The organism is Yersinia massiliensis CCUG 53443, from assembly GCF_000312485.1.
In the GTDB taxonomy this organism is placed as follows: domain Bacteria; phylum Pseudomonadota; class Gammaproteobacteria; order Enterobacterales; family Enterobacteriaceae; genus Yersinia; species Yersinia massiliensis.
The window spans coordinates 49370-107040 of sequence record NZ_HE997643.1 but is presented as its reverse complement, the minus strand read 5'-3'; the positions used below and the strand labels follow the sequence as shown (position 1 = coordinate 107040).

Sequence of the window (57671 nt, the reverse complement as noted above, 5' to 3'; positions counted from 1 at the left end):
AAGATGCGGAAGCCGAGGTTCTTCGCCAAGAAATGCGTGAACAAGCTGCGCAGCAGTTAGTACGCCAGCTCCTGACCGTACATGCTGCTGAAGTTAAAAACGCGCAAGAGAATGGCGATACATCAGTGAATAGCAACAGCACAACAGGTACTGTCCAAACGGCACCCGTCAAAGAAATCAATATCGGCAAACCCGCAGTCAGTGTCTCTGCCCAATGATCCGAGTTTATCCTGAACAACTTGCCGCGCAGCTCCATGAGGGGCTGCGTGCTTGTTATTTATTATGTGGCAATGAACCACTGTTGCTACAGGAAAGTCAGGACCATATTCGTCGTGCCGCAACACAACATGATTTCACCGAACATTTCAGTTTTGCACTCGATGCCCATACAGAATGGGAGGCTATTTTTAGTCTCTGTCAGGCGCTGAGTTTATTTGCCAGCCGTCAAACATTACTACTGAACTTCCCTGAGAGTGGGTTAACTGCGGCGATGAACGAACAGTTGACTAAATTATCAGGGCTTTTACATCCCGATATTTTGCTGATACTGCGAGCCAACAAGCTCACAAAAGCACAAGAGAATAGTGCTTGGTTTAAGGCTCTGAGCAAGAACGGTGTCTTTGTCAGTTGTCAAACACCCGAACAGGCACAGCTTCCTCGCTGGGTTGCGGCGCGAGCAAAAAGCCAGAATCTGGTGATTGATGATCCCGCCATTCAACTCCTGTGCTACTGCTATGAAGGTAATTTGTTAGCACTTTCACAGGCTTTGGAAAGGCTTTCCTTGCTCTATCCCGATGGTAAATTAACGCTGCCAAAAGTAGAGCAAGCCGTTAGTGATGCCGCACATTTTACGCCATATCACTGGCTGGATGCCTTACTCGCGGGCAAAAGCAAACGGGCTTGGCATATCCTGCAACAATTACAGCAAGAAGATAGCGAACCTATTATTTTGCTGCGGACACTGCAACGTGAATTATTACAGTTGCTCACGCTAAAGCGCCGCATGGATCAAGTACCGCTCCGCACGTTATTCGACCAATTCAAAGTGTGGCAGAATCGCCGCCCCATGATGACTCAAGCGCTGCAACGTCTTTCCCAACAGCAGCTACGACAGGCCGTGCATTTGTTAACGCAAATGGAGATTCGTCTGAAACAAGATTACGGCCAATCAATCTGGCCTGAGCTAGAAACGTTATCGATGCTGATGTGTGGCAAAATATTACCAGAGAGCTTTTTTGATGCCCAATAAATCCCCGACTCGCACCCTACATGCCTTGTTCGGCGGTACGTTTGATCCGATTCATTATGGTCATTTGAAGCCAGTTGAAGCCTTGGCTCAACAAGTAGGCCTGCAACACATCATTTTATTACCTAATCATGTTCCGCCTCATCGCCCGCAACCCGAGGCCAATGCACAGCAGCGGCTGAAAATGGTTGAACTGGCGGTAGCCGGTAATCCGCTGTTCAGCGTTGATTCACGTGAGTTAATGCGTGATACGCCATCATTCACTATCGATACATTGGAATCCCTGCGTAAAGAACGTGGTGCTCAACTGCCCTTAGCGTTTATTATTGGGCAGGATTCATTATTGTCACTGCATAAATGGCATCGTTGGGAATCACTGCTAGATGTGTGCCATCTGTTGGTTTGTGCCCGTCCGGGTTATGCCCAAACACTGGATACACCAGAGTTGCAGCAATGGCTCGATGAACATCGAGTCTTTGATCCGCAAGCGTTAAGCCAACGGCCACAAGGCGCAATCTATCTGGCCGATACGCCATTACTGGACATTTCTGCCACAGACATTCGCCATCGACGCCATAACGGTGAAAGTTGTGATGACCTGTTACCCCGCTCGGTTCAACGATATATTGAACTACAAGGTTTGTATCGCGGGTGAAGGGCTGAGGGCTTATATCGCGAGGCATTGACCCGTGGTATACTCCGCCGCTAAATTTCAGGTATTCGCTGAAAACCCCTGTGAAACAGCTGGCTTTCAGCGGCATCCTGCCGATAAATACACCATAACCGTTCATTATCGGTCACCGTTGACGGGCTTCCCGTGTAACAGTCCCAAAAAAACGTTATGGACAGAAACCACCCGAGGGGGAACCTTTGCAAGGTAAAGCGCTCCAAGCATTTGTTATCGACAAGCTCGATGATTTGAAAGGCCAAGATATTATCGCTCTGGATGTTCAAGGCAAGTCCAGCATCACTGATTGCATGATCATTTGTACGGGTACTTCGACTCGCCATGTGATGGCGCTGGCCGACAATTTAGTTCAAGAATCACGCATGGCTGGCATGATCCCGCTAGGGGTCGAAGGTCAAGGTGTCTCGGACTGGGTAGTGGTCGATTTGGGTGAAGTCATTGTCCATGTGATGCAAGAAGAGAGCCGCCGTTTGTATGAACTGGAAAAACTCTGGAGCTAAGCGGTGAAACTGCAACTGGTAGCCGTCGGCACTAAAATGCCAGACTGGGTGCAGACAGGTTTTATCGATTACCTGCGCCGCTTTCCCAAAGACATGCCTTTTGAGCTGGTAGAAATCCCAGCAGGTAAACGAGGCAAGAATGCGGATATCAAACGCATTTTGGAAAAAGAAGGCGAACTAATGTTGGCTGCAGTGGGCAAGAATAATCGCATTGTCACACTGGATATCCCAGGCACACCCTGGGAGACGCCACAATTAGCCCAGCAATTAGAACGCTGGAAGCAGGATGGCCGTGATGTCAGTTTGCTGATTGGCGGGCCGGAAGGGTTAGCGCCGGCCTGTAAAGCTGCGGCAGAGCAGAGCTGGTCGCTCTCTCCGCTAACGCTGCCTCACCCTTTAGTGCGTGTTTTAGTGGCTGAGAGCCTCTATCGCGCCTGGAGTATTACGACCAATCACCCTTATCACCGGGAATAAGCGGGCGATGAACCTGAGTATAGTGATGACGTTATGTAACATGCCGGTGTTAGATAAAATACTGGTTTTGGGCAAAATGCTGGTTTTGGACAAAATGAAGTAGCAGCGGAATGAAAAAAGAACCTAACTCTTTTCGCGACTATTCGGCTGAGTCAGCCTTGTTTGTCCGCCGCGCCTTGGTGGCTTTTCTCGGTATCTTGCTGCTAAGCGGGATATTGGTCGCCAACATGTACAATTTGCAGATAGTGCGTTTCGAAGACTATCGTACTCGCTCCAATGAAAACCGCATCAAACTGGTTCCTATCGCCCCGAGCCGTGGCATGATTTTTGACCGTAATGGCACACCATTGGCAATGAACCGGACCATTTATCAGTTAGAACTGATGCCGGAAAAAATCGAAGACCTTCCCGCCACGCTCAATGCACTACGCCCAATAGTGGACCTGACGGATGAGGATATCGCCAATTTTGAAAAAGAGCGTAAGCGCTCACGTCGTTTTACCTCTATCGCAGTGAAAACCCCGCTGACTGAGGTTCAAGTCGCTCGCTTCGCCGTTAACCAATTCCGTTTTCCCGGCATTGAAGTCAAAGGCTATCAGCGCCGCTACTACCCGTATGGCTCTGCCCTCACCCACGTTATTGGCTATGTTTCCAAAATTAACGATAAAGATGTCGAACGGTTGGACAAAGAAGGCATTCTTGCTAACTATGCCGCCACCCACGATATCGGTAAGCTTGGCATTGAGCGTTACTATGAATCCGTACTGCACGGGAAGACGGGTTATGAAGAAGTTGAGGTTAATAACCGTGGTCGGGTGATTCGTCAGTTACATGAACAACCGCCGCAAGCGGGGAAAGACATCTATCTGACGCTCGACTTGCATCTGCAAACCTATATTGAAAAATTACTTACCGGTAGTCGCGCTGCTGTTGTGGTGACCGACCCGCGCACTGGCGGCATCTTGGCCTTGGTATCCAATCCAAGCTATGACCCGAATCTGTTCGTCGATGGTATCAGCAACAAAGATTATCAAGGGCTACTGAACGACCCTAACCGACCGCTGATTAACCGTGCCACGCAAGGTGTTTACCCTCCGGCTTCAACGGTCAAACCGTATATCGCTGTTTCCGCGTTAAGTGCGGGTGTTATCAACAAAAATACCAGCCTGTTTGACCCCGGTTGGTGGCAGTTGCCTGGCTCGGAAAAACGCTTCCGTGACTGGAAAAAGTGGGGCCACGGTCGGTTGAATGTCACTAAAGCACTAGAGGAATCAGCGGATACCTTCTTCTATCAAGTCGCCTATGATATGGGGATTGACCGTTTATCCGCGTGGATGACCAAGTTCGGCTACGGCGAATATACCGGTATTGATTTATCCGAAGAGCGTGCCGGTTTGATGCCGACACGTGAATGGAAACAAAAACGCCATAAAAAACCTTGGTACCAAGGGGATACCATTCCAGTAGGTATCGGCCAAGGATATTGGACAGCGACTCCAATCCAGATGGCAAAAGCCTTAATGACGCTCATTAATGATGGGGCAGTGAAAACACCGCATTTGCTGCAAAGTACCCGTATTGACGGCCAATTGGTCCCTTATATACAAGAAGACACCACGCAGATAGGTGATATCCATTCCGGCTATTGGGAGATCGCCAAAGACGGTATGTTTGGAGTTGCCAACCGCGCAAACGGTACTGGCCGCAAGTACTTTGAAGGTACACCTTACAAAGCGGCGGCAAAATCAGGCACGGCGCAGGTTTACAGTTATGAAACCTATAATGCGCACAAAGTCGCAGAGCACTTACGTGACCATAAATTGATGGTGGCCTTCGCCCCTTATGAAAACCCGACAGTATCTGTTGCGATGATCTTGGAAAATGGCGGTGCAGGGCCAGCAGTAGGGACCATTACTCGCCAAATCCTCGACCACATCTTGCTAGGGGATAACAATACTGAATTACCGGATGCAGCCCCGCTTCCTCCGGGTGTTGAAGCAGATTAGCTGAAGTGGATTAAGGTAACTCATGACTGATAATCAACAAAAAGGCTCTTTGTGGTACAAAATGCACATTGATCTGCCGTTTCTGATCATCGTTCTGGCGCTGCTATGTTACAGCGCTTTCGTGATGTGGAGCGCAAGCGGGCAAGATATGGGCATGATGGAACGCAAAATCGGCCAAATTGCCATGGGTCTGGTTGTCATGTTGGTGATGGCACAGATACCACCACGCGTCTATGAAAGCTGGGCACCCTACCTCTATTTCGTTTGCGTCATCTTACTAATCTTAGTCGACGCTTTTGGTCAAATCAGTAAAGGCGCACAACGCTGGTTAGATTTGGGCTTTATCCGTTTCCAACCATCTGAAATTGCTAAAATTGCGGTGCCATTGATGGTGGCGCGGTTTATGAACCGCGACGTCTGCCCCCCTTCGTTGAAAAATACCGGTATCGCGCTGATTTTAATCTTTATGCCGACTTTACTGGTGGCGGCTCAGCCGGACCTCGGCACATCCATTCTCGTCGCAGCTTCAGGGCTATTTGTTCTGTTCCTGTCGGGGATGAGTTGGCGCTTAATCGCCATTGCGGCTGTCTTACTCGCGGCGTTTATTCCTATTTTGTGGTTCTTCTTGATGCACGGTTACCAGCGTGATCGCGTAATGATGTTGCTAGACCCGGAAAGCGATCCACTCGGTGCGGGCTATCATATTATTCAGTCTAAAATTGCGATTGGTTCAGGCGGGTTATCGGGCAAAGGCTGGTTACATGGCACACAATCGCAGCTCGAATTCTTACCGGAGCGCCATACTGACTTCATCTTTGCGGTACTGGCAGAAGAGCTGGGCTTAATTGGCGTTTTGATACTTCTAGCCCTCTATCTGTGCTTAATTATGCGTGGATTGGTGATTGCCGCTCATGCACAAACCACCTTTGGCCGAGTTATGGTTGGGGCCCTGATGTTGATCCTCTTTGTCTATGTGTTTGTTAACATAGGTATGGTCAGTGGCATTTTACCTGTGGTTGGCGTACCTTTGCCTTTGGTCAGCTACGGAGGCTCGGCGCTGATAGTTCTGATGGCCGGGTTTGGTATCGTGATGTCGATACATACTCATCGAAAAATGTTATCCAAGAATTTATAGAGGTGAGCAATGCGTAAGGAATGGCTTTGGATCGGCATCGCAGGTGTGCTGTTATCAGCATGTACCAGTCAGCCTCCGGCACCCCAGCAACAAGTTCAGCAGACATACAATGGTCCGGTGGAAGAGATAGGCGGGGCTGAACCGCGCTACGAACCTTTTAATCCTAATTTTAATCAGGATTATAAAGTGAATGGCCAGTCCTACAGCATCGTTAAGGACCCGCAGAATTTTACCCAAACTGGCCTGGCAGCATGGTATGGCGAAGAAGCGAATGGCAACACAACGGCGACCGGTGAGATTTTCGATCCTAATGCTTTAACCGCCGCACATCCCACACTACCGATTCCGAGCTATGTTCGGGTGACTAACATCAGTAATGGTCGCCAGATAGTCGTGAGAGTGAATGACCGTGGCCCCTATACGCCAGGCCGAGTCATTGATTTATCTAAAGCAGCCGCTGACCGCCTGAATATCTCGAATAACACCAAGGTGAAGATTGATTTCATCAATGTGGCGCCTGATGGTTCACTGTCTGGCCCCGGTATGGTTGGCACTACTATCGCGAAGCAAAGTTATGCATTACCCAGCCGGCCGGATTTAGGCTCCAGCGGAATGGGGACACCGATACAGCAGGATGCACCGGCAGTCAGCGCTCCTGTACGCCCGATCGATAACAGCCATTTGTCTGGTGCTGACGCCACGCAGCCTGTCGCACCGCAAAGCAGCGGCTTCCTGCGCGCCTCCACGCCAGTCCCCGCAGGTGTATTAGAAGGTTCAGAGCCCGCCGCAGTTTCTTCACCCACAGCGATGGGGTCAGCTGCAGTCAGCCCGCCAGTAGTTGCTAATCCTGGCCCCGTGACATCTTCTGTACCATCAACGAGTGCAACAGCGTCGGGCGGTTATGTGGTTCAGGTCGGCGCGTTGAGCGATGCTCAGCGGGCACAAACTTGGCAGCAAAGTCTAAGCCAACGCTTCGGTGTACCGGGTAAAGTCGCCACCAGTGGCAGCGTTCACCGCGTTCAACTTGGGCCATTTAGTAGCCGTCAACAGGCCACCGAGTTACAACAACGCCTGTCGAGTGAAGCGCAGCAGCAGTCATTTGTCATCGCTGCACCTTAAACGGTACATACCTTGTAGCAATTTAAGGCGACTCCAATTCAGAAAACCGTAACTCGCTGTGCAAGCAGGATGTTACGGTGAGTACATGATGGTAACCGAGTGAATAATTTCACTGGTAAATATATAAACGCCACACAGGCATATACCTAAAGAGTGTGGCACGTTCTTAACTCACCCACGGATGTTGTTGTCCTGATCATGAAATATGTAACTAATTCTCGCACTATCAAGAGCCTAGCGCTCGGCAGCATTATCGTTATGAGTGCAGCTTCCGCTGCAAACGCTGATGACGTCAATCTGAAAACCATGATCCCTGGCGTGCCGCAGATCGACGCAGAAGCTTATATTCTGATCGATTACAACTCCGGCAAAGTGTTGGCTGAAATGAACGCTGATGCACGTCGCAATCCTGCTAGCTTGACCAAAATGATGACCAGCTATGTTATCGGTCAGGCAATTAAAGCGGGTAAAATCGGGCCGGAAGATATGGTGACCGTGGGTAAAGACGCTTGGGCGACCGGTAATCCTGAATTCCAAGGCTCCTCGTTGATGTTCCTGAAACCCGGTGATCGTGTTCCTGTCTCTAAATTGACTCGGGGTATCAATCTGCAATCAGGCAATGACGCTTGTGTTGCGATGGCCGATTACGTGGCGGGTAGCCAAGACTCATTCGTTAACCTGATGAATAACTACGTTAACGCGTTGGGCTTGCAAAACACGCATTTCAAAACCGTTCATGGCTTAGATGCAGAAGGTCAATTCAGCTCTGCTCGTGATATGGCGCTTATTGGTCAAGCACTGATTCGCGATGTGCCTGATGAGTACGCCATCTACAAAGAGAAAGAATTTACCTTCAACAATATCCGCCAGATGAACCGTAACGGCTTGCTGTGGGATACCAGTTTGAACGTTGATGGTATAAAAACCGGTCATACTTCTTCTGCTGGCTATAATCTGGTGGCTTCGGCTACTGATGGTCAAATGCGTTTGATTTCAGCGGTATTGGGTGGTCGCACCTATAAAGGCCGTGAAACTGAAAGTAAAAAACTGCTGACTTGGGGCTTCCGTTTCTTTGAAACTGTCGCGCCATTGAAAGTCGGAAAAGAGTTTGCTTCTGAGCCAGTGTGGTTCGGTGACAGCGATCGCGTGCAGTTAGGGGTTGATAAAGACGTTTTCCTGACCATCCCACGTGGCCGCATGAAAGATCTGAAAGCTAGCTATGTGTTGAACACGCCTGAAATTCACGCTCCGTTAGCGAAAAATCAGGTTGTTGGGATGATTAACTTCCAGTTAGATGGCAAAACCATCGACCAGCGCCCTCTGGTGGTGATGAACGAAGTTAAGGAAGGCGGTATCTTCAGCCGCATGGTTGATTACATCAAACTGATGTTCCATCGCTGGTTTGGTTAATCACTTGTACTGAAAAGTACCTGTGACTTGAAAACCAGAAAATTATCCCCACATTATAAATAATGTAAAACTCCCGCTCCGGCGGGAGTTATAATTTTGTAGTCGGAGATATTTTATCGTTCGACAACACAACCCAGGAGCGCACATGAAGACTAAACTGAACGAACTGCTTGAGTTCCCATGTTCTTTTACCTACAAGGTAATGGGCATTGCTGAACCTCAACTGGTTAGCCAAGTGGTTGAAGTGGTACAGCGCCATGCGCCGGGTGATTATTCTCCACAGGTAAAACCGAGCAGCAAAGGCAACTATCACTCCGTTTCCATTACTATCAATGCCACACACATTGATCAGGTAGAAACACTGTATGAAGAGTTAGGCAATCTTGAACTGGTCCGAATGGTCCTGTAATCGGCTCATTCTACGCCAGCAATATCGCTAATTGACTCCCATAATGGCCCGAACTGGTAATTGACACTTCGGGTCTTTTTTTGCGCGTAAGTCATGGTGATGACGTCGTTAAATCTGATACTCAATCATTGAATCTATTTTTTTATCAATCTCAAATCCGCTTTTTCAATATCAGAGTCGTATTTAAATATCAGAGTCGTGTTTTAAATATCAGAGTCATATTTTAAATATCAAAGTAGTGGCCCCACGCTATTGGGCTGGTATACTTGCGCCACCATTTCTGTAACCAGATGATGCCTCGCTTGCAACAACACAAGATCATTTTACGCCAGCTAGGGTTACAACCTTACGCACCTGTATCTCAAGCTATGCATAATTTTACTGAGTATCGTACCGATGCAACCGCAGATGAAATTTGGCTGGTTGAGCATCAACGCGTCTTTACTCAGGGCCAAGCTGGAAAAGCTGAACATGTCCTGATGCCTGGAGATATTCCAGTTATCCAAAGCGATAGAGGTGGCCAAGTCACCTACCATGGCCCTGGCCAGCAGGTCATGTATATCATGATTGACCTTAAACGCGCCAAAATGGGCGTGCGGCAATTAGTGACTGCCATTGAGAATACGGTGATCCAGACGCTGGCAAAAGTTGGCATTGAATCACAAGCGCGCCCAGATGCACCTGGGGTCTACGTCGGTCAGCAAAAAATATGCTCATTAGGGCTACGTATCCGTCGAGGATGTTCGTTTCATGGTCTAGCACTAAACATCGCCATGGATCTGGAACCTTTCCAGCGTATTAACCCGTGTGGCTATGCTGGCATGCAAATGACTCAAGTCAGTGAGTTGAAAATAGGCACATCCGTGACGGATATCCAACCGATACTCGTACAAGAATTCATCCAGCAACTCGGTTACCCAGAAGCTGAATTGCAACCTTGGCTAGTAACCGATTATTTGCCCCCCAGCGCACAGTAAAACTCAACGCCACGATAGTGCCGAGAAAGTAGGAAAGATTGGGGCTGATTGTGGTAGGGCAAAGATGATATAATTTTTAAACAATTTTCAAATATTTTTTAACGTACATCGCATCACGTTGAACTTAATGAAAAATCTCAAATTGAGAGATTCAGAACTGGAACCTGCACGATTATGAGTAAACCGATTCAGATGGAACGCGGCGTAAAATACCGTGACGCAGATAAAATGGCGTTAATCCCGATTAAAACCGTGGTTACCGAACGTGAGGAGCTACTGCGTAAACCCGCATGGATGAAAATCAAGCTTCCTGCTGATTCCAGCCGCATTCAAGGCATCAAAGCCGCAATGCGTAAAAACGGTCTGCATTCGGTTTGTGAAGAAGCTTCCTGCCCTAACTTGTCTGAGTGTTTCAACCACGGTACAGCGACATTTATGATCCTCGGCGCAATTTGTACTCGTCGTTGCCCATTCTGCGACGTGGCACATGGCCGCCCAGTGACACCGGATGCCAACGAGCCAGAAAAACTGGCGCAGACTATCCAAGATATGGGTCTACGCTATGTTGTTATCACCTCAGTTGACCGTGATGATCTGCGTGATGGTGGTGCCCAGCATTTTGCCGATTGTATTTCTGCTATTCGTGCCAAAAATCCAACCATTAAAATTGAAACGCTGGTGCCTGATTTCCGTGGCCGTATGGATCGCGCATTAGATATTTTGACTGCCACACCGCCCGATGTGTTTAACCACAATTTAGAAAACGTTCCACGGGTCTATCGCCAAGTTCGCCCCGGCGCTAACTACGAGTGGTCGCTTAAATTACTGGAGCGCTTTAAAGAAGCCCACCCTGAGATCCCAACCAAATCAGGTTTGATGGTCGGTTTGGGGGAAACCAATGCTGAAATCGTTGATGTGATGCGAGATTTACGCCGTCATGGCGTCACCATGCTAACTCTCGGTCAATACTTACAGCCAAGCCGCCACCATTTGCCGGTACAACGTTACGTCAGCCCTGAAGAATTTGACGAAATGAAAGCAGAAGCCATGGCAATGGGCTTTACCCATGCGGCCTGTGGCCCATTTGTTCGCTCTTCTTACCATGCCGACCTGCAAGCTAAAGGATTAGAAGTAAAATAAGCTAATTGGACCTCACTATTCATTTAGACCCAGCTTATCCATTCGGGCCTAAATTAGCTGAAATAACTTATTACATCTTATGCAACAGGCAACAAAAAAAACGGATTTCCAACAGAGATCCGTTTTTTGTTATCAGCGCCAATATTGTTGCTGATAATAGTCTTAACGAGTGCCTGATAATGCTGCCGTATTAATGGGTATCCCCTCAAATACAACTGCAATGATCAGTCTTTATGCTCGATAGGCGGTGTCGTTTTCGTCTCAGTCGCCGCTTTGGACTCTGCTGTGGTATTCGCTGCTGGCGCATCATCATTCGCCATGGCTTTTTTGAAGCCTTTTAAAGCAGCGCCCAAATCTGCACCTAACGTGCGTAATTTGCTCGTGCCAAACAACAACACGATCAATATGCCAACGACCAACAATTTGGTAATACTGATACCTTCCATACTGACCTTCTTGGTGAGTTCTGTTCATTAAATCATGAACTATTTACGAATAAATTTCCGATTAAGACAACAGTAATATGTAACAGATTTCGTTAGTGAACTATGATTTACTCAAGAGTCGTTTTTCATTATTTTTGACTTATTCCGGATGAGACATTGCCGTTAACATCCCCCCAAAGCAAAAAAACGAGGGAACCGCCAATTGCCTTATTCAAGTAGAATTAATACCCGCCGTTCGGGGCTAAGTTTTGCTAAGAGGACATATTTACCTCGGGCATTTGGCTTGGGTATTGGCATGTTTTGTGTCAGTGCTGTGCTCTACACCCAAAATTCACCTTTGTGGCTTTGGATAATGCTCGCGCTCAACGGATTAGTTTGGCCACATGTCGCATTTCTACTCGCTTCTCGTTCTGAAGAACCTTTTGAACAAGAAATTCTCAACATGAAGATAGACTCAGCTTTAGGCGGTGTCTGGGTGGCAATAATGTCATTCAATGCACTGCCCTCTGTCGTTATTCTATCTATGATGAGCATGAATAATATTGCTTCAGGTGGCAAAAATGTCTTTTGCAAAGGTCTGGCATTACAAATTGCCTGTAGTTTGCTGACCGCGTGGATATTTAATTTACCTTTTAGTCCCGAAACCTCGCCGCTACAAGTGTATGCCTGTCTCCCCATGATAATCATCTACCCTTCCCTACTCGGATTAGTCACCTATCGTACAGCGAAACGACTGGCCGAAAATAAGGAAGAGCTGTTGCGAATTAGTGTCAGGGATGGATTGACTGGCCTTTATAACCGCCGACATTGGGAGCATCAGTTACATAATCAATTTGATAGCTGTCGACGCTACCAGCATGGTGCCACACTGATTTTGTTAGATATCGATAATTTCAAATCCATTAATGATACTTTTGGTCATGCCGTTGGTGATGATGCAATAACTGTTCTCGCCGAAGAATTACTGCTGGGATTGCGGGCCATTGATATCGTTGGCCGCTATGGCGGCGATGAGTTTGGCGCTATTTTGCCAAATACCACAGCCGAACAGACCCGAGAAGTGTTAACGCGAATACAAGAAAGGCTAGCTGACTTAGTTTTTGAACAAGCTCCACCGCTACAACTTAGAGTCAGTGCTGGCATCGCCGAGTACAGGCAGGACATGATAAATTATCAACAATGGTTAAAAGCCGCTGACTCCGCACTCTATCTCGCGAAAGATAATGGACGTAACCGCATTGAATTAGCGAGCTAAAGAGCAAGCTACAAATTAAGGTTCACTCGGTGTATGATTTGATTTCAAGCATTGGTTTCTAAGTCGTGTCCGATAACCAATTGCAGGAGATGACATTCCTCCATAACCGCCTTCAAGGCTGATGATGTCTACGTAACCTTTTCATTAAGGCCGTAGCGTATCGCCTGAGCCTTTCTGATAAGCCTCCTATAGTTAAGAGATGCCCGCACAGCAGGTATAAAGAAAGGTATTTATGTTTAATACATTACTAGCAGTATTTATTGGTGGTGGTGCTGGCAGCGTGGCTCGCTGGTTAGTCAGTATGAAGCTCAACAGCCTTTCGCCTAACATCCCCGTAGGAACTCTCATCGTAAACTTGGTTGGTGCCTTTATTATTGGCCTGACATTAGCGCTGTTCACCCGCCTTACGCACATTGACCCCGTTTGGAAATTGCTCATTACCACGGGTTTTTGTGGTGGTTTGACGACGTTTTCAACCTTCTCTGTTGAAGTGGTCTACTTAATACAAGATGGCAAATTAGGCTGGGCGGCGGGTACCATTTTGCTGAACCTGGCCGGTTCGCTGGCGATGACGATACTGGCCTTTCTGCTGGTCAATCACTTCGCGGGACAGTAAAACCACAGAATAGACCGTCTTAATGTTTTCTTAATCTACGAGCAGGATAATCTTTTGCCAGAGAACAGTGAACCAATGTGGTGGCTGAAGTGACGGATATCACTATGTTTGGATTACCTAAGACGTGGAGTGAGTGGCTGACAGTGATTTTCTGCCTATTTGTCACCCTGTTTTTTTTAAAAAGCTTTTTCTATTAACGTTAATCACTTCTTTTGTTCTATCTATATCGTACCAATAAAAAACCCGCCTAATTGAGGCGGGTTTTAATAAATATGGGCTACTTAGATAGCGATAACATTAGCAGCAGATGGCCCTTTGGCACCGTTCGTGATTTCAAATTCTACACGCTGGCCTTCAGCAAGAGTTTTGAAACCGTTGCTAGCGATGGCTGAGAAATGAACGAAAACGTCCTTGCTGCCATCTTCTGGGGTAATGAAGCCAAAACCTTTAGATTCATTGAACCACTTAACGCTACCTTTAATCTTAGACATCAAACTTACCTTTACGTGAATGTTGGACACAAAATGTGTGTCAGATACAGTACAGCAATAGAACCGTTTTTTGTCCACAGCAGAGATCACAAAAAAGAGATAAAAAGAGAGAAGGCCCACTTCTCTGTCTCATTTTTAGCACAGAAAACCGCATTTTCTCTTTTTCACGCTAACCTTCACTAGCCCTAAAATCCGAGAGCAAAACCACCACACTGTATCTGAAAGCAATTCCCTTGTATTATACTTAGCCATTGGGTTCGCTAATATGAGATGCATGATGAACGGCAGAATAACAACTTTTTTTGAAGATAAAGGCTTTGGTTTTATCACCGATGAAAACGGAGATAACCGTTATTTTCACGTTATTAAAGTTGCTAATCCCGAGATGATCAAGAAAGGGGCTGAGGTCACCTTTGAACCGACAACCAATACCAAAGGGTTGTCAGCATTTGCGGTGAAAGTGGCAATAGAAAGCAAATACATCTTCATTGCCAATGAGAGAATCAAACTGACTAGCATTAAGTCATTCAATACCTTTACAAAAGAAGTACCTGCACAGGCTGAAGTCGATAAAGCTAATACTATCCTCTCAGTCAATTTACTGATGAATAAAATCCGTCCGCAGGAAGATGATATTTCAGAAAAAACCGTGCCATTGAAAATGTTGTCGATAACCACATTCCAAAATGTGACTTATACATTTTCTGAGCATGAAGTCGATATTGATAGCACAGTTGCTAAATTGAAGAGTATTTAAAACGGGATTTTGTCACTAAGCTTCACGGGATTGGCAATAATAGATAGCCCCACTTTAGATTGGGGCTATCTAGTGGTTTGATGCTGGCATCCCTGCCCGCGATGGTAGGAACATCCCTCAATAATCACTGGTGCTGACGCTGAAAGGAACAAAAGATTCGGTTCATTTTTTATTTTAATTATTTGAACATAAACATTTTAATTAACTCGACGTCTGTACGTGCGCCCAACTTCTTCATCGCTGAGCGTTTTTGTCCACTCACCGTTTTTTCACTTTTTTTCAGAATTCGAGCGATATCACCACCAGAAAAACCTTCATTAAACAACTTCAGTACAATATTTTCATTTGGTGTCAGATACTGGCGCTCTGATGAAGCCAAACTCAAGACATGAGCGCTTTTACGTTCGACTAAGTTTTCTTTCAGTCCGCGAAATTTACGTTTAAAGACATTTGTCACTTTATTAGTGACGGACTCAAGCGAGTCTTCCCTGAAGATCATCGTCACATTATTAAATCTTGGGATTCCTTGCAGGAAACTATTTAATCTGGCATCACAAATCAAAAAAACATCAGCTTCAGATGGGGATCTATCCAAACTTTTTAGCGCATCGAAAAAACTGAATTCATCAACGCCGATAAAAATTATATCTGCAGAATAGAATGGTTTCCGGTAGAATTTAATTTCCTTCTTAAATCCTAATGATGCGAGTGTTTTTTTAACTAGCGCTATCATGCCCAGAGTTTGATATTTATCATTATCAACTATCATACAGCTTATCATATTGGTCACATCCATTAGTGCCTAAGCACTCCAAAATCATTAACTTAAGCCTGTTTGTAATGAGGAAAATCTCATTACAAATTATAAAGATAATCTAGAAAATACCTCGGTCTAATTAGTAGACCATAGGGTGATTTTAAGATATATAGGATGTGGGTACTGGAAGTTGTAGGAAATGTCCTTTTCTTTAGTAAATATTTCTTAATACTTTACTTTCTAAGAAGATCACCACACGTGACAGCTATAAGATTCTATGTAAAAATACAGTTAAATTAGTAGCCTGAATAGGATGTATCTAATGAAAGTGAAGTGTCCTATGAAGCGGTACTTCTCATTTAAATTTACTGTAAGTCAAACTACTCTATGAGAAACGTCGGTTTACATGCCCTAAAAACGTTAAGTTGCTTTTCAGCCGTCACTTTCTATTCCGCCAGCAAAACCTGTACTGAGCAATGCTTCTTAGGTGGCGAAGTGATGAGTGTTTTATACTTCCTGTCGATCATTGCCACCCCACTGTTTTTCATGATCATTGGTTATATCGATTCTAATGATGAAATAGATCAACAAGATATCCTCAGAAAGTTAAAGTCCATCATAAGCATCATTATCTTCTGGAACGTTCTTTTCTACTTTATTAATGAGGATGGCTTCAAACGCGGTTATTTCCTGCAAAGTTGGCTTTTATTCAGCATTGCCATCATTTATCTCATTAATCCGATAATCTCTAAGGTATTGAAAAGTAACAGAACAACAATTATTACCCTGTCGTGCCTGGTCGTCTTTTCTGTCTCTATCGATTTGATCAGTGCTTTCTCAGAAAGGCCTTATTTTATTGATTTTCCACAATACTTTAGGCTATGGACTTGGATTTTCTATTATATGACCGGTAGATTCCTTTGCTCGCGGATATGCCAGAAAATTACAAAACTGCCGAGAATACGACTGATCGCCAAAGTGTTACTTATCCCGACTGCTGTTTCAATGTATTACTATGAAAGTTTTATGTCGATTTATGTGTATAAAACAGTTAATGCGGGATACTTCCTCGATAACTTTCACGTTTTAATCCTAAGTTTATGCTTATTTGTTATATTTGATAATTTTGACACTAAAATCGAATGGATAAGGAAAACCCTAGCTTATATCAGCCCTTCGATGATTGGGGTCTACATATTACATGATGGGATTTTCTATTTTATATCTAGCGCATATAACTTATCAGATGTCACACTCAGGTTTACGTTACTGCTATCCGTATTCGCCGCCTCAGTGCTGCTATCACGGATACTATTACTCAATAAATATACCTCGCGCTTTATCTCATTTTAATTGAGACATTCCAAGAGCTTCCATACTCAGTGGAAGCTAAGGATAATCTGCAAGTAGTTGAATATATCGCGTGTGGAAAAAAAATGATCTATTGAATCTGAATAATGGTTAGCTTATTACCAAATACGGCACCGGTATCGATATAGAGTTGATTTTTAAACAGCAACGGTTTTACCAAAGGGGTATGGCCAAAAATAAATTTATCTGCCCCTAAAATCACTTCGCTTTCTCCCTTCATGGCAGCATTAAGGCGTTTACGATTCCATAAAGCCATTTGCTCGCTGATGGGCTTATCATACTGGTACTCATCTGAAGGATAATCAGCATGGGCAATAATATACTTCCCTTGTTCTGTTGTGATCTCAATCACCAACGGTAATCGTCCTGCCCGCTTAATCAGTGGCTCAACCTGCGACCTCTTCATACTATCCAATAAGAAGAACCATCGACCGCCATTTGCGAGCCAAGTATCTACCGCTCCCCCAGCCAACACATCAATCGCCATTTGTTCATGATTGCCCCGCACAGCACGAAACCAATCGGCATTAAGAAGCTCATAGCATTCGATATTCTGGGGGCCACGATCCGCTAAGTCACCAACAGATACGAGTAAATCAGCATCACGTTCAAACTGAACACTGTCTAAGGTATCCATCAGTTTTTTGTAGCAGCCATGGATATCGCCCACAACAAAGATACGTCGGTATTCGCTGCCATTTATTTTGTGGTACATAGCAGCCTCCAAAGTCAGTACATTGCCTGTATTAACTTTAGTCGACTTAAATGTTGATTGGGCAATAAATAAGCGAGCTAAGAAAGGGAATTCGTCTTTACAATAAGATAAGCCGCTCGCAGGCGGCCTATCTTGCGTTGAAGTACAACTGTTGATGTACTACGAGGGCCGATATATGTCTCGGTAGTAAGCCAACCTTTCTCGGAAGAACTGGAGTTCATCTGACGAAAGTTTCGCTTCAACTTGATCAATCCTGATCTTCTTTTTTTGATTTTCCATAAAGGCAATCGTGGATGCCACAAAGTCCAGACTGGTATTGCAGTAGGTTGCAACAATCTTCTCAAGTGCTGACATTTTACACCTCCACGTTACACAGCACAGTATTTAACTTAACACAAATAATTATATTAAAACCGTGATGGAGATCAACCCTAGCCACTATCTCAACTCATAGCTGCCTTTTAAGCATCTGCCCCGCCGATTAACTTTATCGATTGAACCGCACTATTCTTAGCGAATCGATGATTTCTCACTCATTTTCCGCTATCTTCTTGGCTGTAACTTATGCGGACAGATGATGACGAGAACAGCATGAAATTAAGAAAGACAACATTGATTATGATAGCGATTGCACTGGCTGTATTTGCCTACACCTATTTTACTGGAGCTTAAAGCGACCCCACTCATGCTAAAAGTTATTGCTCAGGATTTTATCAAAACCGAATACATTGATGTGGTCATGCCGCTTTATAAAGCACTAGTTGACGCGACAAAACTTGAACCGCTTTGTATTTCCTATGATTTGTATATTGACCATAAAGACCCTGGCCATTTTGTTTTTATTGAAGAATGGCCGGACCAAGCGGCCTTAGATACACATTGCGCGACAGAACATTTCAGACGTTTAGTACCGCAAATCAATCAATATCAAAGAAAAGAGTGCATTGTCACCCTTATGCACCCTTTTGATTAACACGTAGAACAGCTCATCACGCCATGAGTTGTTCCTCTTCATGATATTGGTTTTGCCACATGGCAGCGTATCGGCCGTTTTTCAGCAATAGCTCATCATGCCGTCCTCTCTCGACGATCGACCCCGCTTCCAGCACGATAATCTCATCTGCATCTATGATGGTTGATAAGCGATGCGCAATCACTAACGTTGTGTGATCGCGGCTAACTTCGCGCAAATGCGCCTGAATTTCACGTTCAGTATGCGTGTCCAAAGCACTGGTTGCTTCATCGAAAACTAAGATAGCCGGATTTTTGAGAATGGTACGAGCAATGGCCACTCGCTGTTTCTCGCCGCCTGATAACTTAAGCCCACGCTCGCCCACTTTCGTGTCATAGCCGTCTGGCAAGCTGATGATGAAATTGTGAATATGCGCGAGTTTTGCTGCTCGTTCTATCTCTTCAAAACTTGCCGAGGTTCGACCATAAGCAATGTTATAGCGCAGCGTATCGTTAAAGAGCACGGTATCTTGTGGCACGATGCCAATTGCCTGACGCAAGCTGTCTTGAGTCACATGACGGATATCTTGATCGTCAATATAGACGGCCCCCTCGGTGACATCGTAGAAGCGAAACAGCAAACGGGAGAGCGTTGATTTACCCGCGCCTGAAGCACCGACAACGGCCACCGTTTTACCGGAAGGAATGGTAAAACTCACCTGATTCAATATCGGTCTACGTGGATCATAACCAAAACTGACTGACTCAAAGCGGACTTCCCCTTTGGTAAGCTGTAACGTCGTCGCATCGGGTTTATCCGTAATTTCTTGCTCAACCATCAGTAGATTAAGCATATTCTCCATATCGATCAGTGCTTGCCTGATTTCAGAGTAGATAAAACCAAAGAAGTTAAGTGGCTGATATAACTGCAAGAGATAGGCATTGACCAAGACAAAATCACCGATGGTCATTTTCCCTTGCGTGATACCTTTCGCCGCCATCGCCATCATCACCACTAATCCGATTGAGATAATAGCCGTCTGCCCTAGGCTCAATGCAGTAAAACTGAATTGATTTTTTATCGCAGCTTGCTCATACAGTTGCCGTGATGTGTTGAACCGTTGAGCTTCGAACTCTTCATTACCAAAATATTTTACGGTTTCATAATTCAGCAAACTGTCGATGGATTTCGTATTAGCGTCTGCGTTGGCCTGATTGAGTTCACGCCTAAAACGCGTTCGCCAGCTCACCGCCATGACCGTAAAGAGGATATAGCACACGACAGTGACAAGAATGGCGAGCGCAAACCAACCATCAAGCAAATGCCACATGATCAGCGAAACCAGCGTTATCTCAAATAAAATGGGGAAGATTGAAAACAGCAAACGGGAAAGTACCGTCGCAACGGCTTGTGTTCCGCGCTCGATTGACAGAGATAACCCGCCGGTTTGCCGATCAAGATGAAAGCGCAAACTGAGCTCATGTAATTGCTTAAACACACGCAATCCAAGCAACCGAGTCGCATTTTGGCTGATATGGATAAACATGACGTTGCGCAGCTCTTCAAATAATGAGGCGCTAATTCTCGCCACCCCATAGGCAATGATAAGACCAATCGGGATGGCCAGCATTTTGGCGCTTTCAGCGCTTAATGTGTCAATCATTGCCTTATAAGCAAGTGGCACCAGTGTTGTACTGACCTTCGACACCACCATAAATATAACGGCGGCGATCAGGTAATAACGGAGTCTGGGGTTATTCTTGGGCCACAGATAAGGCAATAAGAATTTGAGTAAGCGGGAACGATCCATATTTATGTCTTAGTCATCTCAGGTGAAATTGCTGTCATTATCTTTTTGATATTCTGCCACGTATCAATGTAATGGCCTAATCAGGATGTACAGTTTTTTTGACCAAGATGAACAATTCTCTTTGATATCTAAAAAATGTGATCGGAGTAACATTCATTTTATCGAAAGCAACCCGCTTTCATCTAAACAAACAGAAGAGAAAATATTATGAAAACAACTATCGCAGCACTGACCCTGATCGCAGCAATCTTGGCTCCAACTGTATCAATGGCAAACATCGGTGACAGTGAAAGTTACCGGGGCACATACTCTATCAGCCAAGGCCAAACAACAAGCACTGCTGATCAAACCGCTAAAAACTGATTTCTATTAAGCAACTTTCTCTGTATATCAGTTGCTAAAAATGAATAGCAGAAAGTCTCACGCTAAATTAATGGGACTTTTATTATTCGCTTTAAATGCTTAAGCCCGCCTAACATTTGGCGGGCTTTTTTATATCCATCTGAATTCTATTTCTATCTGCTCGCCTCAATCACATCGTCATTAAGTTGAACAATTTTATTCATCAAAAAACCAATAGCCCTGATTAATGAGTCCTGTTAGCTCAGCAACGAAAGCAGGATTTTGCAATGATTCACCTAATTCATGTTGGCTGACACAAGTGAAACGGCATAACGCATCTGCGCCATTAAAGTCGACCGTTTCCAGTTGTTCACTGTTAATGAAGAAATTTTCCCCGACTTGCAAAACACGCAATCCACTCAATCGGGTTAAGACCTCTCCATCTATCAAAGCCTCAACAACTTCATTTGGCTCAAAAGGAGGTTGTGCAGGTGCGATATCCAATTCGTGGCGCGGCGTCGTGGCAAAACGACCAAACCACTGCTTGAAATCCTCTGGCTGATTGATCATGTCGTTCATCATCCTGCGCAGACGATCGAGTTCATAATCTTCAACTTTTCCAGGATGCTCCCGACACGTAAGGTCTGGATCGCTGTAATGTTCGCCGCCAAGATCATTTTCCAGCGCATAGTCCGCAAAACTGCTGATGAGATCCCGGCCATTTGGCCCACGGAAACCCACTGAGTAGTTGAATGCCGTTTCATGGGTGAAACCGTCATGAGGGAATCCCGGAGGAATGTATAAAATATCACCCGGTTCAAGATCTTCATCGATGATAGGCGTGAAAGGTTCAACGTGTAGCAGTGCCGGATGTGGGCAAAACTGTCTCAATGGCAGTTTATCGCCAACACGCCAACGGCGGCTGCCCATCCCCTGAATGATAAAAACATCATACTGATCAATATGTGGCCCAACCCCGCCGCCTGGAACGGAAAAAGAGATCATCAGGTCATCTAAGCGCCAGTCTGGTAACACGCGAAAGGGCCGTACAAGTTCAGCAGAAGGGGCGTGCCAATGGTTAACGGCTTGGGCTAACAGCGACCAACCTGTTTCACCCAGATTATCAAAATGCTCAAACGGCCCGTTACTCGCTTGCCATTGACCGTCAGTATGACTGACCAGGCGGCTGTCGACCTCCGGCTCCATTGCCAAACCCGCCAATTCATCCGGCGTGATAGGATCGACAAAATTCGGAAAGGCATTTTTTATTACAACAGGCTGTTTTTGCCAGTATTTTTCTAAAAATTCGGGCCAGTTAAGATTCAGTTGATAAGCCATGCTTTATACCAGTGAGAAAAAACGGGCCTGATTATAAAGTGGCTGACACCTTGGCCGCCTTGTCATGGGTCAAGACAGTGCGCACGGCAGAAAAAATAACGCGGATAGCAACGTATCATGAAGAGGGAACCGTGTGCGGTATCCGTACCACACACTTAGCAGACCTTATTCAATCGATATTGTCTTGGCCACCAATAAGCAAACGGGCTATTTATGCAGCGGTTGACGTTTGAGTACGATCGAACACGTGTAACGATCTGCTGGATGGATGGAGACCGTGGTTTCGAAGGTTTCGCCGTGATGATCGAGGTAGCGACGGACAATTCTCAATGCCGGTGAACCCGCCTCAACGCACAATGCTTTGGCGACCTTTGCCGGTACACCTACTGCGGAGATGGTCTGCCTAACTTCATCGCTATGAATACCATAGTGCTCTTCAATCAAATCGCTGATGAGTGCATGGGGATCACTACGTACCAACTGTTTCACTTTGGCAAAATCAATACTGGCATAACTATCAGTCCAACAAATAGGTGCATCTTTTTTCTGGCTGTCTTCACGAATACTAGCGATGTGTAACCAGCGAGAACCCGGTTCGCAGCCGATAACCAATGACAACTCATGATCAGCAACAATCTCATCGACCTTCTTCACTACCCGCACATTATTTTTGGCCAGTACCAGCAAATCTTCCAGATAGGCTAATGGGTGATTCATGCTGCCCTTCACCTGTTCCGACACCAGCGTACCGATCCCTTTATGTCGGGAGATCAATCCTCTTTCTGTCATATCGCGCAAGGCTTCGCGAACCGTATGACGGCTGACCTGATAGTGTTCGCATAGCTCCATTTCCGAAGGTAGCAAGGACCCTGCGGGATACTTGCCTGAAGCAATGCTCTGCACCAGTTCACGTGCAATTCGTTGATACAAAGATTCTTTCATAGGCAGCAATCTTCAAAAAATAATGATGAACCACATCACAAAATCATCGTAAAAGACTTTATTTTAAATGTCCGTACATTATAGATTGTCCGGACATAATTAAATGTCCGTACATTTACAGCATGTCTGTACATGATGATTTAAGTGACATGGCAGCCTCAGAACGATAATCGTGAATGATCTCGGGGCTTCTCCATGGCGCAGTCTACCACCATTTTCACCGCTAAAGAGGTTTTTATGGCTTCCAATGTTCTTGATTCTATTCTATTTAGAGATTCGTTCGGGACACCCGAAATGCGTGCCATTTTTGACGATCATCAGTTGATCCGCAACTATGTCACTGTCGAAATTGCGCTGGCAAAAGCCCAAGCCCGCTGTGGTGTTATCCCTGCACAAGCGGCGCAAGAAATCGCCGAGAAATGTAATGCCGATACGCTGGATTTCGATTTGCTGCGCCATGAAACCGAGATTGTGGGCTATCCGATATTACCGCTAGTTCATCAAATATCGAAACAAGCAGGTGAATCAGGTGGTTACGTTCATTGGGGAGCCACCACACAGGACATTATGGATACTGCGGTTGTTATGCAAATCCGTGATGCTTTAGACGTAATTGACCAAGATATCAATACCTTGCGCCAAATTCTGGCCGATCTCGCTCGGCGTTATCGCAATACCCCCATGGCGGGTAGAACTCACCTACAACAGGCTCTACCGATCACTTTTGGTTATAAAGCGGCTATCTGGCTGGACATGTTCGACCGCCATGCTGAGCGCTTAGCACAGGCGCGTCCACGTATTCTGGTAGGCCAATTTGCGGGAGCTGCGGGTACTTTGGCATCACTGGGCGATAAAGGATTGGCAGTACAGCAAGCGATGATGGAAGAGTTATCCCTTGGCGTGCCGGTATCGACATGGCACGTCGCACGGGATGGTTTTGCTGAAGCCGTTAACCTGCTGGGGTTGATCACCGGCTCGCTGGGTAAAATCGCCTACGACGTTATGTTACTGGCCGCCAATGAATTTGGTGAACTGTACGAACCCTTTGTCAAAGGACGTGGTGCCAGCAGCACCATGCCGCAAAAACGCAACCCGATTTCCAGTGAATTGATGCTGGCTTGCGCTAAGGGTGTGCGCCAACAAGCGGGGCTAATGCTGGATGCGATGGTGCAAGATTTGGAAAGGGCCACAGGGCCATGGCATGCCGAATGGATAGCCATTCCGGAAAGCTTCATTCTTACTGGCGGTGCGTTGTATCAGGCCAAATTTATGCTCAAAGGTTTGATTGTGGATGAACAAGCTATGGCCAAAAACCTCGATATGACCAAAGGGTTGATTGTCGCCGAAGCGGTCATGATGGGGCTCGCACCTTACATTGGCCGACAGGATGCACACGATATTGTCTACGACGCCTGTCGTATCGTAAATGAAGAAGGTGGCAGACTTGCCGACGTATTAAACGCCATGCCTGCCGTCGCAACACGTCTTGAGCCCGCACTAATCGAACAGTTGACCGACCCCGTTAACTACCTGGGTATGGCACCCGAAATGGTGGATCAGGTGTTAAAGAGTTCTGCGGCTAAAAACTAACGGTCTGAATCCAAACGACCCACTCGATTGAGGAGATGACCATGTCATCAGATTCATTCAAGGGGAAAAAGATAATGGCGACAGTGATCCCACTCTTGCTGGGTGCCATTATCTGGTTTTCTCCTGTACCGGAAGGGCTGACACCGCAGGCATGGCACATGTTCGCCATTTTTGCGGCAACCATCGCAGCCATACTCACCCAACCGCTGCCGTCAGGTGCAGTCATGTTGATTGCACTTTGTGTTGCCATTTTTACTGGCACACTCACCGAAGCCAAGGCGTTATCGGGCTTCGCCAGCGGAACAGTATGGTTAATCTTCTGTGCTTACATTCTTTCTCTGGGGTTTGTCACGTCAGGGTTAGGCAAACGCATCGCCTATAAAATGCTCTCTCTTTTTGGTGGCAGCAGTTTAGGGATTGCCTATTCACTCGGCGTGTCTGACTTGATTATGGCGCCTGCCATGCCATCAGTGACGGCGCGATCGGGTGGCATTATCTTCCCCATTGCCCGCTCAATAAATGCCGTGCTTGGATCAGAACCGGGAAAATCAGGAAAAAAAATCGGCGATTTCCTCACTATGGTCTGTTTCCAATTTACCCCGATTACCGGTGCAATCTTCCTCACTGGGATGGCCGCCAACCCGCTCGTCGGTAGCTTGGCGAAAACCTCACTGGGTGTAGAGATCACTTGGGGTGGCTGGTTTGTTGCCGCCGTCGTACCGGCAATGGTCTGTTTTTGTTTGATGCCGCTCTTGGTCTATCGAATCATCAATCCAGAGCTAAAAAAGACGCCTGAAGCCAAAGAAATGGGCCGCCATGCGCTCGAAGAACTTGGCCCCATGACACTCACGGAGAAAAAAGTCGCCGTGGGCTTTCTGCTCGCGCTCATCGGCTGGGGAACCAGCTTGCTCACCGGTTTGTCTGCCACTAGCGTTGGATTGGGATTAGCCGCCTACTTATTTGCCTCACGCGCGGTAGACTGGAAAGCACTGCTGCAAGACTACGCTGCATGGGACACCGTCATATGGTTCAGCGTCATTATTAGCTTGGCGACTGGTCTATCAGACCTTGGTTTCATTCCTTGGATGACCGTCAAACTGGGAAGCTCTGTTCATGGATTCGGTGCCATGCAGACTTTCGTTATCCTCGCCCTGCTCTATATTTACGTTCACTATTTATTTGCTACCGCCTCGGGACATGTCGCTGCACTGTATGCCCCCTTTGCCGCCACGGCTATTGCTGCCGGAGCTCCCCCAATGATGGTGGCCATCTGCTTTGGGATTTTCAGTAACCTGATGTGGGGCAATACTGAATATGGTGGTGGCCCCGGCCCTATCTATTTTGCACAGGGATATTTTGAGCGCCCTCGCTTTTACAAAATCAATTTTTGTGTCGTCACCGTGAACGTGATCATTACCTTGGTCGTCGGGTTGATGTGGTGGCGTTTGCTCGGTCTGTACTGATGCTATCCCCACCGTGGGGGATCCCTCACGGTGAATTTCCCCCCAATGAGTACTGCCTAAGAAAACCACTGCGATGTGGTTTTCTTCGTTTTTCGGTAACCTGACTTTACTTCATCCCCTTAAACACATTTTCCTTGCGAAAATAGATGTCAAGTGACATATATGTTAGATGTCATGCGTCATCAATCTTCACATAAAAGGGTCATCAATATGAAATACACCACTTTGGGTCGTAATAGTGGCCTTCGGGTCTCCGAATTGGCACTAGGAACAGGTAACTTTGGCACAGGCTGGGGATATGGTTCAGAAAAAGAAGAGGCAAAGCAGGTATTCGATCGTTATGCCGATGCGGGCGGAAACTTCATCGATACCGCTGATGGTTATCAATTTGGACAATCAGAACAGATTGTGGGCGAATTTATTGCGGCGGAGCGTGATCGTTTTGTGGTCGCGACAAAATATACTTTAGGTGCTCACTCGACACCCAGCGTCGGTCAGACAGGCAATAGTCGCCGTAATATGATTGCTTCAGTGGAAAACAGCCTAAAACGACTCAATACCGATCGCATTGACTTACTGTGGGCACACTTTGATGACCAACTCACTCCGCTGGAAGAAATTGTTCGTGCTTTTGACGACCTTATCCGCGCGGGCAAAATTCATTACGCCGGACTGTCCAATTTCCCCGCTTGGCGCATCGCCCGAGCAGAGACATTGGCAGAACTGCGCGGTTGGTCGCGTATTGCTGGCATTCAAGTGGAATACAGTTTGGTACAGCGAACTGCTGAACGTGAGTTGTTACCAATGGCTGAAGCGCTCGGATTGGCCGCTACGTTATGGTCACCGCTGGGTGGCGGGCTGCTGACCGGCAAGTATCGCCAAAGCAATGAAGGCCGCTTACTCGGTTTCGCTGGCCGATTGGTGCATACCGAGCAAGATACCTCTCTACTGGATGAAGTCATTTCTATCGCACAAGAACACCAGGTGCAGCCGCTGCACATTGCCATTGCTTGGCTACGTCATAAAGCAGCAAACGCCAGTACCAGCCTAATCCCTATTTTAGGCTCTCGCACCGCCGCACAGTTGGATGACACGCTGGCAGCGCTGAACGTCACCTTAAGTCATGAGCAGATGGTGCGCCTCGATAAAGTCAGTAGTATCACGTTGGGCACACCACACGATCAGATTGCCGGAACGCTGGCTCGGTCACAAGGAGGGGATAGTTCGCTCTTCATTACACCACGGTCACCGCGTGCATGATTTAACTTATTTATTGATGATAGGCAACATCTATTAATATGTTAACATGCCATATTATGACGTTGCCTGCCCAATAAAGGAGAAAATGATGGCTCGAGTATCAAAGCAACAGATGGCGCTCAATCACGAAGCGATAGTGCAAACATCTTCAAAATTGTTCCGAGCTCGGGGTTTAAATGGCGTTAGCGTTAACGACTTAATGGCAGCCGTCGGTTTGACACACGGCGGATTCTACGGGCATTTTGCCTCCAAAGATGAATTGGCCGCGGCCGCTAGCCGTAAAGCGCTCGATGATTCTCGCGCTCGTTGGCAGGAAATCAGTCACCTCCCTGAACAATCTCAATTACGTACTTTTGTGGAGTCATACCTCTCCCCTGAGCACCGTGACAATATGGAGAGTGGCTGCGCCATTACAGCATTAGCAGCAGATGTGGCTCGTGAAAATAATGAAAACCCTGTCTGCGAAGTGTATCTCGGTGGCGTAAAAGCCATGTTAGACAGATTAGCGTCTTTGTCCGATATCGAAAACGATGAACAACGCAGGCAGCATGCTTTGGCGCAGTTTGCAATGTTGTCCGGCGCGTTGGCCCTGGCTCGCGCAACCGCTGGCGATAAGATATCAGATGAATTTCTTGATGCGGCCAAAAAGGCACTGCTTAACGAGCTTTGATGGCAATGTGTATCCCGCCAGCATTAATATTAAAAAAGCCCAACCTTAATGTGACGGATGGGCTTTATTATTTGAGATGTAAAGCATTAATGGTGTACTGAATTGATGCTGTGATAGTTCACTCCACGGGTAAACGACTGAGCCAACAATCGTTTTTAAAGAAACTATCACAGCACTATACAGTTAACACTGAAAGTATAAACGAACATTAAACGTACAAAGGTTACATTGGCTCAACCTGTATTTTCACAAAATACTTGAGCAGACACTCATATTGACTAAGCCATAATTCTTTTTTCTTTGGCCATCTTTATTCCCCATACAATCACCATAATAATCAAAATGATGAGACATAGAGCAAAAGCCAATGCACAGGCTTGTGCCATATTCATGAATCTTATGCTCGGAATGAGATACCAACCGTCTGCTTGAACATACATATCGATAAACCATTTTTGTATGTCATCCAACGAAGCATCAAACGGAACTACCGGAGCATCATAGCCACAATCACCCGTGGGTTTAAACCACTCTGGCGACCACTTTGCTAAAGGTAGCCCCAATGGGAAGTGCGGATCAGTAGAGCATCCTTGTACCCCGAATAGCGCATCATCAGCACCATGTACTGCGTGATGGATCCCATTGAGTTTTATTGAGTAAAGTAGGCCAATAATCGCACCATAAAAACAAGCGATAACCCCGACTAATTTCAGCATTAAGTTTTTAGGATTGATCAGTGCGATAAGGCTACCAAATACCATGACTAACATGGCAAATCGAATATAGACGCATTGTTCACACGGATTCATATAGAGATAAATTTGAAAAAAAGAGTGTGCAACAATCACTAACCCTCCCATAGCGACAGCCATGAGCAGCCATAAAAACCGCTTATTTTGCCAACGATAAAGGGTCTCGATAGGCGAAGAAAATAAGTTTCTTATCATGCCCATTTTATCCCCCTTTATTGATTCGCTAATTGCTTAATCAACTCAGCCATTGAATCAACAGATCGAATACTTTTGGTTAAAATGAGATATTTACCATTAACGACAAATGCAGGCACACCTTGTATTTTGGCAATATCATAAGCATATTCCTGCCACCGTTTGAGCCTAGCCTGTACTTCTGGATCTAATTTAGCTTGTTCGAAATCGACTTTGCTCATGCCAACAGCATCAAGCCCTGTTTTTAGGAAGCTGTCTTCACCACCATCCCAACGCTCTTTTTTATCGTGATAAGCAGTATAGTAAGCAAATTTTGCTTTTTTAAATAAAGAGTTGTCATCCAGAATAGAAATACCACTTTCTTGATCTTTATTTATCAATACAGCAAACAACTCACTAGCAACAACCCCATATTTTCCCTTAGTCTCGAGGTGAAAAGGTTCAAACTTAACAATATCACTGACTTGTTGCATCACAACAGGAGTGACGCCTTTATCATATCGATAACAGAATGGGCAGTCATAACTGAACACTTTAATTAGCGTTCCATTAGCATCCGGAATTGGCTTATCCAAAATAATATAATCAGTGCCTGCAGTAAAAGCTGATACGCTGAATGATAATATTGCACATGTGGCAATTAGGCCTTTAGTCAATTTTTTTAGAAAATAGGCTAACATAACTCAACTCCTCATCAATTATTTATCGTTATCGTCATTATCAAGTGAGTGCCTTGCCCAAATTAATTTAGGGCAAGGCTAAGTATTCATTATTGTTCGAAGGATTTTTCTAAACTAAATGGCATAGCTTGATAGCCAGTTGTATTTTTTAATTGGATTTCAACAGAGGGCTCTTTGGCATTCCACTTAAACTCATTGATGAATGGATTGGGTGACGTTAGAAATGCACCAGTTGAGAGGTCAAATTCAGCACCGGCGGTAGCAGAGTATACGAAAACTGAATTCTTATCTTGCTGATACTCAGTTAATGATGTTACTGGGCTATACCAACTGTTTCCTCGTTCTTTCCCATATTCCCAAATTTGCTGAACTGTTTTTGCCTTCTGATCAATCTTGTAAATAACAGCGCGACTATACTTCATTGTTGGCAAAGCGGGTTGTTCCATGCCGCGACTATCGCCATTATCAAAGCTACTGACAAAAATACTATCGCCTTTACTCATACTATCAATCTTAAAGGCAGTGTGCTGTGTCCATGTCCAATCAAAATCGCCTTCACATTGACTATTTTCACATTTTATAGCCTTACCTTTAGCATCAACTGGGGTGAGTATTTTATCCTTATATTTATCACTCCAACCTTCAGGACTACCGAGAATCCACTTAACCTGCTTATCTCGGCCAATTTTCACAATTGCACTCTGGTGACGTGAACTAATAATAATCGAGTCATCCTCAGTATCATGATCAACACTGTTAACGTGCGCCCAATTTCGCCCAGCACCACTACCTACGATATCGCCGAATTGATCTGAAGAATCAAGTTTAGCCAGTTCTTCCGTCGTCAACGTATGACCTGCCTGAGTTGCATCAATATTTAAACAGACAGCGCCTTGATCAAGGACTTTAAGATTAATGTCGCGGTATGGATCCAAGATATCAAATAAGCGCCATTCATCAACAACGTTACCATTGCTATCAATCTCAATAATGACATCACGCACTGTTCTAACATTTTTGCCATCAGGGCGTTTATAATTTGAGCTCGCTACACGTAAGAAATAGTTGCCGTTAGGAGAATTGTCCATTGAATGGGAATAGTCATTATAATTTCCTGGTAAACGACGATTAAAGACTTCGCGCCCCATAATGTCGTATTTAACATAGCGTTGACCAAATCCCCAACTGAGCGCACCATCAGTATTCTGTTTGAAGCCCATCATAACACCCGCATTATAGAGGGAGTTGAGATCATAAATCGGAGGAACAAACATATACCAGCGAATTTCCCCTGTGGTATCAATAATAGCGTTCTGTGGATAATAGTTCCATTCTAGCGCGCCACCTGTTGGATTATTCCAAACAGCACGAGTTCCCTTACCTGACTTATCTAAAAAATTATTAACCAGATATAATCTATCTTGAAATTCTGGTGACATTTTATTGACTTTAGTATCAAACATTGCTGATTTTTGCCCCCCTAATCCATTGGGTTCTACATAAATAGGTGGGGCGTAGATTTGATATGACTCCTTAATTTTTTCGGCTTGAGTCCCATAAATTCGAGTGTATTCGACTTCAACTGTATTAACATAATCAGAATAGAGCCCAAAGATTGGAATGCCGCCGTGGGTTAAGAGATTTTTATTCGCAATGGTATATTTTATTTCCTGCCCTTTATCTTTTGGAACAATTCGCACCATTGCGTCTTTGAGCACATATCCCCCATTTTTGATAATGGCAGTCAGGGGCGCAATTTCGTAAGGGTTCATAATAATTTCACCAATCTTACCGGGAACCTGATAATCAACTTTAGGTCCGCTGGGTCCACCAATAGCCTGTACGGTTGACGGTATAAATGCTGCTGTAGCAGCCAACAATAGAGTGGGAACAAGAATACGTCTTAGTCTTATCTTTATCATACAGAAGCTTCCTTATATGCTAATAGTAAAAATAAATTAAACATTCTGTATCGCTTTATTATATTGCTGATAAATATTATTGACCTATCATCAACTTGTAAGTGATTAGAGTTATGTGCTTACTCATTGACTAAAATCGATTATATAGATGTGTATTATTCGGAACATGCACTCAAGGTGGAATAGAATTATTCAATAAAAGGAAATGTGATCTCAGCTTGAGATTGCATATGCATCATCAGATATGATCAAAAAATAATTGTTATTTTAAATTATCAGGTTGGAAAATATGGCTTGATGAACGGTTGTAACTTTAATTTACCGAGGGAATTTTATAACAATGGAGTTTCCAAAATTTAACACCGAAATTTTATTCTTCTTCAAAACGCTGATGGAAACCGGCTCGCTGACTAAGACATCGGAAAAATTAGGTATCAGCCAAGCCTCTGCAAGTCGGCAATTAGCTCATTTGAGAAAGTTATTCAAAGATGACTTATTTATCCGTATGCATTATGGTATGAAACCAACAGAACGAGCTAACTCATTGTTTCCACAAGTAGTTTTAAGGCTTTTCGATCTTGATCAGTTGCTCAAACCAGCCCAATTTGATCCTAAGCGCCTAAGTGGTTTGGTGCGTATTGGTGCCGTAGATAACGGTATATTCGTTATCTTATCCAAAGTGATTAACGATGTTGTTAAAATATCCCCTCATTTATGTATTGAAATCACGCTTATTACTGAAACGCTATTTACCCAAATAGAAAATGGTATTTTAGATATGGCGATTTATTCGGATTCATTGTTACCTGCTGATTTTCATCAAGCTGATTTATTCGAAGAATCGTTTAGCTTTGTGGTACATAAAAGTCACCCTCTGGCTTATTACGCTAAAGTTGGCCGTATCCCATCCGCACAAGAAATAGGAAAGTACCGACGTGTTGTCGTCAGTGTGAAAGGCGGGAGGACAGGGCACGTCGTAACAGCAACACCCTTTGATGACGCGCGCCAAACAGATGTTATTTGCGTTCCTTACTTTTCTAGCATCCCTTTTCTGTTGAAAGGCAGTGAACTAACATCAGTACTTCCAACACGTTTAGCACGGCATTTTGTTAAGTCTGCCGCCTTGGTTATCATCCCTTCACCCAGCCCGCCCAAAAAGTATAATGTTCGCTTAATTTGGCACCATAGAGTTCATAATAACGAGACCAACCGCTGGATTAGACAACTGATTTTAAGCGCAGCTAAAGCGATGGATGATTCAAGAATCCGTGAAGAAGAAAGCCTATGTTGAGCAATGACGTTATAGAGGTGAATGAAAGAAGCGATTACTGATCACACTTTTCATTTTTATATTTTTGAATAAAGCAATTTCACTTTTTGCATAATGCAATATAGGGTGGTTTTTAGTTTTAAAATAAAAACCACCTGGGGGGAAATTATTCTGTGATGCCTTTTTTTTGCTGTTGAATATCTTGTTCTATTCCATCGCGCACATCTTGCGGGATCTTAAGTGCATCGCCCAGTGCGGAAAGATAGCTGCGTTCCATAAAATGGTCTATATCAATCACAGCGCAACTGAGGAAGTAGAGTTCCAGCGCCTCTTCTTCATTTTTGATATCACGAGCCAGTAATTGTGGGTCCAGAGGTTGCTCAATAGCTTGCTGCACGAGCTGCGCCCCCTGCTCATCGATACCGGCTTCTCGCATATTCTGCTCAATAACAGCACGCTCTTTCGCATCAATATGACCATCGCTTTTTGCCGCAAAGACTAATGCCATCACCAATCGTTGCACACGCTGGTCTACCGGTGCAGTCTGTTGGCCATATTGTGGTTCATCTTGATGATTCTGGCGGATCTTATCTTTATATTTATTCCATAACACAGTACCTAACACTGCGCCGCCACCCGCCAGTAATGCACTGCTACCATATTTACTCAGCAACTTACGGGATGATTTACTGCCAACCAGTAAACCCGCCAGTCCCCCTAGGGCACCGGGTACTAACATATTGCTCAGACTGGAATTACCTTCACCGTTCTTTTTGGTTCCCTGCCCAAGCATTGATTGTAATTGTTGCATTAAGTTATTCATAAGCTTCGCCCAGTGAGTGGAGTAAACTTCCTGAGAATAGAGTAAAAAATGTCAAGATGTGTATAAGCGAAGTAAATAATAGAGTGGCTGAATGACCCGACGTAAAGAATCAATTTAGGATGTCTGTGTAATAATGCTTTCCGTTGCGTTACTTTTAGTGCATGTCATCCCATAAGGAATGTTAATAATGAAATCAGGATTGAAGCGTACCCTCTTCATGTCTGTCGCTGCGTTGCCACTTTGTCTCTCCACATCAATAGCCCAAGCGAACACCCCAGTTGAACATGCAAAAATTCAGCAAAAGCTGATGGCACTCGAAAAAGAATCAGGTGGGCGTTTAGGTGTCACACTGATAAATACGGCAGATAACTCACAAATCCACTATCGTGCAGATGAGCGTTTTCCAATGTGTAGCACCAGTAAAGTTATGGCCGCTGCCGCGTTGCTCAAAAAAAGTGAAACGCAACAAGCGCTAATGGACGAGCGGATTCACTTCAAAAAATCTGATCTGGTGACTTGGAGCCCGATTACAGAGAAAAAATTGCAGGAAGGCATGACGTGGGCAGAGTTAAGTGCCGCAACTTTGCAATACAGTGATAATACAGCAATGAATCTGATTTTAACCCAGCTCGGTGGTCCGGCTAAATTAACCGAGTTTGCTCGTTCAATTGGGGACAAATCTTTTCGTCTAGACCGTCCAGAACCTGAATTGAATACAGCAATTCCTGGGGACGAACGTGACACCTCGACACCACAAGCAATGGCAGAAAGCCTGCAAAATCTGACGCTAGGTGATGCTTTGGCTAAATCTCAGCGGGCGCAGTTGGTCGGATGGCTAAAAGGCAATACGACCGGTGCGGCTAGCATCAGAGCTGGTTTGCCCGCAACTTGGCAGGTTGGCGACAAAACAGGCGCTGGGGAATATGGCACAACCAATGATATCGCAGTGATCTGGCCTGATAATCATGCGCCATTAATTCTGGTGACCTACTTTACTCAGCCGGTAAAAGATGCTCAAAGCAGAAGAGAAATATTAGCTGAAGCCGCAAAAATAGCGGTATCTCCTTTCGCTGACGGTATTCAATAAGCGTTATTTAAAACCCAATAAAGCCACAAGGGCATGGATTCGATATTGATACTCTGCCCTTCTCCTAAACTTCATCCTTGTGCGATAAGCATTAGGATGAAGTTTAGCTTATCTCGATCAATTAATTTTCGTAGGCGAGCGTATTCACTTCGTGTTTCTTTTTACTTAACGTGCAATACCCGAAGAGAATCGTCAGCACGACGACGCCGGCCATAATAAAGAAAGTATTGTTATACCCTACTCTGTCGAACAGACGGCCAATCGGGAACGACAACACGATAATCCCAATCGAACTGGCAATATTGAAACCGATTAAGTACATCGTTGATGACAGCCGCTTATCAAAGTTTGCGACACTAAATTTAAATACCGAAATAACGAACAACGGGACTTCCAGTGCATGCAGCATCTTGATGACGGAAATAATATAAATATCGTTGAACACCGCAGAACCTAGGATCCGACAAGTCATAATCAAGCCACCAAGCAATAACGCTGACTTCGGCCCGATACGATTAATCAGGAAAGGAATGACTGCCATTCCGACTGCTTCGAGAAAGACCTGTGCTGAGTTCAAATAACCGTATACGCGCGGCGCTATTTCAGGGTTTTCAAATAGTCCGGTATAAAACACCGGGAACATTTGCTGATCATAAATACTGTAAAATGACCATGTCCCCACCACAAACACCACAAAGAACCAGAACTGACTATCTTTAAAAATGGTGAGAAAATCCTGTCGAGTCAGTGTTATTTCGTGGTTTTTCTCAATCACTTGTTCGCTGCCAGATTCCGTATCGAAAAATAGATTAACGATCAAGAATAGGATGCCCATAACAGACACACACCAGAAATTAATATGGGGGTTAATACTAAAGAAAATACCGCCGACAAAGGTTCCCGCAGCATAACCCAAGCAGCCCCAGAAACGCGCCACACCAAATTCAAAATTGAAACGACGGCTGATCTTTTCAACAAAGCTATCAACGAGTCCACAGCCAGCAAGATAACCAAGACCAAAAAATATCGCGCCGAATATCATCCCCTGCGTAAAGTTTGATACCAGCAGCGGTTCATAAACATAGATTAAAAATGGCCCACTCAGCGTTATCACAATACCCACCAGCCATATTAACGGCTTACGTGTGCCAAGTTTGTCTTGTAAGAAACCATAGATAATCATAAATAACATGCTGAATATCTGGTTAACTGAATAGAGCATGCCGAGTTCAGCCCCAGACAGACCTAATTTATTTTTTAACCACATGGCATAAAATGACCACCATAGCGACCAAGCAGCAAAGAAAAAGAGCAAATAGCCAGAGGAATAGCGGTACTTATCGTTACTGAACGGCATATTAATTTTCATTTATATTTCCCAATCCAGACATTCTGAAAATTACAGTTTTATTTCCAAGCTCAAAGGCTTTTGATTGGCGATAAATGCTATCAAGCGATCTTTCTCTGGCAGCGCCTTGAGTGCGCCTTTTTGCGTAGTGGCCAATGCACCACAGCCACTTGCTTGTTCCACCAACGCAGTGAGTGCCGATAAGACGCGGGGCCAGCCATGCTCAGTAAGGCCTGCGAGTAACCCAGCCATAAACGCATCGCCAGCGCCAGTGGTATCAAGGCTGTTGACGGGGTAACCACCGAAGCAAAATATCTGGTTTTGCCAGAAAACCATGGCACCGTGCTCTGCACGGGTGATCACTTTTAATCTTGCTGGATAGGCTTCAAGCCGTTGTCTGGCGAGGTTAAAATCAGTCGTTTCCGTCAGCCAGTACCACTCATCATCAGACATTTTCAGGATGTCGGCTTTCCACGCCGCCCGCTCTATTTCTGATCGCATTTCATCGCGATTGCTCCACATCTGCTCACGCACGTTGAGGTCAAAACTCACCAAACCACCGGCGGTATGGATCCGTTCCAAGGCGCAATTGAGCGTTTCGCGGCAAGTGGGGGAGACTAAGGCTAAAGAGCAAAAATGAAGAATATCCGCCTGAAAATCAGCCAGTGCCGCGAGACTTAAATACTGATCTGCCGAGGGGTTAACCAGAAAATCAAACTGACGCTCTCCGTGCTGGTCCAGTGATACCAGCACCGTGCTGGTATGATGAATCTCATCGAATTCCACATGCTGTGTATTGACCCCGGCAAGGGTCATGGTTTGGTGTAAAAAATGGCCGAAGGGATCATTTCCCACTCTGCCAATAAATCCACTTTGCTGGCCAAGCATGGCAGCACCCACCGCGACATTGACAGGCGCACCACCCGCACAGGCCTCGAATTGCATATTTTCTAGCGGCAATAAATCCACCACCGCATCACCAAGTGTCCAGATAGTCATTTTCTTTTTCTCATTATTAAGCGTTGAGATACCAGGCGTGGGCTTCATACACAACAGCCCGACCGTTATGACTAAATAACGACAGATCACGATTGTCTTTTTCTGGATATATCCGGCTACTGAGGGTGTATTCCCCGTGATTGACGAACACTTCGACGGAGGAACTATCGATGTAAATACGCAGAGTCAGTCGCTCTTCATCAGGAAGCGATACGCTGCGATAGCCACTCAATTCATATTGAGGATAATGACGCTCTACGACTAAACGCCGCGACTGGCTATCCACATAGATTCGGGCACCCTGACCAATATTGAGGCCAAACTGCTCAGCCGTGCTGAGGGGAATATTCAGATCCAACTGAATTTCAATCGGCTGCCCACCTTGCTCAACCACAATGGTCTGATGGCTTAATTCACTCACCTGCCACCGTCGGCAATCACCGCGCAATAATTCCAGTTCCTTTACCGGATTCATGCGCAACTGGCCGTTTTTATCCAGCGTAAGTTCTCGTGGTAAAGAGAGCATGCCAGCCCAACCGTCCGCTTTTTCCGGCATCGGAGATTCCCACATGGCCAGCCAACCCATCACTATTCGACGGCCGTCAGGCGCAACAAAAGATTGAGGGGCGTAAAAATCGTGGCCATGATCCATTTCACGGAACCTTTGCTCAATCTGGTAAGAATCATCCTCTTGCCATTTACCGACCAAATACCCGCTCTGGAACAGATTTCTGTAGTCATATCCCTCAGCGTCAATTCCCTGAGGTGAGAACATCAAAATGTGCTTATCAGCAAGCGGGAAAAAATCCGGACATTCCCACATGTACCCCATCTTTTCATCGGACTGGCCCAGCGTGTTGACGTAGTGCCAGTGGTGAAGATCGTCAGACTGATAGAGCTGTACTTCGCCGATATCGGCGACACGTGCGCCGACGACCATGTACCAACCCTCTTTTTCTCGCCAAACTTTCGGATCGCGGAAATGGTGCACGCCTTTAGGTGTATCGATAACAATTCCCTTGCGTTCGAAATTAACCCCATCATGGCTGGTTGCCAGACATTGCACCTGATAGAGATTTTCATCACAGGGCGTGCCATGGAATTTATGCCCGGTATAGATAAGTGCTAACTTGTCGCCATCGGATACCGCCGAACCTGAAAAACACCCGTCCTTATCTTCTGGGCCTTCTGGGGCGAGAGCGATAGGGAGATGTTCCCAGTGCACCATGTCGCGGCTACGCGCATGTCCCCAATGCATTGGCCCCCAGACTGGGGTATAGGGATGATGTTGGTAAAAAACGTGATAATACCCATCAAACCAAATTAAGCCGTTGGGGTCATTCATCCAGCCGGCCTGCGGGGCGAGGTGAAAACGGGGATACCAGCGTGGGTTTATCGATTCTTTCAATGTTTTAACGGCATTATTTGCCTGAAGTAGTAACGTCATCATCGTCTTCCTAATTCGGTCGTTAGCGTCCTAATTCGCAAAAGATAACGTTAACATTTGTCGTTAGCCTCAAAAAAAGCGATATCTTTCGATGTTAATCACAAAAGTTAACGTTAACATTGAGAGAATGTTAAGAAGCTCTCATTTTCATTGATATGTTTTGATAAACGGTAATTGAGTGACGGCGATGGAGTGACTTTACTGGTATCTTCGTGGCAGCAAGTTGCCCGAAATAACGAGAGGAAGGATAGATGGCGTCGCTAAAAGATGTCGCAAAACTGGCAAATGTCTCCTTGATGACGGTATCAAGGGCGCTGAATTACCCTCAGCAGCTTAAGCCAGAAACATACGCAACCGTGATGTCTGCCGTGGAAAAACTGGGATATGTCTCGGATATGTCGGCGAAAAAAATCAGAGGCGCGAAATCAACAATCAGCACCATTGGCGTACTGGCGTTAGATACGATGACCACGCCTTTTTCGGTTGATATTACCCTCTCGATTGAAGAAACCGCGCGAGCGCACGGCTGGAACAGCTTTGTCGTCAATATGTTTACTAACGACGAGCCGGATAAAATGGTCGACCTGCTGTTGGCCCATCGCCCAGATGGCATCATCTATACAACAATGGGGCTACGACAGGTTCCAGTCCCGAAGAAGCTACTCAGCGTACCTTGCGTACTCGCGAACTGTGAAAGTCTGTCTGATGCTCTCCCCTCCTATATCCCCGATGATGAGGAAGGGCAATATCAGGGCGTCAAAGCCTTGCTGCTGGCCGGTTATAGAAAACTGCTGTGCATTCATCTGCCTGAAGGTATTGTCGCGACCGCACGTCGTCGGACTGGCCTCGAACGTGCCTGTCGAGAAATGGGGATCGATCCAGACAGGTTGCTACACCATTATCTGCCCACTGGCGAAAGTCATCATATCGATGCGGCAGAAATCGTTTTGCACCATTTCAACGGGGCGCAACCGCAATTTGACGCCGTCGTCTGCGGCAATGATCGCGTCGCCTTTGTCGTTTATCAGGTTTTATTGTCTCGTGGACTGCATATCCCCGATGATGTTGGTGTGTTGGGTTACGATAATATGGTCGGTACAGGGGAATTGTTTCTGCCACCACTTTCGACAGTGCAGTTGCCGCACTATGAAATAGGGCGTCTAAGTGCGCTGCATATTATTCATGGTGATAGCCATCATGACACTATTCGCGTCACCAGCCCCTATTTGCCTCGGCAATCACTCTAGGTGCGCCCTTCCCCAAGAACCGCACCTAATATGTACAGCGCCGGTACAAAAAACCTTTCACCCACCGCTATCCTTAACGACATTTTTCTCCTATACCCTGTGAATGCTATTTCTCATTAAGCGTCACTGACAGCATTGTCAGGAAACCGTCAGGCTGGTGACATGCCACTATCGTTAGAATCATGACGATGCAATATCTCTGCGTCACTCAGCTCAGAGATAGCATTTCACGCCATCAGGAAAATAAATACTCTCATGGCGCAACACCGCGTCATGCCAGAACAGATTTGGTCGTGACGGGGTCTGCGGATAGTTAGAACGTTGATAGTTAGAACGTTGATAGCTAGAACGTTGAATGGACGGAGAAAATGACAAATGAATAATGCTAAACGGATTAAATCACTGACGGCAGCGGTTTTGCTGATTTTAAGTTGCAACCTGACGTCAAATGCCGCACCTACGAAACAAGGAGCCTCAGAAATGAACCATCAACAAGTGTTATCCGAGACGTTATCTGCACGTCAGCAAGCCATCCCATTGATCTCATCGTTTATGGCAAGCAGTAATATGGAAAAACTTAATGCGGCGCTAAATCAAGGGCTGGATGCTGGTTTGACCGTAAATGAAATCAAAGAAGTGCTTGTTCAGCTTTATGCCTATACCGGTTTTCCCCGCAGTCTTAATGCATTAAATGAATTTATGAAAGTTGTTGAAGCACGTAAACAACGTGGTATCAATGACCCCATAGGCAAAGAGCCCGTTAGCCCTATTCCCGTCGGAGAAGAGCTCCGTCACGTAGGAACGGCCAACCAGACCAAAATATCGGGCGCTCCAGTACAAGGCCCAGTTTTCGAATTTGCGCCAGTCATTAACCAGTTTCTACAAACACATCTGTTCGGCGATATCTTTGCCCGTGACAATTTGGACTGGCAAAGCCGCGAGTTGGCGACAGTGGGCGCGTTAGCAGCGACGCCTGGTGTAGAAGCACAATTATTGTCACATATGCGAGCTAGCCTGCGCGTTGGGCTAACAGCGGGACAATTGCATCAGCTTGTACAATTATTACGTGAGCACGGAGAGAATGAGGCTGCGATACGGGCCGAAAACGCCTTGAAACAGGCATTGACTAAATGAACAATGGCCAGATTGCTATCCTAATCAGCAATATTATGAGAGGCCTTCACATCCAGATAAACGTTAGGTTGGTAATAAATCCAGAACATCTATAATTCAATTAATTGAATTAATATATACATTGACGGGAACGTTCCCTTCAGTAAAATAGGCCTATTATGATTTCCCTGGTGTTGGCCAAACTGGCATCCCTTACCAACATTGACAGTGGTAAGGGCTTTTTTTTAGGAAGTGTCATATTAAACTGGGATTGAATTAACCGACCTAGACTGCTTTATGAATTTCGCATTAGTATTAAATCACGCTGCATCCTATCTATACTTCCAAAAAACCACGTCGCATTTCCTTAAATCATTGATTAATTATTTAAGTTATATGTGATAGCTAATAGCATAAATTATTGAGCCCAAGCTCGTCAGTATATGAACTCCATTCAGCGCCCAAGATAAATTCATTATAAGTACAATAAAAATAATATTAAACGCAAGGAATGGCTGACTACCATTGGATTGTTCCAGTGCAAACACACGGATCGGAATGACCTACTCATCCCACCGTGGCTGATTTATGGATAAAAATCGACTAGACCAAACGCGAGGCAGATCGCGTTACAACAGGTAAGGTACAAGCGGATGAATCACTCAAAATCGATAATTATTAGTTGAACAAACAAAAGTTAGATTATTTCTACAATTAGTCTATCCATATGTTTTTAAAGCGATATTTAAAGGATAAAATTCTGTATCATTTTTAATGATTTGTTTTGCTGGGATTAAGGGATAAATAGCCAAATTCATCTCTTGATGTGGCTCACATAAAAACCAATGAAAACACATTCACACTAAATACGATCACCTTCCCAATTCCTTCTTAAAAGTCTAAATCTCGCTTTACTGTTTTTCAGTAGCGGCTTAAAACAAACGTATGTTTAAAAACAAACAAGTGTCCAATATGACTAATCGAGAAAAGCAAATATTGCAGCTTCTGAGACGTGATCCTTTGATCCCCCAGCAGGATATTGCCGATATTTTGGGTATTAGCCGCTCTGGTGTAGCAGGACATATTATGAATTTAATGAAGAAGGGATTTATAAAGGGAAAAGGATATATCTTATCTGAGCACAGCTATGTTGTTATCGTCGGTTCAACTAATATGGATGTTTGTGGATACTCTGCCTCTAAATTAGTTTATGAAGATTCCAACCCAGGTAAAATAAAGTGCACTCCCGGCGGCGTCGGCCGAAATATAGCGCAGAACATTGCCTTATTAGGGCGTGAGTGCCATTTAATTTCTGTCGTAGGCGATGACTTTTACGGTGATACCTTATTAGAACAGGCAAAATTAGCCGGTGTTCATATTGATAATTTCCATAAACTGCATGGCGAAAGCACATCAACTTATGTCTCTTTATTAGATCATAATGGCGAAATGCTGGTGGCGATTAATGACATGCGAATATTAGAAAAACTGACACCGGCATTATTAGCAACATCAAAAGATCTCATTCACCATGCAGGCGTATTAGTCGTTGACTGCAATCTTACGGATGATGCGCTGGCATGGCTATTTAGCCACGCAGGCAGCATTCCAATTTTTGTTGATACGGTATCGGCCTTTAAAGCACCCAAAATCCGCAATTGGCTTTCACATATTCACACGCTAAAACCGAATCGCCTAGAGGCGGAAACCCTCAGTGGAATGACGATTAATAGCCCGCAAGATGCGCCTAGAGTCGCTCAATGGTTCCATGAACAAGGTGTACAGCGAATTGCACTGAGTATGGGATCAGTCGGTGTTTATTACAGTGAAATTGATGGGCAAAACGGTTGGTCCAGCCCTCTACCGGTCAATGTCGTGAATGTCACTGGCGCTGGCGACGCCATGATGGCAGGACTTGCCAGCTGTTGGCTGGAAGATATGACACTTGCCGATAGCATTCGTTTTGCGCAGGGATGCTCTGCATTAACCCTTTCTTCCGAATTCACTAATAACCCTAATCTGTCGAATGGCAGTGTTCAAAAACTGTTGGAATTACAATCATGAAAAATAACGTTATGACCAATGAATTTCTGGATATCTCACCGGAAGTGGCCGAAGCATTAGCCAATAATCGTCCTGTTGTGGCTTTAGAATCGACCATTATCTCTCATGGCATGCCTTATCCACAAAACGCAGAAACAGCGTTGGCCGTTGAACAGCAAATTCGTGAAAACGGCGCGGTACCCGCCACGATTGCAATTATTAACGGTCGAATGAAAGCAGGCTTATCTCGTGAGGAGATTGAATTGCTCGGCAAGGAGGGTCACAAGGTAGCGAAAGTGAGCCGCCGCGATCTGCCCTTTATCGTCGCGGCTGGGAAAAACGGCGCGACGACCGTCGCATCAACGATGATTATCGCCGAAATGGCGGGTATTCATGTTTTTGCCACTGGTGGTATTGGTGGCGTTCACCGTGGTGCAGAACTGACGTTTGATATTTCAGCCGATCTGCAAGAGTTGGCGAAAACCAACGTGGCGGTGGTTTGCGCGGGCGCCAAATCGATTCTGGATTTAGGATTAACCACAGAATATCTTGAAACGCACGGTGTACCCTTGATTGGTTATCAGACTCAGGTATTACCCGCCTTTTTCTGCCGGACAAGCCCGTTCTCCGTCAGCATCCAACTCGATGAGCCAGAGCAAATTGCCAAGGCGATGGCGACCAAGTGGCAGTCAGGTTTGGCGGGTGGCATGGTGATTGCCAACCCGATCCCTGAGCAGTTCGCGATGCCTGAAGCCAAAATCAATGCCGCCATTGAGCAGGCAGTGCAAGAATCGATAGAGCAAGGCGTCCATGGTAAAGATAGCACGCCGTTCCTGCTGGCGAGAGTGGCAGAGCTGACCGGTGGCGATAGCCTGCACTCAAACATTCAATTGGTATTCAATAATGCAAAACTGGCGGCTCAAATTGCATGTTGTTATCAAGAGGCTGCAGCCTAAAAACAGCGTTATTCCTTAAGTTTTATCCTGATATTAAACATTAAATGATAGCGACTACCTGAAAGGTGGACGGGCATCTGTATGCTCTCATCGCCTTTCAGGTATGGACGTATTTATTGAAGGAATAGATTTATGGACTTATTACGCAGCTTACTCGGTATTGGTATCCTTCTTTTAATTGCCTTTATATTTTCTAATAACCGAAAAAAAATCAGTATAAGAACAGTGGGCACGGCGCTGCTTTTACAGATTATTTTAGGTGCCATCATGCTGTATGTCCCTGCGGGCAAATGGCTGATTAATTCTATTGCCGGTGGCGTTAACAAAGTTATCTCGTACAGCGATGCGGGCAGCTCATTTATTTTTGGTGGCTTGGTTGGCCCCAAAATGGATCTGTTATTTGACGGCGCTGGATTTGTTTTTGCCTTTCACGTATTACCCGCGATTATTTTTATTACCTCGCTGATATCCATTCTTTATTACATCGGTGTCATGGGCTGGCTCATTGATATTCTCGGTTATGTCTTCCAAAAAATGATGCGCGTGAGCAAAGTGGAAGCTTTTGCCGCAGTCACCACGATATTTCTCGGACAAAATGAGCTTCCAGCCGTACTCAAACCCTTTATTAATAAAATGAATCAGAATGAGCTGTTTACGGTCATTTGCAGCGGAATGGCATCAATCGCGGGTTCAATGCTGGTTGGCTATGCGGGTTTAGGCGTTCCCATTGAATACTTACTGGCCGCATCATTGATGGCTATCCCCGGCGGGATATTATTTGCACGTATGCTAAGCCCCGCCACGGAAGAGTCTCAGGTTGAGTTTAGCCAAATGTCATTTAGCGATAAACGTCCAGCTAGCATCATTGAAGCCGCGGCCAGCGGTGCAATGTTGGGGCTTAAAATTGCCGTGGGCGTAGCAACGGTGGTCATGGCGTTTGTTGCCTTAATCGCGTTGATCAATGGCATCATTGGTGGCCTCAGCGGATTGTTTGGTTGGCCAAACGTCAGCCTTGAAAGTTTACTGGGTTATATTTTCTCACCGTTGGCATACATCATGGGCGTTAGCTGGGATAACTCCGCACTGGCCGGTGGATTGATTGGACAAAAACTCGCGATCAACGAGTTTGTGGCTTATGTGAATTTCTCACCTTATCTCAAGGATGCTGCGGGTGCCTTGGATCCAAAAACAATCGCCGTAATCTCTTTTGCGCTCTGTGGCTTTGCCAACTTTGGCTCAATCGCAGTCGTAGTGGGTGCCTTTAGCGCCGTAGCACCAGAGCGCGCATCGGATATTGCACGTTTAGGATTGCGCGCTTTGCTTGCCGCGACGCTCTCCAATCTGATGAGTGCAACGATTGCCGGTCTGTTCATTGGACTGGGGGCACTGGCGATAGTGTCATGACGAAAGTGAACGTCGGTTGCTGATTTGCCTTGCACTCAGCACCGGCGTTTTATCTGGTGTTTGGATAGGGTTAGCCGAACAGTTATCGAAAATACCTGGGCTTTTGGGTGGTCAAATGCTGTACTCCGCGTCTAAAAATTTGCTCAGAAACAATGCAGTTCGAGGCTGTTTAGGACGCTGGAATATTTCTTCCGGTGAAGCGAATTCAACTATCTTCCCACCATCAATGAACATCACTCGATCGGCCACCTCCTGAGCAAAACGCAGTTCGTGAGTCACAATCACCGTCGTTATGGTCTCTTGCGCGATAGCACGGATAACCTTTAGCACCTCATGGACCAATTCAGGGTCCAATGCAGAAGTCGGTTCGTCCATCAACACCACTTTAGGCTGCATGGCGAGAGTACGAGCGATAGCCACACGTTGCTGCTGCCCCCCAGATAATTGGGCTGGATAGCTCTGCGCTTTCTGTGCCATGCCAACTTTGGTGAGAAAATGCATCCCCTCTTCCCGAGCTTGGGCACGCGATTTACGACGCACAGTGATCAAGCCCTGAGTCACATTTTCCAGTGCGGTGAGATGCGGGAACAAGTTAAATGACTGGAACACCATGCCAGTATGTTGCCGTAATTCATGAATGGCGTTTTTGTTGAGTGCTGTCGCTTGGACCTGCTGCTGGTCGATGCGAATAGCCCCAGCCGTTGGTTTTTCAAGAAGATTCAGGCAGCGAATCAGCGTCGACTTTCCTGAGCCGGAGGGTCCGATAATGGCAACCGTTTCTGATTGCTGAATGTGGAAATCAATCCCTTTCAAGACATGATTTCCCGCGTAATATTTTTCAAGCCCGCTTACTTCAATCATATTTGGCTCCTTTAGCGGTATGCTTTCTTGATCGGCGCTCCAATAGATTCAATATCAATTCGCAGATTAGGCAGATTGCCCAGTAAATCAGCGCTGCGACCACATAAACCTCGAAAAACTGGGATGTTCGGCCGGCAATAATCTTTGCTTCTCCCATGATTTCAGGTACTGCGGCGATAAATGCCAGAGAAGTATCCTTGAGCAACATAATGAATTGGTTACCAATATTAGGCAGTGCCACCGTCAACGCCTGCGGCAATACAATTTTGCTCAGGGCTTGCGGGGTATTCATACCAATAGAATAGGCTGCCTCGAACTGCCCCGGTGCCACAGACAGAATCGCCGAACGTATGGTTTCGGAAAGGTAAGCCCCGACATTGAGAGAAAAGGCAACGTAAACAAAATAAATGGCAGGAATCTGACCGATATTAGTTTGTATCGCCAGCACACGCAGCAGCACTGGGATACCGTAATAAGCGAGGAAAATCTGAACCACCAGTGGAGTGCCACGCATAAAAGAAACGTACAGGATAACCAGTTGTGTAAATCCGGCAACTCGGTAGATACGCAGCAACGCCACTGCTAGCCCGATGAAAGCACCGAAGATAAAGGCAACCAGCGTAATCGACAGAGTAACAGGAATGCCTTTCGCAATGGCGGGGATCGAATCGATCATATACTGAACATCAAATAGCTGAACCATCACATCATTTTTCCATTTTAATTCGGACGTCCCACGGATAAAACACTCAGGCCGGTGTACCTGACGAAAGTATCAGGCACAGGCCCTATCCAGCGATGGCTCAAAACCAAATCGGGAGTGCTATTGGGTATAATCGACGCCAAAACGTTCGACAGAAAGACGTGATAGAGTGCCATCTTCGTGCAGTGAGCGCAGAGCGGCATCAATCCTCTGTTTCAGTGCCAACCCTGCGGGATCTTTCTTCGACACAAAGAATGTCGGCTCAGCAGCCAGACGTTCACCCACTACGCTGATGTTCAAGCCCTGCTTGGCTGCCTTGCTTTGTGCCATGATGGGATCATTGACGGTCGCGTCGATGCGTCCGGTGGCGATATCTTGCAGGATGGTTGAAATATCCTGTTCGTAGTAAACGATATCTAGGATATTGTCATGCTGCTTGTTCCAATCTTCCACTAGGCGGGTAAATGAGTCGCCCACCGTCAGCCCAACTCTCTTGCCTTTCAAGTCCTGCAACGAATGAATATCGTTGCGACCGGCCTTCACGATAATCTGTGAGACGCAGGTAAAATAACGTTGATCCGTCAACGCATAACGCTTCACCCGATCTGGGTTAGAGGTGAGTTGTTGGGCCAAAACCTGAAAACGATCAGCGTCCAACCCTGGAAACAGCGTATCCCACGGTGATGCGATAAACTCGAACTGTAGGCTGGGGTCACGCTTGGCAACTTCACGCAAGACATCGAGATCGTACCCTGCCAGTTGCCCTTTCTCATCCTGATAACTGAAGGGCTCATAGGTTCCCATGGTGCCGACTTTGATGACTTCTGCTAACGCACTACCACTGAGCAGCGACGTGACCAACAGCGCAGTAAGAAATAGCGGCTTTATTATTATGTTTTTCATCATAATCCTTTATCTGGTGAGAAGACCGGCATCTAAAACAAACTGGCTGCCAGTAATGAAACGAGCTTTATCGCTCGCGAGGAACAGAACAGAATCGGCGACATCTTCCGGCTCAATCCAGGGGACAGGTAAAAGATTACCTGCTGAGCGTTCGGCAATCTCTCGTGGGGTCGCGCCTTCCATCGCCGCCAATCCATCGTTCATGGCAGTATTGACGCCGGTAGGATGAATGCTAATCGCTCGAACGTTATAAGGAGCCAGTTCGATAGCCTGAGACTTGGTCAAGCCAATAAGGGCAAACTTGGAGGCTGCATAATGCGACAGCCGGTTCATACCCCGCAGGCCACCAATGGATGAATTAGTGATGATGACGCCACTTTTCTGACGAATAAAATGGGGGATCACGTATTTCGATACCAGCCAGGCACCTTTCAAGTTGATATCCAACATGGTGTCCCAAGCCTCTTCCGTCAGCTCATGGGATAACCCATAAGCGCAGATGCCCGCATTATTAAATAGGATATCAATGGTGCCAAAACGGGCCACCCCTTGCTCTACAGCAGAACTCACTTCCTGAGCATGACGAACGTCTCCGGTAAAAGTGAGTATCTGGCCCCCGGCTTGCTCAACTTCTTGCTTTAATTGCGCAAGATCGTCAACGGAAGCCTGATTATATTCTGGGTAGGATATTTTTTTGCCAAGATCGAAGGCAATAATGTTTGCACCTTCTCTAGCGAAAGCAATTGCCACTGCTTTTCCTTGCCCTTTTGCTGCCCCAGTAATAAATACTGTTTTATTGGCAAACTGTGCGGCCATAGTCATTAATCTCCAACTAAATAATAATATTATTTTTAATTTTCAGGGTGGATATGTCGCGTTAGACTTCCTTGGTGTACTCAAACAAATATTCATCTAAAGGAACTTTTAATACTGTATTAATTAAATTAGTTGCTATCATTAACCCAGCAAAAGCGGTCAGCAGGACAATGCCAGGCTCATCGAATTGCCGTTGTAATGCATGAAAGATAGCATCATCAATATTCTGGGGATGACGCACAATTTCCCGACCATAGTCGATGAGTAATTGCTCTTTATCGTCAAAAGCAAAGTCATCAAAGGAAATGTTTCTATCCTTAAGAATTTTAACGAAAAACGTACTGCATATTAGGCAGTCATTTTGTGTAGAAATGGCGTATGCGTAGAAGAGTGCAGCGCGCTCACCAACTAATACTTTTAATTCCTCAAATAGAGGATACCAAGACATTAAAGCATCAAAAGCACTTGGGGAATATAGTAAGGTCCGTTTCATGTTAGTTATCCGACCATGTTTTTCAACCTGATCCTGATAACGCAATTGGGCCTCAACGGGAAGATGTTCAAATTCTGGAATTGAAATAATACTCAAATTACCTCCTTGTCCGCATAAATAAAAGCATCCTGCGAATCGTTCGTTTTCAGTTTAATTGACACCTTTTTTATACGCCTAATAAGTGACATTTTACAAATGACATAAATTTCTAATATTATCTAATCTATGTATAAGCTTATGAGGTGTTAATTTGCTTTGTACTCAATATTTTTCCGGTGTTTGGGCTGGACTAGCCAAACAGTGAGTGCTCATAAACTGAATGGGCTTCTTAGGTTGCACAATCTAGGGAAGTAAGTGACAAGCGGACGTTATACCTAAACCTGATTTATTCAGTGAAACCTAAAGCCAACTATCATTGTCAGAAGATCTCAATTACTATTCTGAAAGAACTGGTCGCTTATTCGGAAAATAAAGAAATGTCCGACTCGCTGGCCGTGATATGTAATTATCAGCAAATAATATGGCGTGTAAGCCATAGACAATACCCCTCTGAAAGGAAATCAGTATGGATCTGTCGTCGCATAATAATTGCGTCATGCCATCGGAGGCAGCGGAAAGCCTATGTCGTTCCCTCCCCGTGCTACTCAATTCCCCATCCACGGAAAGCAGCCGGTTAACACCCACGGCTTACCTGAAAATCCTCTACTATTGCGGTGTCCGACCCGATTTATCAGGGTGGCGCAGATTTCTGACTCTGTTTTTGACTTCATTGGGATTTTTAGCACTCGTCGCGGGAATGGTGTTTTTCATTGCGTGGAACTGGGCAGCCATGCCAAAAATGGCGAAGTTCGGTCTGGTTGAATTGCTGATTATCGCTTTAACCGTGGTGGTCTGGTGGCGCTGGTATGACACTGTCTCCCAATCAGCACTACTGGCATTAGGGTTGAGTTTTGGTGGGTTATTTGCGCTTTACGGCCAGATATATCAAACCGGTGCCGATAGCTGGGAGCTTTTCCGCGCATGGACGTTAGTACTTCTGCCTCTGGCGATCATTGGTCGTCGCAATGGTTTATGGTTCTGTACGTGGGTCATTGCCAATCTAGCGTTCCAGCTTTATTACGCCAGTCGCATTCCCTTCTTTTTGGATAATTTCTCGTCGGGATCTTTCTATTGGCTTAGTGATATCACGCTCTATCTTTATTTTGCAGTACAGGCATGTTGCCTGATTTTCCGCGAAGCACTGGCTGAGTATGCCCAGAAGCGTGACCCTCAGAGTTGGCTAGTTAGTCGTTGGTTACCCCGCCTCATGGCCGCGTATTTGTTAGTAACGATCACACCAGCCGCGGCGGCGTCTTTCTTTGCTTGGGGCGGATTTTATGCGGGGAAAATTGCGCTCATTTTCTGGGGGATAACACTTCTCGCCGGATATGGTTATTACCGCTATCGCCGCCCAGATTTATGCATGCTGACGTTGGGTGTCATAAGCGCCATGTTCGTGGGAAGTGCCTTCATCATACGGATCTTTGACCATTCATGGGATGTTGACACCTTGTTTTTGACGGGGTGCGTGATCGCGTTATGGCTGACGGGCGGCGGGGCTATGTTGCTGCATTGGCGGCGGCAGTTATATCAGCGGCACACTAAGGATGTTGCACCAGATGCAATGGCTGCGCTGTTACAAGAACTTCGTCAACAACAATTATTGAATGATGAACAAGTGACTGAAATCACTCAGATAGATCACTCTATCCATTTGCCTTGGTACCTACGGGCAGTACTGGCATTGGGCGGCTGGGTGGCTGCCTTTATCATCCTCATGTTATTGGTTTTACTTCTATATATCATGGGGTTGCTAGATTCTCTGTCGGGTGTCACGCTGTTGGTTCCTTCGCTTATCATTGCGGCACTGGCCGCCAGATTGCTGCGGGCACGGGGGGTTGGTAAGCAACACATTGGCTTGGCGTGGGCGATTGCTGCCACCTGTGGTTTGTGTTTTAGCGTTTATCTGCTGACTAACCCTGACTGGGACAGCAATATCTTTATTGATTCGCTGTGGTGCTTGCCAGTGTTGGCAGTGATGGCGATAGTGATGCCGAGCCGGCCTTATCGTTTTATGGCAGTCACTGCTTTCGTGTTCATTCTGGTGCTGTCCTCGGGCTATCTTATTAGTGCTCATTTCACATCATCGATTACGACGATTGCCATACCGCTGCTGGTCGCAGTTATTCTGGCAAGTTGGATCGGGGTGATTACCCAGCAGGATGCACCGCACAATGCGATTCGACGTGAACTGATAGCCAGTCTGAGGCATGGGATCCCGGCGGGTTTGGCACTGTTATGCCTCGCCAGCATTCATTCCAATAGCTTTGATGAACTGTTTTGGAATTTCTCGGCAACCGCTTACCTCCCACTAATGTTGGGGCGTGGCATCGCCGCCGGTCTGCTACTGTGCGCGGCAGTGCAGGCTTTTGCCTTCCGAACGCCTAATACGGTGGTTTATCTTCCTGCCGCATTACTTTGTGGTGCCATTGCTTTATTCGCGCCGGGTATCGGCTTTGGCTTGATATTACTGCTGGCAGCACGGTATCAGGGCAGCAAAGAAGAGTTAGTCATTTCTGCAGTCTTTTTAATGCTGTACCTGATCTACTGGTATTACTTCCTGAGTATCACGCTCTTACACAAATCGCTGTTACTGGTCGTGACTGGAGTGGTTCTTTTGGGACTCGCGCTGGCGGCGAAAAAGTTACTCCCCGCGAATTCTGGAGCCCATTATGCAAACTAAGCCTATTCTGAAATGGTTAGCTGTTGGTGTGGTGGTATTGGCACTCATCGTGACCAATGCTTCTATTTACATGAAAGAGCAGCTATTAAAGCACGGCGCGATAGTGATCCTAGAACTGGCTCCGGTAGACCCACGATCCCTGATGCAAGGGGATTATATGGTGCTAAATTATGCGCTGACTCAACCATTACAACAGACAATGTATCAGCAGCGCGAGGCTTGCCTTGAGGATACAAATGCCTGCATACAGCCTAGCGGAAGATTGGTCTTGAATTTAGATGAGCAACGGCATGTGACGAATGCAGTATTTGATCAAGGGCAACCTCTTCAGGCGCAGGAAATAGTGATGAAGTATCATCTTTCATCCGGTTCATTAAATATTGGTACGCCGAGCTATTTCTTTCAGGAAGGGAATGCCGAACGTTTCGCTAGTGCGCGTTACGGTGAGTTTCGCGTCGATAATGACGGCACTGCGCTACTGACTTATCTGCTAGATGAAAATGGAAAACGTATTCTTCCCTGATCATTAGCGACATAAGAAAGAATATCTTACCAAAGGAAGATTGGGTGACGAGTTTCAGGCTTAGTATTTCATTAGGCCTGTGACTCATCAGCCTCTCCTTGGTATATCCCCAGTGTTTGTATTGCACAATATTCGATCTACGACGCTTAAAAGAAACTAACATTAGAAACAGAGTGAAAAATTCCGTTTATAGGTAGATAAGTTCGAAGAGACGTGATAATTAAAGCCGCTATGGCGTCCAAGAGCCTAATGATTTAGTCAATTTTAGGCCCTATATATGCTTGCTATACGTCAGGGTGGTTCATGCAATGGTGCAATGGCATCATTTCGTTTATGAGACAGCCCGTTATTAACGTCACTCAAGGAGGAGTTATGAAAGAGTATGTCATTCCCACAATTTTAGTCGCGGTAAGCATAATGAGCCTTTCTTTTGTCGCAACATACCTCTTCGAACTGCTAGGTCATGGGGTTATAAACATCGGTGGACTTTGTGTTGATGGAATTCATATTTACCCAGACTACTAGACTAAAGCTATCTCACCAACTAAGACTCGCGGTCTGCAATCGTTGGTTTCACACCCGAGTTGTACCTACAGATATTGTGATTGATGGATTAATAGCGCATGGCAAACATTATTAACGCCTACAGAACTCGAAAGAGTATTTTCTGGGGAAAAAACAGATGACTTGGTTGGTTAATATAGGGCTGATGATTGGTTTCAGGTTGAATGCTAAAACCCGCACTCAGCGGGTCTAATTTGCATCTGCTACCTTATTTCGGCTTCTTGTAGTTTATGGTGACTTCCATGCCACGGGTTGGCTTATTAGGCTCATACTTCCATTTATAGATAGAGTCTAAGGCTGATTTCTCAAAGAGATTCTTAGGTTCGGCCTCAACAACCTTTGCGTTCTCAACCTTTCCGGCAGCGTTAATATCATAAGTAATCTTCACATACCCTTCTTTATCGTGCGCCCAGGCACGAGAAGGATATATTTCAATATTTCGCTCAATTAACTGCGGCACATCATTACTTGAAATTGAATCATTCGCATTAGCTGTGACCTGATAAAGAGATGAAAAGCACAACACCAGAAGTCCAATCTTCATTTTATTTTTCATAATTATATCGCTCATTCTTTCTGAATAATTAACGATAACAATATTGACAATAAGGTTATAATTGTTTGTACAGATCAATAACGCGATATTGATCGTTTAAAACGATCAACTTTCAAAATAAACATCATCAGTGCACGGATGCGTCCGAAAGCAAAACCCATGTAGGGCTTTGCTTGTGTCGGTACTATTATTTACTCTTCAAGATACCTACTACTCATCTCATCTAATGCGCAGGAAAGCATCTTAACCTCCCTGCATTGCCTGTCTTTCCCAGCACTTTTATTGAATGGCGACCTGCAAAATTGACGCATTTTCCCAGCCCAGTAAGCTTTAACTATTGATGATTCCACTAGTTTTATACATGCAGTATGCTCTTTCACCGAATAGCTGCGAATACACGCTGCTTCTGATACTAGAGCTATCGCTGGCACTGGTATATTTTCATTTGTCGAAGAAGAAACAGAAAACGCCGGACTTGATATAAGTAGGATGCTTAGAAATAATTTCATGTTGATACCTTGTTTCAAGAATGTGAAATACAAGGCTAGCTCCTCCTTAGCCAAACTAATCTCAAGAATATTCAATGCAAATATAACAATGTAAATAAAGTGCCAGGAATCTACTGAAAGCAAAATCATCAAGAGCACCAATAAGATGCTCTTTGTGATAATTACGCCGTGGTAGTGATATTACTCGTTCCGGTTTTAGCGCCATCATTCGTGGTGAATGTGATTGTCGCCGTGCCGACTGCAACGCGTGTGACCAAACCAATTGAGCTAACCGTTGCCTTGGTTGCGTCAGAGGTTGTCCATACGCCAGTTTTATCGGTAGCGCCCGCAGGTAGAACATTCGGTGTTAATTGAACAGTCGACCCCATAGCCCCGGCTGGCGTCGCTCTCAACGACACCGCTTGTCGATTATTACGCAGCCAGATTGCGCTGCTAGATACCAAAGGCAAAATTCATCGTCAAAGAGCCATCAATTTTAGTATCTTCAGTGATAGTGCCTTTCATATCAGTTACACCAGCCAATACCGGTTGGACCTCAAAATCAGCACTAAATACTTTACCTGCCGTTTGGGTGTTTGCAGCAGATGCCCAGCCTGTAACAGAACCAGACCAAAGATTTGCTGAGGTGGCAACAGAAGCAAAAGCATTGGTACTCGTGTAGTACAGATTGGATGGCTGATTATCAACCTTGGCATTCGACAGCACCACCCAGTAGAATCCAATTTTTCCGTTGCCGTTGATAGAACCCAGACCAAATCTTGCCTTAGTTTCAGTCGAACTCGCTGTAGCTGCCCGATTATCAACAGGGGTTACGTTCAGGTAAGTCGGGGCATCACAGATTATTGTCCAACTTTTACTCATTTTAGGTAATTCAGTCGTTGTTGTGCCTGATTTAATCTGAGTTGAACTTATATTACCAAAATTATAAATACCGCTGTCTGGTGCATTAATATTACATGTCGGAACACCTATTTTCCCTTTAACTTTTAATTCAGCTGTTGGGGGTGCTGCGTGCGCAGCCGTTGCGCATAAAATCAGAAAGGCCAACACAGTCAATTGCTTTTTCATTTTATATTCCAAACGAGTTTCAATCACTTACATTAAGTAATTGTAGATTTTTATGGTAAAACACAAAAAAATGACCAAGGTCAATGTTTTTTATTTTACTTTCATAATTCATTGTCGTTCTTTGGGGAATTATTGACCATCGGATCAGGGGTTGACTTGCGTAGGAATTTTCTCAACTCAGTTCAAAGGATGCTTTTTACCTCAAGACAAAAAAGCCCACCAAAGCGAGCCTGAACACGTACGTTAACGATTTCATGTGGTTAACTATCATTTGAAGCCGGTTATGGTTCCGGCATCAACACCTACCAATGCGTTGACCGCATATCGTCAAGCAACGAGCCTGACTTGTTTATCCATTTCGAGCTTTACTTTAGCGCCATCAGATAGCCGTCAATAACCCCCTCTGCGTTCTGTAGCTTTTTGCCAATATGCCCATCTGAGCAGTGATGCTCTTTGGATAACTGCATGAAGGTTTTCCCAAATACGTAATCATCAAACAACAAGTTATGGACCACTGGGTGTTTACTATTTAATCCAGCCATAACACCTGAAATAATTAACCCGTCCTCATCACAGCATTGAGATCGGCTCCTTACTTTTGATGGGATTAGACCTGAAAATTCTACGGCGATGGGAATCTTGTATTAAAGAGATCGGGCATTGAAAACTTCCGCTTTCATGACCTACGGCACACATGGGCTAGCTGGTTAGTTCAGGCAGGTGTTCCGCTGACAGTTTTACAAGAAATGGGGGGTTGGGAATCTATTGAAATGGTTCAGAGATATGCACATCTCGCACCACGTCATTTAAGCGCTCACGCCAAGCAAATTGATAGTATTTTTGATGGGCATGTCCCAAATTCGTCCCACGCAGACAATTTGGAATTGCTTAAAGTTGTGTAAGTCGTTGATTCTTAATGGTACGCCCTACAGGGCTCGAACCTGTGACCTACGGCTTAGAAGAACGTCGTAGTATATATAACTCATTGTAAATACTGGCCTAATCTGCATTCACAAGCGTCATCATGGCTAACAGTGACATACCAGTGACACTTCTTCGGCACTATAGATGCGTCACTAATATGTCACCCCACCTCAATGGGCATCCCTGCCCACCCATCACTCCGGCGCTGTCGGCCACTCAATATCCGGCGCAAGTGAAACATCGACGTTTTTCACCTTCACTCGATATTGCTTCCACGCTTTCAAGTCAGAACGCAATTTTACCGGAACATCTTCTTCGCTATCCTCCAGTCCCTCAATCTCATCTGTAATAGCACCGATCATGTCCGATGCATGAGACATAAGGGAGTCTTTTTCAACGTTGGCGGCAGCAATAAGTGATTCTTTTAAAATCTCTATATCTTCAGGTGACGGGCCGCTTGTCTCCACCCACGTTCCGCCTGTCCATTCACCCGTTTCTGGGTTGCGCGACCCATTTTGATATTGAGCTTTATAGTAACCATCCCCAGCAAGATCGATTGTCCAATTAGATGGCAACTCACCTTCAATATGGTCGCAGATATAGAACCCATCCGCCGTGATTTCATTAACTTTTTGCATTCATTTATCCTACTGAATTGTGAAACTGGACATAATAGTTACGCCATATGTGGCCGCTGTTTGCGTTATAGTTACTTGCCCATTTGGCTGAATATTCACTCTCGCGGGCAACGGTGCCGAAGATGAGGCCGCAAAAGAAAGTAAAGATGTAGCAAATGCAGGCCTATAACCATCAGGTAGGGTAAATAATACTGTGCCGTCAGTAGCTGTCCCGGGAACAAGATTAAGGTGAATGAAAACTATACCCAGAACTTTGCGATATACAGCCCTCCCTCCAGAAGCGGCAGACCATCCATTTTGCAAGGTCGCATTAATCCACGCGGTGTTTGCAACCTGGCTTGCCCCGAATGCATCAGCAACTATTCCAAGAGCTGATTGAGCACTGCTGAGAGTGTTAGACCCAGTCCCCCCGCCAGCAATTGGTACCGGATTGGCCGAGGTCAGTTCTTCCCTTACAGTAAATACCCTAGATCCTTTTGCCCCTACAGACAGGATTTTATAAACCCTGAAGTTAGTAGCCAGCGTCGTGTCGGGAACTAATGTGAATCCGATGCGAGTTGAATTACTGGATATATAATCGATGGTTATACTGACCCCAGTTCCCGCATTATAGCTGACACCAGCCGGAGTGTTGGTCCAGACGTTATTAGAGCTAATATAGTTAGCGCCTGTCATAAAGTCCTGTTGCTGCCAATCCAGAGCGGTTAAACCGACCAGCGTTGGCAATCCAACTCCAATGTTAGACAATTGCTGCTGACTAACTTTACCATTTATATCTTGCGACATTTGAGTCAATGAAGGAATAACCACAGTGGAACCATCAGGGGCAATAATTGTTACATTTCCTGAACTTGTTGTGATACTTTGCCAATCTTTAAACAACTGTTGATAAAATCCTAATTGAGCTGATGACTCACGCGCTAATGCAGAGTATGAATTAGAAACAGTGGTATGAATTGCATAATTTGAATTAGTCAAAGAATCAACAATATTTCCATTAATTCTAATTTTCGTATCACTGTCTACAGCCAATATTTCGTAAACCAATGTGTTTCCATCTGTTCTTGTGACATACAATGCCTGTCCAATCGCAACACCCATAACATTGTTAGCCCATTGAGTTCCGGAGCCAGTAATGACATTCTGACCGGATGGAGCTGTAATGG

At 45.4% G+C, this 57671-nt stretch carries 57 protein-coding genes, 2 pseudogenes and 1 riboswitch (1 of these 60 cut by a window edge); of the genes and pseudogenes, 32 read left to right on the top strand and 27 right to left on the bottom strand.

Going from position 1 to position 57671, the window contains the following annotated elements; all coding sequences use genetic code 11:
• The 12 genes from lptE to lipA all read left to right on the top strand — a co-directional run.
• Positions 1–218: the 3' end of an LPS assembly lipoprotein LptE gene (gene lptE, locus BN68_RS00645; RefSeq protein ID WP_019209225.1), read on the top strand. The gene continues 406 nt to the left of window position 1, outside the view; 218 of the gene's 624 nt are visible here — the last part of the coding sequence; its start codon lies off the left edge, out of view; the stop codon is at positions 216–218.
• Positions 215–1249 (top strand): DNA polymerase III subunit delta, encoded by a 1035-nt coding sequence (holA, locus tag BN68_RS00640; protein WP_019209224.1) that lies wholly within the window; start codon positions 215–217, stop codon positions 1247–1249. The genes lptE and holA overlap by 4 nt, the downstream gene beginning before the upstream one ends.
• Complete coding sequence (gene nadD / locus BN68_RS00635; protein WP_019209223.1) at positions 1239–1901, top strand: nicotinate-nucleotide adenylyltransferase; 663 nt, start codon at positions 1239–1241, stop codon at positions 1899–1901. The genes holA and nadD overlap by 11 nt, the downstream gene beginning before the upstream one ends.
• Before the next feature lie 215 nt (positions 1902–2116).
• A complete protein-coding gene (gene rsfS, locus BN68_RS00630) occupies positions 2117–2434 on the top strand; it encodes a ribosome silencing factor (RefSeq protein WP_019209222.1) in 318 nt (105 codons plus the stop codon).
• A 3-nt stretch (positions 2435–2437) separates the two neighbouring features.
• On the top strand, positions 2438–2908 hold the full coding sequence (gene rlmH, locus BN68_RS00625) for a 23S rRNA (pseudouridine(1915)-N(3))-methyltransferase RlmH (protein WP_004390602.1): 471 nt from the start codon (positions 2438–2440) through the stop codon (positions 2906–2908).
• A 110-nt stretch (positions 2909–3018) separates the two neighbouring features.
• Positions 3019–4914, top strand: a complete 1896-nt coding sequence (gene mrdA / locus BN68_RS00620; RefSeq protein ID WP_019209221.1) for a peptidoglycan DD-transpeptidase MrdA — start codon at positions 3019–3021, stop codon at positions 4912–4914.
• A 22-nt stretch (positions 4915–4936) separates the two neighbouring features.
• Positions 4937–6049 (top strand): peptidoglycan glycosyltransferase MrdB, encoded by a 1113-nt coding sequence (gene mrdB / locus BN68_RS00615; protein ID WP_019209220.1) that lies wholly within the window; start codon positions 4937–4939, stop codon positions 6047–6049.
• Positions 6050–6058: 9 nt separating this feature from the next.
• Positions 6059–7168, top strand: coding sequence for an endolytic peptidoglycan transglycosylase RlpA (gene rlpA / locus BN68_RS00610; RefSeq protein ID WP_019209219.1), 1110 nt, complete (start codon positions 6059–6061; stop codon positions 7166–7168).
• A 198-nt stretch (positions 7169–7366) separates the two neighbouring features.
• Complete coding sequence (dacA, locus tag BN68_RS00605) at positions 7367–8578, top strand: D-alanyl-D-alanine carboxypeptidase DacA (RefSeq protein WP_019209218.1); 1212 nt, start codon at positions 7367–7369, stop codon at positions 8576–8578.
• A 145-nt stretch (positions 8579–8723) separates the two neighbouring features.
• Positions 8724–8987 carry a DUF493 family protein YbeD gene (gene ybeD / locus BN68_RS00600; RefSeq protein ID WP_019209217.1) on the top strand — a complete coding sequence of 88 codons (264 nt, stop codon included), beginning with the start codon at positions 8724–8726 and terminating at the stop codon, positions 8985–8987.
• A gap of 290 nt (positions 8988–9277) precedes the next feature.
• On the top strand, positions 9278–9964 hold the full coding sequence (gene lipB, locus BN68_RS00595; protein WP_019209216.1) for a lipoyl(octanoyl) transferase LipB: 687 nt from the start codon (positions 9278–9280) through the stop codon (positions 9962–9964).
• 174 nt (positions 9965–10138) lie between these two features.
• A complete protein-coding gene (gene lipA, locus BN68_RS00590; RefSeq protein WP_019209215.1) occupies positions 10139–11104 on the top strand; it encodes a lipoyl synthase in 966 nt (321 codons plus the stop codon).
• Between the two features lie 224 nt (positions 11105–11328).
• On the opposite strand, the gene tatA is transcribed toward lipA, so the two are convergent.
• The gene (gene tatA, locus BN68_RS00585) at positions 11329–11550 is read right to left on the bottom strand and encodes a Sec-independent protein translocase subunit TatA (RefSeq protein WP_019209214.1); all 222 of its coding nucleotides are present in this window, start codon (positions 11548–11550) and stop codon (positions 11329–11331) included.
• A 202-nt stretch (positions 11551–11752) separates the two neighbouring features.
• On the opposite strand from tatA, the gene BN68_RS00580 reads away from it, so the two are divergent.
• Both BN68_RS00580 and crcB read left to right on the top strand, forming a co-directional pair.
• Entirely contained in the window at positions 11753–12805 is a 1053-nt protein-coding gene (locus BN68_RS00580) for a diguanylate cyclase (RefSeq protein ID WP_071822378.1), read from the top strand.
• Positions 12806–12881: 76 nt separating this feature from the next.
• Positions 12882–12943: riboswitch (Fluoride riboswitch) on the top strand.
• Positions 12944–13037: 94 nt separating this feature from the next.
• Entirely contained in the window at positions 13038–13421 is a 384-nt protein-coding gene (gene crcB / locus BN68_RS00575) for a fluoride efflux transporter CrcB (RefSeq protein WP_019209212.1), read from the top strand.
• Between the two features lie 281 nt (positions 13422–13702).
• On the opposite strand, the gene cspE is transcribed toward crcB, so the two are convergent.
• The gene (gene cspE, locus BN68_RS00570) at positions 13703–13912 is read right to left on the bottom strand and encodes a transcription antiterminator/RNA stability regulator CspE (RefSeq protein WP_002210315.1); all 210 of its coding nucleotides are present in this window, start codon (positions 13910–13912) and stop codon (positions 13703–13705) included.
• A 277-nt stretch (positions 13913–14189) separates the two neighbouring features.
• Here cspE and BN68_RS00565 point away from each other — a divergent pair, with 277 nt between their 5' ends.
• Positions 14190–14669: a cold-shock protein gene (locus BN68_RS00565; RefSeq protein ID WP_019209211.1), complete on the top strand. Its 480-nt coding sequence runs from the start codon at positions 14190–14192 to the stop codon at positions 14667–14669.
• 178 nt (positions 14670–14847) lie between these two features.
• Here BN68_RS00565 and BN68_RS00560 read toward each other — a convergent pair whose 3' ends face one another.
• A complete protein-coding gene (locus BN68_RS00560) occupies positions 14848–15438 on the bottom strand; it encodes a helix-turn-helix transcriptional regulator (RefSeq protein ID WP_042806459.1) in 591 nt (196 codons plus the stop codon).
• 375 nt (positions 15439–15813) lie between these two features.
• On the opposite strand from BN68_RS00560, the gene BN68_RS00555 reads away from it, so the two are divergent.
• Positions 15814–16779 carry an acyltransferase family protein gene (locus BN68_RS00555; RefSeq protein WP_019209209.1) on the top strand — a complete coding sequence of 322 codons (966 nt, stop codon included), beginning with the start codon at positions 15814–15816 and terminating at the stop codon, positions 16777–16779.
• 88 nt (positions 16780–16867) lie between these two features.
• Here the strand turns inward: BN68_RS00555 and BN68_RS00550 are convergent, their stop codons facing one another.
• Positions 16868–17512, bottom strand: a complete 645-nt coding sequence (locus BN68_RS00550; protein ID WP_019209208.1) for a metallophosphoesterase — start codon at positions 17510–17512, stop codon at positions 16868–16870.
• Positions 17513–17671: 159 nt separating this feature from the next.
• Positions 17672–17866, bottom strand: a complete 195-nt coding sequence (locus BN68_RS00545) for a glycogen synthase (protein ID WP_019209207.1) — start codon at positions 17864–17866, stop codon at positions 17672–17674.
• Positions 17867–18197: 331 nt separating this feature from the next.
• On the opposite strand from BN68_RS00545, the gene BN68_RS00540 reads away from it, so the two are divergent.
• On the top strand, positions 18198–18485 hold the full coding sequence (locus BN68_RS00540) for a putative quinol monooxygenase (protein ID WP_019209206.1): 288 nt from the start codon (positions 18198–18200) through the stop codon (positions 18483–18485).
• A 16-nt stretch (positions 18486–18501) separates the two neighbouring features.
• Here the strand turns inward: BN68_RS00540 and BN68_RS00535 are convergent, their stop codons facing one another.
• Positions 18502–20274, bottom strand: a complete 1773-nt coding sequence (locus BN68_RS00535; RefSeq protein WP_019209205.1) for an ABCB family ABC transporter ATP-binding protein/permease — start codon at positions 20272–20274, stop codon at positions 18502–18504.
• Positions 20275–20481: 207 nt separating this feature from the next.
• Here BN68_RS00535 and BN68_RS24090 point away from each other — a divergent pair, with 207 nt between their 5' ends.
• Complete coding sequence (locus tag BN68_RS24090; RefSeq protein WP_019209204.1) at positions 20482–20637, top strand: hypothetical protein; 156 nt, start codon at positions 20482–20484, stop codon at positions 20635–20637.
• Positions 20638–20832: 195 nt separating this feature from the next.
• Here the strand turns inward: BN68_RS24090 and BN68_RS00530 are convergent, their stop codons facing one another.
• Both BN68_RS00530 and BN68_RS00525 read right to left on the bottom strand, forming a co-directional pair.
• Complete coding sequence (locus BN68_RS00530; protein ID WP_019209203.1) at positions 20833–21954, bottom strand: ribosomal protein uL16 3-hydroxylase; 1122 nt, start codon at positions 21952–21954, stop codon at positions 20833–20835.
• Positions 21955–22161: 207 nt separating this feature from the next.
• A complete protein-coding gene (locus BN68_RS00525; protein WP_019209202.1) occupies positions 22162–22896 on the bottom strand; it encodes a GntR family transcriptional regulator in 735 nt (244 codons plus the stop codon).
• A 237-nt stretch (positions 22897–23133) separates the two neighbouring features.
• Between BN68_RS00525 and pcaB the strand changes: the two genes are divergently transcribed.
• The 4 genes from pcaB to BN68_RS00505 all read left to right on the top strand — a co-directional run bounded on the left by pcaB (position 23134) and on the right by BN68_RS00505 (position 27879).
• Positions 23134–24486 (top strand): 3-carboxy-cis,cis-muconate cycloisomerase, encoded by a 1353-nt coding sequence (pcaB, locus tag BN68_RS00520; protein ID WP_042806457.1) that lies wholly within the window; start codon positions 23134–23136, stop codon positions 24484–24486.
• A 41-nt stretch (positions 24487–24527) separates the two neighbouring features.
• The gene (locus BN68_RS00515; protein WP_019209200.1) at positions 24528–25949 is read left to right on the top strand and encodes a DASS family sodium-coupled anion symporter; all 1422 of its coding nucleotides are present in this window, start codon (positions 24528–24530) and stop codon (positions 25947–25949) included.
• 210 nt (positions 25950–26159) lie between these two features.
• A complete protein-coding gene (locus tag BN68_RS00510) occupies positions 26160–27209 on the top strand; it encodes an aldo/keto reductase (RefSeq protein WP_042806350.1) in 1050 nt (349 codons plus the stop codon).
• Positions 27210–27297: 88 nt separating this feature from the next.
• The gene (locus tag BN68_RS00505) at positions 27298–27879 is read left to right on the top strand and encodes a TetR/AcrR family transcriptional regulator (protein WP_019209198.1); all 582 of its coding nucleotides are present in this window, start codon (positions 27298–27300) and stop codon (positions 27877–27879) included.
• Positions 27880–28157: 278 nt separating this feature from the next.
• Here BN68_RS00505 and dsbI read toward each other — a convergent pair whose 3' ends face one another.
• The 3 genes from dsbI to BN68_RS00490 all read right to left on the bottom strand — a co-directional run bounded on the left by dsbI (position 28158) and on the right by BN68_RS00490 (position 31428).
• Complete coding sequence (dsbI, locus tag BN68_RS00500; RefSeq protein ID WP_019209197.1) at positions 28158–28832, bottom strand: protein-disulfide oxidoreductase DsbI; 675 nt, start codon at positions 28830–28832, stop codon at positions 28158–28160.
• A gap of 11 nt (positions 28833–28843) precedes the next feature.
• Positions 28844–29506 carry a thiol:disulfide interchange protein DsbA/DsbL gene (locus BN68_RS00495; RefSeq protein WP_019209196.1) on the bottom strand — a complete coding sequence of 221 codons (663 nt, stop codon included), beginning with the start codon at positions 29504–29506 and terminating at the stop codon, positions 28844–28846.
• Positions 29507–29595: 89 nt separating this feature from the next.
• Entirely contained in the window at positions 29596–31428 is a 1833-nt protein-coding gene (locus BN68_RS00490; protein WP_051144528.1) for an aryl-sulfate sulfotransferase, read from the bottom strand.
• A 340-nt stretch (positions 31429–31768) separates the two neighbouring features.
• Between BN68_RS00490 and BN68_RS00485 the strand changes: the two genes are divergently transcribed.
• The gene (locus tag BN68_RS00485; RefSeq protein WP_019209194.1) at positions 31769–32719 is read left to right on the top strand and encodes a LysR family transcriptional regulator; all 951 of its coding nucleotides are present in this window, start codon (positions 31769–31771) and stop codon (positions 32717–32719) included.
• Positions 32720–32864: 145 nt separating this feature from the next.
• On the opposite strand, the gene BN68_RS00480 is transcribed toward BN68_RS00485, so the two are convergent.
• A complete protein-coding gene (locus BN68_RS00480) occupies positions 32865–33521 on the bottom strand; it encodes a tellurite resistance TerB family protein (RefSeq protein WP_019209193.1) in 657 nt (218 codons plus the stop codon).
• A gap of 187 nt (positions 33522–33708) precedes the next feature.
• Between BN68_RS00480 and bla the strand changes: the two genes are divergently transcribed.
• Complete coding sequence (gene bla / locus BN68_RS00475; protein WP_019209192.1) at positions 33709–34608, top strand: class A beta-lactamase; 900 nt, start codon at positions 33709–33711, stop codon at positions 34606–34608.
• A 121-nt stretch (positions 34609–34729) separates the two neighbouring features.
• On the opposite strand, the gene BN68_RS00470 is transcribed toward bla, so the two are convergent.
• From BN68_RS00470 to BN68_RS00460, 3 genes are read right to left on the bottom strand one after another with little or no spacing between them, the layout of a single operon-like run.
• On the bottom strand, positions 34730–35977 hold the full coding sequence (locus BN68_RS00470) for an oligosaccharide MFS transporter (protein ID WP_019209191.1): 1248 nt from the start codon (positions 35975–35977) through the stop codon (positions 34730–34732).
• A 30-nt stretch (positions 35978–36007) separates the two neighbouring features.
• On the bottom strand, positions 36008–36955 hold the full coding sequence (locus tag BN68_RS00465) for an aminoimidazole riboside kinase (RefSeq protein WP_019209190.1): 948 nt from the start codon (positions 36953–36955) through the stop codon (positions 36008–36010).
• 16 nt (positions 36956–36971) lie between these two features.
• Positions 36972–38405, bottom strand: coding sequence for a glycoside hydrolase family 32 protein (locus BN68_RS00460; RefSeq protein WP_042806348.1), 1434 nt, complete (start codon positions 38403–38405; stop codon positions 36972–36974).
• 248 nt (positions 38406–38653) lie between these two features.
• Here BN68_RS00460 and BN68_RS00455 point away from each other — a divergent pair, with 248 nt between their 5' ends.
• The 5 genes from BN68_RS00455 (at position 38654) to BN68_RS00435 (ending at position 45165) form a co-directional block, all read left to right on the top strand.
• Positions 38654–39649: a LacI family DNA-binding transcriptional regulator gene (locus BN68_RS00455; RefSeq protein WP_019209188.1), complete on the top strand. Its 996-nt coding sequence runs from the start codon at positions 38654–38656 to the stop codon at positions 39647–39649.
• Between the two features lie 375 nt (positions 39650–40024).
• Positions 40025–40783 (top strand): carboxymuconolactone decarboxylase family protein, encoded by a 759-nt coding sequence (locus BN68_RS00450; protein WP_019209187.1) that lies wholly within the window; start codon positions 40025–40027, stop codon positions 40781–40783.
• 951 nt (positions 40784–41734) lie between these two features.
• The gene (locus tag BN68_RS00445) at positions 41735–42826 is read left to right on the top strand and encodes a PfkB family carbohydrate kinase (RefSeq protein ID WP_196796383.1); all 1092 of its coding nucleotides are present in this window, start codon (positions 41735–41737) and stop codon (positions 42824–42826) included.
• The gene (locus BN68_RS00440; protein WP_019209184.1) at positions 42823–43761 is read left to right on the top strand and encodes a pseudouridine-5'-phosphate glycosidase; all 939 of its coding nucleotides are present in this window, start codon (positions 42823–42825) and stop codon (positions 43759–43761) included. The genes BN68_RS00445 and BN68_RS00440 overlap by 4 nt, the downstream gene beginning before the upstream one ends.
• Positions 43762–43893: 132 nt before the next feature.
• Positions 43894–45165, top strand: a complete 1272-nt coding sequence (locus tag BN68_RS00435) for a NupC/NupG family nucleoside CNT transporter (RefSeq protein WP_019209183.1) — start codon at positions 43894–43896, stop codon at positions 45163–45165.
• 111 nt (positions 45166–45276) lie between these two features.
• Here BN68_RS00435 and BN68_RS00430 read toward each other — a convergent pair whose 3' ends face one another.
• The 5 genes from BN68_RS00430 to BN68_RS00410 form a co-directional block, all read right to left on the bottom strand.
• Positions 45277–46026, bottom strand: coding sequence for an amino acid ABC transporter ATP-binding protein (locus tag BN68_RS00430; RefSeq protein WP_019209182.1), 750 nt, complete (start codon positions 46024–46026; stop codon positions 45277–45279).
• Entirely contained in the window at positions 46019–46729 is a 711-nt protein-coding gene (locus BN68_RS00425; protein ID WP_019209181.1) for an amino acid ABC transporter permease, read from the bottom strand. Before BN68_RS00425 ends, BN68_RS00430 begins: the two co-directional genes overlap by 8 nt.
• Before the next feature lie 120 nt (positions 46730–46849).
• Complete coding sequence (locus BN68_RS00420) at positions 46850–47632, bottom strand: transporter substrate-binding domain-containing protein (protein ID WP_019209180.1); 783 nt, start codon at positions 47630–47632, stop codon at positions 46850–46852.
• 9 nt (positions 47633–47641) lie between these two features.
• Positions 47642–48448 carry a mycofactocin-coupled SDR family oxidoreductase gene (locus tag BN68_RS00415; protein ID WP_019209179.1) on the bottom strand — a complete coding sequence of 269 codons (807 nt, stop codon included), beginning with the start codon at positions 48446–48448 and terminating at the stop codon, positions 47642–47644.
• Positions 48449–48509: 61 nt separating this feature from the next.
• Positions 48510–49037 carry a carboxymuconolactone decarboxylase family protein gene (locus BN68_RS00410; protein WP_019209178.1) on the bottom strand — a complete coding sequence of 176 codons (528 nt, stop codon included), beginning with the start codon at positions 49035–49037 and terminating at the stop codon, positions 48510–48512.
• A 469-nt stretch (positions 49038–49506) separates the two neighbouring features.
• On the opposite strand from BN68_RS00410, the gene BN68_RS00405 reads away from it, so the two are divergent.
• Positions 49507–51723, top strand: a complete 2217-nt coding sequence (locus BN68_RS00405; RefSeq protein ID WP_019209177.1) for a DUF4401 domain-containing protein — start codon at positions 49507–49509, stop codon at positions 51721–51723.
• On the top strand, positions 51713–52246 hold the full coding sequence (locus BN68_RS00400; protein WP_019209176.1) for a GDYXXLXY domain-containing protein: 534 nt from the start codon (positions 51713–51715) through the stop codon (positions 52244–52246). The genes BN68_RS00405 and BN68_RS00400 overlap by 11 nt, the downstream gene beginning before the upstream one ends.
• Positions 52247–53018: 772 nt before the next feature.
• Here BN68_RS00400 and BN68_RS00395 read toward each other — a convergent pair.
• The 5 genes and pseudogenes from BN68_RS00395 to BN68_RS00375 all read right to left on the bottom strand — a co-directional run.
• A complete protein-coding gene (locus BN68_RS00395) occupies positions 53019–53366 on the bottom strand; it encodes a TonB family protein (RefSeq protein ID WP_042806347.1) in 348 nt (115 codons plus the stop codon).
• 191 nt (positions 53367–53557) lie between these two features.
• Positions 53558–54004: a hypothetical protein gene (locus tag BN68_RS00390; RefSeq protein WP_019209173.1), complete on the bottom strand. Its 447-nt coding sequence runs from the start codon at positions 54002–54004 to the stop codon at positions 53558–53560.
• A 32-nt stretch (positions 54005–54036) separates the two neighbouring features.
• Positions 54037–54243 (bottom strand): Ig-like domain-containing protein, encoded by a 207-nt coding sequence (locus tag BN68_RS00385; RefSeq protein WP_042806450.1) that lies wholly within the window; start codon positions 54241–54243, stop codon positions 54037–54039.
• Between the two features lie 64 nt (positions 54244–54307).
• A complete protein-coding gene (locus BN68_RS00380; RefSeq protein ID WP_019209171.1) occupies positions 54308–54943 on the bottom strand; it encodes a DUF1120 domain-containing protein in 636 nt (211 codons plus the stop codon).
• Between the two features lie 327 nt (positions 54944–55270).
• A pseudogene (locus tag BN68_RS00375) lies at positions 55271–55587 on the bottom strand (antiterminator Q family protein); the annotation flags it as partial.
• On the opposite strand from BN68_RS00375, the pseudogene BN68_RS23070 reads away from it, so the two are divergent.
• Positions 55588–55845 (top strand): annotated as a pseudogene (locus BN68_RS23070) (tyrosine-type recombinase/integrase); the annotation flags it as partial. It lies immediately after the preceding pseudogene.
• A gap of 216 nt (positions 55846–56061) precedes the next feature.
• On the opposite strand, the gene BN68_RS00370 reads toward BN68_RS23070, so the two are convergent.
• Together BN68_RS00370 and BN68_RS24085 are read right to left on the bottom strand one after the other, a co-directional pair.
• The gene (locus BN68_RS00370) at positions 56062–56505 is read right to left on the bottom strand and encodes a tail fiber assembly protein (protein WP_019209169.1); all 444 of its coding nucleotides are present in this window, start codon (positions 56503–56505) and stop codon (positions 56062–56064) included.
• 9 nt (positions 56506–56514) lie between these two features.
• On the bottom strand, positions 56515–57671 hold a 1157-nt coding region (locus BN68_RS24085; RefSeq protein ID WP_196796381.1), incomplete at its 5' end, for a hypothetical protein.

Excerpts from the sequence above, each read along its gene's own strand:
- cspE (WP_002210315.1), bottom strand. The coding sequence starts at position 13,912 with ATGTCTAAGATTAAAGGTAGCGTTAAGTGGTTCAATGAATCTAAAGGT.
- crcB (WP_019209212.1), top strand. The coding sequence starts at position 13,038 with ATGTTTAATACATTACTAGCAGTATTTATTGGTGGTGGTGCTGGCAGC.
- BN68_RS00505 (WP_019209198.1), top strand. The coding sequence starts at position 27,298 with ATGGCTCGAGTATCAAAGCAACAGATGGCGCTCAATCACGAAGCGATA.
- BN68_RS00370 (WP_019209169.1), bottom strand. The coding sequence starts at position 56,505 with ATGCAAAAAGTTAATGAAATCACGGCGGATGGGTTCTATATCTGCGAC.
- pcaB (WP_042806457.1), top strand. The coding sequence starts at position 23,134 with ATGGCTTCCAATGTTCTTGATTCTATTCTATTTAGAGATTCGTTCGGG.
- mrdA (WP_019209221.1), top strand. The coding sequence starts at position 3,019 with ATGAAAAAAGAACCTAACTCTTTTCGCGACTATTCGGCTGAGTCAGCC.
- BN68_RS00480 (WP_019209193.1), bottom strand. The coding sequence starts at position 33,521 with ATGAATAACTTAATGCAACAATTACAATCAATGCTTGGGCAGGGAACC.
- BN68_RS00495 (WP_019209196.1), bottom strand. The coding sequence starts at position 29,506 with ATGTTAGCCTATTTTCTAAAAAAATTGACTAAAGGCCTAATTGCCACA.
- BN68_RS00460 (WP_042806348.1), bottom strand. The coding sequence starts at position 38,405 with ATGATGACGTTACTACTTCAGGCAAATAATGCCGTTAAAACATTGAAA.
- BN68_RS00445 (WP_196796383.1), top strand. The coding sequence starts at position 41,735 with ATGACTAATCGAGAAAAGCAAATATTGCAGCTTCTGAGACGTGATCCT.
- dsbI (WP_019209197.1), bottom strand. The coding sequence starts at position 28,832 with ATGGGCATGATAAGAAACTTATTTTCTTCGCCTATCGAGACCCTTTAT.
- BN68_RS00440 (WP_019209184.1), top strand. The coding sequence starts at position 42,823 with ATGAAAAATAACGTTATGACCAATGAATTTCTGGATATCTCACCGGAA.
- BN68_RS00450 (WP_019209187.1), top strand. The coding sequence starts at position 40,025 with ATGAATAATGCTAAACGGATTAAATCACTGACGGCAGCGGTTTTGCTG.
- BN68_RS00490 (WP_051144528.1), bottom strand. The coding sequence starts at position 31,428 with ATGATAAAGATAAGACTAAGACGTATTCTTGTTCCCACTCTATTGTTG.
- BN68_RS00405 (WP_019209177.1), top strand. The coding sequence starts at position 49,507 with ATGGATCTGTCGTCGCATAATAATTGCGTCATGCCATCGGAGGCAGCG.
- BN68_RS00550 (WP_019209208.1), bottom strand. The coding sequence starts at position 17,512 with ATGTACCACAAAATAAATGGCAGCGAATACCGACGTATCTTTGTTGTG.
- holA (WP_019209224.1), top strand. The coding sequence starts at position 215 with ATGATCCGAGTTTATCCTGAACAACTTGCCGCGCAGCTCCATGAGGGG.
- BN68_RS00430 (WP_019209182.1), bottom strand. The coding sequence starts at position 46,026 with ATGATTGAAGTAAGCGGGCTTGAAAAATATTACGCGGGAAATCATGTC.
- lipB (WP_019209216.1), top strand. The coding sequence starts at position 9,278 with ATGATGCCTCGCTTGCAACAACACAAGATCATTTTACGCCAGCTAGGG.
- BN68_RS00415 (WP_019209179.1), bottom strand. The coding sequence starts at position 48,448 with ATGGCCGCACAGTTTGCCAATAAAACAGTATTTATTACTGGGGCAGCA.
- nadD (WP_019209223.1), top strand. The coding sequence starts at position 1,239 with ATGCCCAATAAATCCCCGACTCGCACCCTACATGCCTTGTTCGGCGGT.
- BN68_RS24090 (WP_019209204.1), top strand. The coding sequence starts at position 20,482 with ATGAAAACAACTATCGCAGCACTGACCCTGATCGCAGCAATCTTGGCT.
- BN68_RS00530 (WP_019209203.1), bottom strand. The coding sequence starts at position 21,954 with ATGGCTTATCAACTGAATCTTAACTGGCCCGAATTTTTAGAAAAATAC.
- BN68_RS00465 (WP_019209190.1), bottom strand. The coding sequence starts at position 36,955 with ATGACTATCTGGACACTTGGTGATGCGGTGGTGGATTTATTGCCGCTA.
- BN68_RS00540 (WP_019209206.1), top strand. The coding sequence starts at position 18,198 with ATGCTAAAAGTTATTGCTCAGGATTTTATCAAAACCGAATACATTGAT.
- BN68_RS00545 (WP_019209207.1), bottom strand. The coding sequence starts at position 17,866 with ATGTCAGCACTTGAGAAGATTGTTGCAACCTACTGCAATACCAGTCTG.
- BN68_RS00515 (WP_019209200.1), top strand. The coding sequence starts at position 24,528 with ATGTCATCAGATTCATTCAAGGGGAAAAAGATAATGGCGACAGTGATC.
- BN68_RS00485 (WP_019209194.1), top strand. The coding sequence starts at position 31,769 with ATGGAGTTTCCAAAATTTAACACCGAAATTTTATTCTTCTTCAAAACG.
- bla (WP_019209192.1), top strand. The coding sequence starts at position 33,709 with ATGAAATCAGGATTGAAGCGTACCCTCTTCATGTCTGTCGCTGCGTTG.
- BN68_RS00560 (WP_042806459.1), bottom strand. The coding sequence starts at position 15,438 with ATGATAGTTGATAATGATAAATATCAAACTCTGGGCATGATAGCGCTA.
- BN68_RS00455 (WP_019209188.1), top strand. The coding sequence starts at position 38,654 with ATGGCGTCGCTAAAAGATGTCGCAAAACTGGCAAATGTCTCCTTGATG.
- BN68_RS00395 (WP_042806347.1), bottom strand. The coding sequence starts at position 53,366 with ATGAAAAATAAAATGAAGATTGGACTTCTGGTGTTGTGCTTTTCATCT.
- BN68_RS00390 (WP_019209173.1), bottom strand. The coding sequence starts at position 54,004 with ATGATTTTGCTTTCAGTAGATTCCTGGCACTTTATTTACATTGTTATA.
- BN68_RS00380 (WP_019209171.1), bottom strand. The coding sequence starts at position 54,943 with ATGAAAAAGCAATTGACTGTGTTGGCCTTTCTGATTTTATGCGCAACG.
- BN68_RS00535 (WP_019209205.1), bottom strand. The coding sequence starts at position 20,274 with ATGGATCGTTCCCGCTTACTCAAATTCTTATTGCCTTATCTGTGGCCC.
- BN68_RS00425 (WP_019209181.1), bottom strand. The coding sequence starts at position 46,729 with ATGGTTCAGCTATTTGATGTTCAGTATATGATCGATTCGATCCCCGCC.
- BN68_RS00435 (WP_019209183.1), top strand. The coding sequence starts at position 43,894 with ATGGACTTATTACGCAGCTTACTCGGTATTGGTATCCTTCTTTTAATT.
- BN68_RS00385 (WP_042806450.1), bottom strand. The coding sequence starts at position 54,243 with ATGGGGTCGACTGTTCAATTAACACCGAATGTTCTACCTGCGGGCGCT.
- BN68_RS00565 (WP_019209211.1), top strand. The coding sequence starts at position 14,190 with ATGAACGGCAGAATAACAACTTTTTTTGAAGATAAAGGCTTTGGTTTT.
- BN68_RS00420 (WP_019209180.1), bottom strand. The coding sequence starts at position 47,632 with ATGAAAAACATAATAATAAAGCCGCTATTTCTTACTGCGCTGTTGGTC.
- BN68_RS00470 (WP_019209191.1), bottom strand. The coding sequence starts at position 35,977 with ATGAAAATTAATATGCCGTTCAGTAACGATAAGTACCGCTATTCCTCT.
- dacA (WP_019209218.1), top strand. The coding sequence starts at position 7,367 with ATGAAATATGTAACTAATTCTCGCACTATCAAGAGCCTAGCGCTCGGC.
- tatA (WP_019209214.1), bottom strand. The coding sequence starts at position 11,550 with ATGGAAGGTATCAGTATTACCAAATTGTTGGTCGTTGGCATATTGATC.
- BN68_RS00510 (WP_042806350.1), top strand. The coding sequence starts at position 26,160 with ATGAAATACACCACTTTGGGTCGTAATAGTGGCCTTCGGGTCTCCGAA.
- BN68_RS00555 (WP_019209209.1), top strand. The coding sequence starts at position 15,814 with ATGAGAAACGTCGGTTTACATGCCCTAAAAACGTTAAGTTGCTTTTCA.
- BN68_RS00400 (WP_019209176.1), top strand. The coding sequence starts at position 51,713 with ATGCAAACTAAGCCTATTCTGAAATGGTTAGCTGTTGGTGTGGTGGTA.
- rlpA (WP_019209219.1), top strand. The coding sequence starts at position 6,059 with ATGCGTAAGGAATGGCTTTGGATCGGCATCGCAGGTGTGCTGTTATCA.
- mrdB (WP_019209220.1), top strand. The coding sequence starts at position 4,937 with ATGACTGATAATCAACAAAAAGGCTCTTTGTGGTACAAAATGCACATT.
- BN68_RS00525 (WP_019209202.1), bottom strand. The coding sequence starts at position 22,896 with ATGAAAGAATCTTTGTATCAACGAATTGCACGTGAACTGGTGCAGAGC.
- lipA (WP_019209215.1), top strand. The coding sequence starts at position 10,139 with ATGAGTAAACCGATTCAGATGGAACGCGGCGTAAAATACCGTGACGCA.
- ybeD (WP_019209217.1), top strand. The coding sequence starts at position 8,724 with ATGAAGACTAAACTGAACGAACTGCTTGAGTTCCCATGTTCTTTTACC.